This window comes from Mycobacterium colombiense, assembly GCF_001665835.1.
Lineage (GTDB): Bacteria > Actinomycetota > Actinomycetes > Mycobacteriales > Mycobacteriaceae > Mycobacterium > Mycobacterium colombiense_A.
This window is the reverse complement of record NZ_LZSX01000027.1, coordinates 56043-96600: the sequence shown is the minus strand read 5'-3', so window position 1 is coordinate 96600 and position 40558 is coordinate 56043. Positions and strand designations below refer to the sequence as shown.

The window sequence follows — 40558 nt, the reverse complement described above, 5'->3', positions numbered from 1 at the left end:
GGGGTGGAACTTCGACCGGCGGGGGCGGTGCCCCGGCGACCGGCGGCGGGCCGGCCGGCGGAGGGAACGCCGGAGTGGCGGGCATCGGCCGCGGCATTGGCAAAATCCCTTGCGGCGCAGCGCCGATGATCGAGCCGACGATCGTGCCGTGCGCGTCGCAATCCGACAGACCGTCCTCGCCCATGATGTAGTCGCCACCGGGCACCACCGGTAGTCGCGAGTTCGGCGAGACCCCGGTGTCGATGACCGCCACGGGCACGCCGTTGCCGGTGCTGTACTGCCACGCCTTCGTGATGTTCAGCAGGTTGAAGCCGGGTGCCATCTGCGCGACATCGGGGTTGCGCACGGTGATCGGGGTCGAGCAGCTGTTGGCGCGGCGCATCGGCTGGTCGGATCGTGGCGGACCGTCCGGCGGCACCATTCCCGGATCCACCATGGGTGGTGTAATGGCAAGTGCGGCAGGGATGTTGGCTGATAACGCGACCAGGGTGACGGCGGCGGTCACCGCCGCGGCCCTTTTCAGTGGCGAATCCACGTGAAGAGCCCTCCCAAGGCCGCCGCCGCCGGCAACAGGACGATGAACGCGAGCACTTCCACCCATTCCACGGTCAACCGGATGAATGGCCGAAACCTCATGGCCGGCACCAAAAGTGCCGCGGCCAAACCCAACGCGGCGAACGTCGCCACCGCCACCACCGGCCACATCAGCCCGGTCATGGCGTCGTTCGGCGCGGCGACCGCGTATTTGACCACCCCCGCGCACACCGCGGCGGACGCCCCGCACACGAGCGCTATGGCCTGATATTTGGCGGCGAACCCTCGCCCCTGGGTGAGGAAGATGCCCACCACGAGCCCGGCGACCACCAGCGCCAACCACGCCCACTGGCGTCCCGGCGTCAACACGCCCCACACCGCGGCGGGCAGCACTACCGACACCCCGACGCACAGGCCCACCTGGACCGCGTTGACCAAGCGCGCCGAGGCGGCGATCGCGGCACCGCGCGCGGTGATGTCGGTCAATTCGTTGTCCTCGTCCTCGGATTCGTCCTCACTGACCGGAGACACCGTGTCGACGGGCATTCCCTCGCGCCGCGCGAACAGATCACGGCCGGTGATCGATCCGAAATGCGGCGGTCTGACCCGCGCCACCCACAACGCGATCAGGGGGGCCATCCGGACCAGGACAAGCAATCCGACCAACACGCAGACCGCCAGCACCTGGGCCGAGGCCGGCCGGAACATGCGGACGGCGGCGACGGCGGCCAGGATCCCGCAGACGGTCACCACCGCGGTGACCACCGCTGTCTGCCAACGGTTTCGCGCGGTCACCCCGATGGCGATGGCGCCCAGGATCACCACGACGGCGCCGATGAGGCCATGAGCCGCACCCAGCACACCGGGGGGCGCGCAGGCACCGGCGGTGGCGAGCGACAACACCGCCAGCCAGGCGAACCCGCTGAACAGGTCGCGCCGCTCCCGCCACCCGCTCCGCACCACCAGCGTCGCGACCAGCAGCAGGGCGCCGACGGCGCCCGACACCGTGGCCGGGATGGGGCCGTCGGTGAAGGTCCGTGCCCGCAGGGTCAGGGCCGCCACGACCCCGACGGCCATCGCGATCACCGCGACCGCGGTGTGTGCGGCCGTCAACGGTGTCACCGGCGCGAACATCCGATCGCCACCGTCGCGGCCCAGCCACTTGCCCATGGCCGCCAACCCCGTGGACAGCGACTCGTATTGCGGTTCGAACGACTCGCCGTCGACCCGGGGCACCAGCACCAGGGTGTCGCCGTCCTGGACGCCCAGCTCGTCGAGGCTTTTGTTGATATCGAGGCGAACGCCGTTGATCTTGTGGAGTTCGTAGCTGCCGGCGGGCAATGCGATGCCGTCAAAGCCTTTGCGCTTCAAATCGGCATCGAACAGCTCGACCATTCCCTCGAAGAATCCCTCCATCGGAATTCCGGCGGGGAATACCTGCGAACACAGGTGCTTCTCGTAAGAAATGTTGACCGCACAACGCGCCGGGAAGGCGACCTTATGCGGCGCTGTCACGGCACGGACCGCTCGGCGTCAGGAATGTATTTGTCCGCCAACCCGGCGGTGATTTCGAAGAGGCGCAATCGCGATTTCTTATTCAGCTCGTGAACCGTATCGATGATGCCGCCTTTGGCGAGGTGGGGATCAAACGGCAGCACTTCGACCGTCGCCCCGACCTTGGTGAACCGCTCGGTCAGGTAAGCCAACGCATCCTTGTCGGTGATCTGGTCGGTGTGGTTGACAATCACGGTGCTGCGCGAGACCAATTCGTGGTAACCCTGCGACCGCAGGTAATCGACCGCCCGCAGCACCGGACGTGACCGGTCCGCGGTGATGCCGGAGACGAACACGAGGGTGTCGGTGTTCTCCAGCACCGGCTTCATCACTTCGTGCTCGAGGTCCGGAGAGGTGTCGACGATCATCACGGTGTGGGTGCGCCGCAGCCGCGACAGCACCCCGGAAAACATCGCGGGCACCAGCGGCCTGGGCTGGTCGGAGGTCCGGTTTCCGGCCAGGACGTCGAGCCCAATGACGTTTTGGCCCAGATGTTCTCGAATATCCGCGTAGCCCTGGACATCGGTGTCGTTGATGATGGCGGTGTAGTCGCCGGGCGGGGATTCGTCGATGCGGTCGGCCAGAGTCCCGAAGCCCGGGACGGCGTCGATCGCAATCACGTTCTGCGGGCGGCATTCCCGGAACACACCCCCGAGGCAGGCGACGAGCGTCGTGACGCCCACGCCGCCCTTGCCGGAGACGACCGTGATGACGTATTGCCGTCGAATATGCCGGCGGATGCGATTCTGCAAATCCCGGTAGTGCCGCTCACGGGGCGACTCACCGGGATTTATTTTGTGAAACGAGATGGAGTAAATGAATTTCCGCCATCCCGACCCTGGTGGAATTTTTCGCGGCGCGGCCAGATCGGTAATACGCATCGTGTCGGATACCGAATCCGGGAAGTTGCTGCCCCCTGACGGATCCCCCCGTCTGAGCGCTCCTTCGTCCGACATATTCGGGTCATTCCAAGGGCTCGTCACGACGAGATGCTAACACGGTTGGCGATACCGCGTTTACCCGTTCAGAAACCTTTCAAGTACGACAGGCGTTGCTATTCCAAGACTTTGGTTATCTAAGTTAGTTTCATCGGTTCGCTTCCCGCACACCATGCGCGGTTGGCGTCCGGTAGCCGAGCACACTCCTCACACCACTCGCCGATACGAGTGCCACTCGTCGCCGGCGGGCAGCCGGCGGATGAGCCGTTGAATGGCTCCGCTGATGTCCGTGCGCGAGCCCGGCGAGAGAATCTGGTACTGACGCTGGCCCGAGGTGACGCTCTCGATGCAGATCCGGCCCGCGGGGGTGTCGACGATGGACACCGTCGAATCGCCGACGGCGATCCGCGCCAATTCGTCCGGCCCGACACCGGCCTGCAGCCCCACGATGTTCGCCTGCGCGGACCGCGCGGGGTCGGCGGCCGTCAGGACCATCTGCAGCTGGTCGGCGTCGAGGCGCTGTTCGAGCAGGAACGAGCGCAAGCTGGCGGTGTCGCGCACCGAGTTGAGCAACTGCTCGGTGTCGAGGGTGACCGGCTTCAGCGGCGCCGTCTCGGCGACGCCGCACAGCCGCTCGATCTGACCGACCAGGAGGTCACTGGCCGACGCTTCGTTGCCGGCCGTGCCCGCGGGATACAACCGCACCATGTCGCCGTGGCGTTCCAACACCACCCACCACGTCGCGAAACGGCAAATCGATGCGCGCGTCGGCTCGCGGCCCGGAACCCCGATCATCACCAGCAGCCCCAGGTCCCGCCGTAACAGGACCGTCAGCCACTCGCGGATCATCGGATCGACATTGCCCGCCTCGTCGAGCGCACCGGCGGACACCAAATCGGCGGCCGCGGGGTGGCTCCTCGCGCGCTCCGGGGTGTCCAGTCGCGGCAGCATCGGACGCAGTCCCAGCTCAGGGCAGGTTTGCTCCACCCCGGTGAGCGCCTGCAAAACCCATAAGCCATCGACCGTCGTTGTCAGCATGTCGCTTTGACCTCACTGGTGAGCCGCCCGACCGGTGGATAAGAGACCAAAGGTGGGGCACACACGCCCGGCGCATCTGCCCCACCCTCGCTTGTCTTGGTGTGGTTGAGCGGACTCAGAACAGACCGGCGATGTGCTGGTCCGTGCTGAGCGCGTTGTCCAGCACGTGGGAGGTGGTCACCCCGTGCTGGCGGATGGTGTCGATGAGACCCTGCAGACCGGACAGCATCTGCGCCTGCGCCTCGAAGAAGCCTGATGCGCCATGGCCGGCGAAGAATTCCTGCAGGGCGTGCGTGCGGTTGGAGGTGTCGTCGAAAATCGACTGCAACTGGCCGGCGCGGGAGGCGACGTCGGTGGCGAAGTCGGCTACGGCCCCCGGGTTATAAGTGATCGGGTCGGACATTGTGAAGTTCCTTTCAGAAGACCATTAATGGAATTGCGAATGAATGGGTGGTTAGGAGCCGTGGCCGCCGAATAGCGCGGTGAACGCGTGCGAAGAATCCGCCTCGTGGCCTTCCATCAGTGCCGCCGCCTTCGTAAGGCCTTCGGCAAGCCGTGTGCCGCCGGTCAAGACTTTGTTCAAGTCGTTTTGAACCTCGATCGCCGTCGCGTGCGACGCGGTCACAGCCGAGCCAGACCAGGTGGACGGATTCATCACGTTTTCCTGATTCGCGACGTATCCCTGGCCAATTCCGATCGCGTGTTCCATGTTTGCCTGGATAGCGTTGGAAGCGTCGCGAAGCATTTGCGGTGTTACTTTGATTGTCACGGAATTCTCCTTCTCCGGTGGGCCGCCCCCCGTGAGGGCATGAAGCGAAGTGTATGGCGGCTATTTGGACCTGTCGATTCACCTTTCACCAGTGGCTTCACACTCGAGCGTCGACGACCCGCACGGTCGCGGGTTGGTCTGCCTTGTCACGGGAGCCGCGGTCGCCTCCCGCCCCGTGCCCCACGGGCATTCCGCCCATCGGGGCACCACCCATCGTCGTGGTCTGCGGTCGCATGGCCTCGGCGCCTAATGCCCCGGCCGGCCGCAGCCCCACCGGCCGGCCACTGGTGGCGGGCTCGAAGGCGCTGACCGGACGGGTGAAACTGGTTGCGGGCATGCCCGCGCCGCCCATCGATGCGCCCCCGCTCGCCCCGGCCTCCGCTGCGGAAAGCCCCGTGGTGGCCGAAACCGCCGAAACGGCCGGCGTCGCACCGCCCATGCCCATGGCGCCCGGATTGGCGAACATGCCCATCAGCGGCTGCATCATCTGCATCGGAGCCTGCATCATCTGCATGGGGGCCTGCATCACCTGCGGGACCGCCCCCATCAGTTGCTGTGCGGGCTGCATCAACGAGCCGGCCTGACTCATGAAGTCCTGGCCTCCCGACGCCGCCTGACCGGCTCCCTGGGTCCCCGTCTGCGCGCCCTGCATGGCGGCGCGCATGCCGTCGCCGGCCCCTTCGTCCGCCGCCGACTCGCCTATCGCCGCTGCCGCCTGCGCGGGGGCGGCCGGCGACGCACCCACGGACGCGATCGGCGGAGGAATGGTCAGGCTTTGCGACAAGGCCGTCAGGATCGTTCCGTAGCTGGCCCCGACCGCGGAGTTGTTCGGCCACATCGACCCGAAGTACTCGAGCTCCAGCGACGTGATCCGTGGCGTCAGTGCGCCGAGGACCAGCGGGTTGATGCCGTAATCGGCGGCGGTCTCGGTACGATTCCCGATGCACTCGGGCGCGGGACGCATTGAGCCATAGGCCATTTGATACGCCGAGACCGCGGTCGAGACCACCGCCGGCTTGACGTCGACCCAGCCGGCCAGCCCGTGCAGTGACGCGTTCAGCGCGGTCGCGTTTGACGCCGAGGCCAACGAACCCGAGCCCGTCCAGCTCGCCGACGTCGCCACGGTGTTGATCGTCGAGGCGATGCTGGAGCCGTGATGGGTGGCCGCCAAGGCAGTCCAGGCGGCCTGGTTCGCCAAGTGAGTGATGACGCCGGCCCCCGCCTTGAGCAGCAGGTCGTTTTCCTCAGGCGTACGCGCAGCCCACCCCGGATCGGCCATGCGTACTTCCCCCTTTTACGTCGCTGAGCCCTAAGCCCCGATTGCCATCGTCAAGCTGCGCATGAGCTCGGTGACGAGGTACGTGCTCGAGGCGATGCTCTGCGTGCCGGCGAACAGGCCGCGCTGGGCGGCGTGCTCGGACACTACGCCCAGATAGCTGCCACCGCAGGCGTTGAGCGCCGCCGCGAACATGGCCGAGTCGGGGTCACCGCCCATCGGCAGCACCCCCAGCAGGACCGGCGCGGCCGCCGAAGCCGCCGCTTGGGTCTCAGCGCTGATGGCCGACTCCGCACCTGCCGACGCCAGAACCGCCTCTGTCTGCACCGACGTGAATACCATGATTTCCCTCCGAACGCTCAACCCAAATCCACGTGCTTGGGGCCTTAGTGTAGTGCGGTTTCGTTGATCTTGTATTCAGTGCAGTTTTGGCGGAACTTAGGCCCGAAATTCAGTTAAGTAACGCTGGCCCCGGGGGCGAAAGATCCGGATCCCAGAACGCGTCGTCTATAAACCTCAGTCGCCACTCAAGACTCGGCAGTCACAAATGCACCGCGGTTACCTGGTGCGCCCGCATCATGCCCTTTATCTAGTCACGGTCGTGATGGCATACGGCTTCGAGTTTGATGCCGAACGGGTCGTACCAAAAGGTGGCGTAATAATGACCGGGATATTGCGGGAAATGGCGCGGCGGGTGGATGACGGTGCCTCCGATCCGGACGACGTGATCATGCACCGCCCGCACCGACGACCGCCGCCGCACAATGAATGCCAGATGCTGCAGCCCGGCTCGCTGCGACGAGTACTCATGCGGCTCGACCGCCGAATAGAAGAACAAGTAAGTGCCCGGTTTGTTTTTGGCAGGCCGATAGGAAAACTCGTCGTCGGCATGAAAGAACGCCTCGAAGTCGACAAGAGGCATCAGCGCGTCGTAATACCGTTTTGCGGCTGACAAATCGGGCACGTTGATGCCGAGGTGGCCGAGCATGGCTCATTGTCCGACATCGAGCGCGTGGAGCGCACGGTGGCGGGCCGGCGCCGGCGAACCACAGCTACGCCGGGCCACGCCCATCACCGGCCAGCCGCAACAGCAGCCGGGTGCCGCCCAGCGGGCTGGTCTGCAATGCCGCTGTGCCCCCGTGTAATTCGGCCTGCTGGGCGACCAGCGCCAGGCCTAGTCCCGATCCCGACCGTGAGGCCGTCGACCCGCGGGCGAAGCGTTCGAAGACCGTGGCGCGTTCGGACTCCGGGACCCCGGCGCCGTCGTCGTCGATCGCGATCTCCACACCCTCAGCAGAGCTGCCTACGGTCAGCAGGATCTTGCCGGCGTTGCCGTGCTTGACGGCGTTGGCGATGGCGTTGTCGATGACCAGCCGCAGACCCGTGGGCAGCCCGATCATCAGCACCGTCGGCGAGGGCACCAGCGACACCTCGACGTCGGGGTAGACGCGTAGCGCGTCGTGAGCGGCACGATCCAACAGCTCGGTGATGTCGAACGGGACGAAATCATCGACTGTGGTCAGTTCGCCCTGGGCCAGCCGCTCCAGCGCAGTCAGGGTGGCCTCGATGCGGCTCTGGGTGCGGATGACGTCGCCGATGACCTCGTGTCGCTGCTCGGGCGGCAGGTCCAGGGTGGACAGCACCTCCAGGTTGGTGCGCATCGCGGTCAGCGGCGTGCGCAACTCGTGGGAGGCGACTGCGGCGAAGTCGCGGGCCGATTCGAGGGCGGCCTTGGTGCGCTCCTGCTCCTTGCCGATGCGGGCCAGCATTCCCTCTACCGCTTCGGCGATCTCCACGGCCTCACGCACGCCGCGCACCTGCACCTCGTCGGGACTGGACTGCGCGTTGATCGCCCGGGCCTGCTGCGCCAGTAAGAGGAACGGGTTGACCATGATCAGCGAGATCACCCAGCCCACCACGACGGTGCCGCCGATCACGCTGGCGCAGATGAGTAACACCCGCAGGTGCAATTCGTTGATCCGATGCTGGGCTTCGGCCAACGGCGCGGCCAGCGCTATCGAGGCGGGGCCCGCGGTGAAGGTACGGACGCGGTACTGCACCCCGTTGATGGTGGTGTTCGCATAGCCGTCGGGAAGCTGGGGCAACACGATGCTGCTCGGCACCGACACGGTCACCCCGCCGATGCGCGCGGTGCGCACCAGGTTGCCGTCCGGCGCGGGCCGGTCCGGACTCGTGTGCTCCGCGTTGTTGAGCAGGCTGCTGATGTCACCGAGGCTGCTGACCGAATCGAGCCGCCGATCGAGCTGGTTGTACTGATCGTTGGTGACGCCCACCCAGACCCAGGTGCCCAGCAGGACGACCAGGGTCATCACCGATATGGCGGCGACGATGACGATGGTGCGCAGCGACAGCACCCGCATCGGCAGCTCTACACGCGGTAGGACGCGAATGTCAGGCTCCTTCAGTGGGTCGCCGGTCCTTATCAACCAACCTGAGTACAACCCTCACAGCCGTACCGGTCCGGCGCGCTCAAGCGCAGTGGCGTTTCGCAAGAATTTAACGCTAACCGCCGCGCCGTCTCCTCCGTCACGTGCCAAAACCGGGCCGATTTTGGCTTGACCAGCGTGAGTGAGTACTCTCTCACCTATGCTCGCCTCGGGACGCGACCGGCTGCTCTCCGCAGCCCTGCGGCTCTTCGCCGCCAAGGGCTACGCGGCGACGTCAGTGGCCGACATCCAGCGGGAGTCCGGGCTGGCGCCCGGCTCGGGCGCGCTCTACAAGCACTTCGGCTCCAAGCGCGAGCTACTCGAGGCGGCGGTCGCACACCGGATCGACAGCATCGTGGCCGCGCGAGAGCAATACGACGCGGGGCAACCGGGCAGCGTTGAGCGGGCGGTGCGCATCGCCGGCCAGCTGATCTGGAGCAACCTCAAACAGAGCGAGGATCTGCTCAAGGTCATGCTGCGCGAACCCGACGAGCTCGGCGATCTCGATGAGAAGACGTGGCAGGTGATCACCGACAACGCCTACCAACGCTTCGCCGACGAACTGGCCGCGTCAAATCGGTCCGGCCGCACCAGCATTCCCGATCCCGAAGCGGCCGCGGCGGTCGCGATCGGGTCGCTGTCCTACGCGGCGACGCTGCAAGCGCTGACCGGTCGCCTGCCCGGCAACACCGATGAAGAACGGTACTTCGAGGCGTGGGTCAACCAGACGGTCAGCGTCCTCCACCAGTACAGAAACCGTTGATTCGCAACCTTTCAGGAGCACAGCTGTGACATTCTCCATGCAACTGTCTGACGACGTGATCGAGGTGCGCGATTGGGTGCACAAGTTCGCGGCCGACATCATCCGACCGGCCGCGGCCGAATGGGACGAACGGGAGGAAACCCCGTGGCCGGTGATCCAAGAGGCCGCAAAGGTCGGCCTGTACTCCCCCGACTTCTTTGCGCAGCAGGCCGCCGAAGAGACCGGGCTGGGGATGCTGACCGCGTTCGAGGAGATGTTCTGGGGTGACGCCGGCATCGCGCTGTCCATCATGGGCACTGGCCTGGCCGCGGCGGCGTTGGCGGGCAACGGGACTCCCGAACAACTGGGACGCTGGCTTCCCGAGATGTTCGGTACCCCCGACGAACCCAAGCTGGGTGCCTTCTGCTCATCGGAGCCCGACGCGGGCTCCGACGTCGGCGGCATCCGCACCCGGGCGCGCTACGACGAGGCGGCCGGTGAGTGGGTGCTCAACGGCACCAAGACCTGGGCCACCAACGGCGGCATCGCCAACGTGCACATCGTGGTGGCCTCGGTCTATCCCGAGCTCGGTACCCGCGGCCAGGCCAGCTTCGTCATCGGGCCGGACACCAAAGGTCTGGCGCAGGGCCAGAAGTTCAAGAAGCACGGGATCCGCGCCTCGCACACCGCCGAGGTGGTCCTCGACAACGTCCGCCTGCCCGAGGACGCCATCCTCGGCGGCCGGGAGAAATTCGAGGCGCGGATCGCCCGGGTCAAGTCCGGTGCCTCCACGGGTGGCCAGGCGGCGATGAAGACCTTCGAGCGCACCCGGCCCACGGTCGGAGCGATGGCCGTCGGCGTCGCGCGGGCCGCCTACGAGTACGCGCTCGACTATGCCTGCCAGCGTGAGCAATTCGGCCGCAAAATCGGTGAGTTTCAGGCGGTGGCGTTCAAGCTCGCGGATATGAAGAGCCGTATCGACGCGGCCCGGCTGCTGGTGTGGCGGGCCGGCTGGATGGCGCGCAACAACCAGAACTTCGACTCGGCCGAGGGTTCGATGGCCAAGCTGGTCGCGAGCGAGGCCGCGGTCTACGTCACCGACGAGGCCATCCAGATCCTGGGCGGCAACGGCTACACCCGCGACTACCCCGTGGAGCGCATGCACCGTGACGCAAAGATCTTCACGATCTTCGAGGGCACCAGCGAGATCCAGCGGTTGGTGATTTCGCGGGCGGTGACCGGCCTGCCCATCCGTTAGCAGGCGTACAAGTCCTTGCGTCTGATAGCTTCTGCGGCACAGGAACCGTTAGGGGCTCACGTGAAGCGTGCGGTCGTCGCGGCACTCGGAATCGTCGTCGTCGGCTGCTGGGTGGGCGCGCCCCGGGCGATCGCGGATAACCCGGCCTGCACGGCGTCGGTGTGTGCCTTCCTGTCGCCGTCGCGCAACATCAGTTGCGAGGTCGACTACCAGCGGGACCCCGGCATCCCCGACGAGGCCTATTGCCAGACCAACGAGCCCCCCGCCTCCGTGCGCCTGTCCGCGACCGGCGCGGTCACCAACTGCACGGGTGTTTCGTGCCTCGGCAACGCGGGGATCGGCACGCCGGTCCTGGCCTACGGCCAGACCGCCGCAGTCGGTCCGTTCAGCTGTGCGTCCAAGGCCGATGGCGTCACCTGCACGGTGTCCTCGGGCCGTGGGTTCACGATTTCCAACGCGGGCATCACACCCATCGGGTGACGCTGTGCGCGGGCGCGACATGATGGCCGGATGACCACCGAGATCCGGGTTCTCGATACCGAGGACGACCTCGTCGCCGCGGCGAGATTGTTTCGCACCGCAATGGTGGGCCTGCCGCCCATCTCGAACCTGCCGCCCGGCCAGATCACCAAGCTGCTCGACCCCGGCCGCACCATCGGCGCATTCATCGACGGAGCACTCGCCGGCACCGCGGACGCCGTGACGAGCACCCTCACCCTTCCGGGCGGAGCCACCGTCAGCCACGCCGCCGTGACTCATATCGGGGTGCTGCCGTCGCACACCCGAAGGGGCGTCGCCTCCGAGCTGATCGGCCACCAGCTCCACGACATCGCCGAGCGCGGCGAGGTGGTCGCGTCGTTGCGGGCGTCGGAGGCCACCATCTATGAGCGATACGGCTACGGGGTGGCGAGTTGCTTCCAGAGCGTGGAGATTACGAGCGCGCGGGCGGCGTTTCGCCCCGAGGTCGGGCCGGGTGGTCCGGTGCGGTTGCTCGACGCCGCCGAGGTCTGGGAGATCTTGCCCCGCGTCTATGACGCCAATCGTCCGTCCCGTCCCGGAACCATCGATCGCCCGCGGACGTGGTGGGAGAGCGCACGGCGTCGCACCGAATCCTCGCCGGGTGCTTGGTATGTCGCCGTTCATGGCGAACCGGGCTCCGAGTCGGGCTTCGCCCGGTACCGGCCCGTCGACACCGAGAATTGGTTCGTCAGCGACCAGCGCACCATCGTGGTCGAGGATTTCTTCGCGCCCACCGCCGACGCCTATCTCGGGCTGCTGCGATTCCTGCTCGGCCTGGATCTCGTTCACCGAGTGCTGTTTTGGATGCTACCCATCGACGACGCGCTCCCCTGGCTTTTCGTTGATCGCCGGGCGGCGAAGGTCACCGCGGTGCACGACGAAACGTGGCTTCGGATCATCGATGCCCGGCGTGCGCTGGCGGCGCGCTCCTACGTCGACGGCGGGGCCGTCACGATCGCGGTGAACGACCCAGTGCTGCCGAGCAATTCAGCGAACTTCACGATCACCGGCGACGGCGCCGAACCAACGACCCGCCGCGCCGACGTCTGCGTGGGGATCGACGGACTGGGTGCCGCGTTGCTCGGCGGCACGCGCTGGCGCAGTCTCGCCGCCGCCGGGTTGGCCCGGGCCGACGATCCGGGCGCGCTGGACGTGGCCGATCGACTGTTCGCGGTGCCCGAAGCGCCGCACGCCGGGACCTTCTTCTAGCCGGGTCAGCGGTTCGGCTGCGCCCGTTGCATCGCCAGACGCACGCCGGCCACCACCAGATCGGGCTGGTGGATCTGGATGAAATGGTCGCTGCCGGTCGCGATCAGGTGCGGTGTCTGCGGCCGCAGCGCGATCAGATCCGCTGAGGCCTCTCGCCACGCCTGCTCCAGCTTGGCGCCCTGCTCGGGTGTGACGCTGCCGGGAATCGCGAACGGTTCGGTCCTGGTCAGCACGACGGTGGGAACGGGCGGGAAAGCCGGGGCCGCGCCAACCTGGGCGACACTCTTCTCGATGTCGATCTCCTCGAACTCAGGCGAGTTTGCGAACTGAGGCAGCGGCTGGTCCAACGCCTGGCGATAGGTCGGCCAGTCCGCGCCCAGCAGGCCCGGTATCTCGACAGGAAAGGCATCGACGAACGCCAGCGCCCGTACCTGGTCGGGATAGGTCTGGGCATACAGCCGGGTGAACAGCCCGCCCAGCGAGTGCCCGACCAGGACGTACGGGCCCGGAAGACGGGCGGCTGCGAGTAACGCATGCAAATCCTGGACAACGTCCTGCGCGGTGCGGGGCATGGCCACCGGCGAACTGCGGTCGGAGATGCTGGGCGGATCGGGATAGCGCAGGGTGCCGGGCCGATCGTAGGCGCACACGCGGTGGTCGGCGGCCAGGGCCGGCAGCACGGCCGGGCCCGTTGCCGGCGCGGTGGCGTCGGAATGACTCCACGGATCCGACGAGTTGTGATACCCGGACTCCAAAATGACTGTGGGCCCGCCCTTTCCGTGGCATTCGAGATACAGGTGCCGGCCGTTGCCGATCTCGATCGGACCCGCGAACACACCGCCCGACGACGGCGCACCGCGATTGTGCGCCGGCCCGCCGCATCCCACCACCGCCACCAGCAGCGCGGCGGTCAGCAGCCAGCGACGAACACCCGCCGCGCTTCTCCCGATCTCCCGCACTGCACGCATCGCGTTATTGTGCGGGTAACCCGGCCCCACGTGAAAGCATGACCACCAAAATGGAACACAACTTGGCCAGCACGCGCGGCGCAGCCCTGTGGATCGTGGCGGCCATCGGTTACCTGGTCCTGGAGGCGATCGCCGCCGCGGCCTTCGGGCCGCCCTACAGCTACACACGCAACTACATCAGCGATCTCGGTCTTCCCAGCGGCACACTGGTGCACGGACATCCGATCTACTCGCCCCGCGCGTACTTGATGCATGGGGCGTTCTACCTGCAGGGCATCCTGTTCTTTCTCGGGGCATCGCTGATCGTGGGTGTCCCCGACAACCGAGGGGCGCGGGGATTTTTGGGCGCTGTCGCCACGAACGCGGTCGGCAACATCGTGGTCGGATCGGTGCACAGCGGCACGGCGCACGTCGCCGGCGCCGTGCTGGCGATCGTCGGGGGCAACGCCGCCATCTTGCTGGGCGCCGGTGTCATCGGGCCGCTTGCCGGCTGGCGCCGGTATCGCGGGCTATCCAAAGCGATTGCGGCCCTTGGCCTGTTGTGCTGGGCCATGCTGACGATCAATTCTGCGACTGCGACGACGTTCCTGCTGCCTGACGGCGCTTGGGAACGCGGCAGCGTGTATACGATCACGGGGTGGCAGTTGCTCACCGCCGCTTGCCTGCTGGTGGAAACTACCCGCGCCGCCGCACGATCCGGGTCTCGACAGCGCCCAGGGCCCCGTCGGTGAGTTTGCCCAACCCGGCCAGCAGCACGATGGCCAGCAGCATCACGTCGGTGCGACCGCTGTTTTGGCTGTCGATCAGCAGAAAGCCAAGGCCCTTCGAGGACGCGATCAGTTCGGCGGCCACCACGAATAGCCAAGCGTTCGCCAGGCCTAGTCGCAGCCCGTTCACCAACTCCGGCGCCGCGGCGGGCAGCATCACTGTCCTCAACAGCGAGGCGCCCTGCCGCCCGTAGGCCCGGCCCACCTCCAGCAGCTGAGCGTCGACATGCGAGAGTGCCGACGCCGTGGTCGTGTAGACCGGGAAAAACGCACCGATGGCGACCATGAGGATCTTCGGTGTTTCGTCGATGCCAAACCACAAGAGCAGCAACGGTACCCACGCCAGCGACGGCACGGTACGGAAGGCGGCGACGGTCGGGGCAAGCAACCTGCGCCCGGTGGCCGATAGCCCGATGAGTGAACCCAGCGCGAGCGCCGCCGCCGCGCCGGCCAGGTAGCCGGCCAGAACCCGCGCACCGCTCGCCTTCAGGTGCGTCCACAGCTCGCCGTGCCGCAGCAGTCCGCCCACCGCGGAAACGACGTCGGCGGGAGGCGGGAGCTGGCTGGGTGAGAAATACCCGGTGACCGCGGTGGCAAGCTGCCAGATCACCAGCAGCAGCGCCGGGACGATCAACCCAGCCAGGGCCACCGGCAACTTCGCCAGCGGCCCAGGCTGTTTCGTCAGTGCGCCTGCTGGGCGTACTTCGGCTCGAACAACGTGTTCAGTGCGTTGCGGCCGGCGTCGTCCGATCTGATATCGCCGTCGGCCACCGCCAGCGGCTCGACCCTGGTCAGCACCGCGTGCAGCCAATCCCCCGGCACCGGGTCGATGTCCAATGCCGTTCGCTGCAACTCCTCTTGGGCGACGCTCAGCGTCACCTTCGCCTGCGAGGCCAGCAATGCCGCCAGCTCGGCCGGGTGCGTCTTTGCCCACTTCCGGGCCTCCTCATAGGTGTTGACCACCAACTGGACAGAATCGGGATGGGCGGTGATGAAATCCTCGCGGGCGTTCAACACACCGCCTGAATTGAATTCCGGGTTGCGGTAAATGATGCGGGAGCCCGATTGCTGAATCGTCTCCGCCATGAACGGGTCCAATCCGGACCACGCGTCGACATCGCCGCGCTCGAGGGCGGTCTTGCCGTCGGCGTGCTGCAGGTTGACGATTTCGATGTCACTCGCCGAAAGCCCGGCCGTCGAAAGCGATTGCAGCAGGAAGAAATACGGGTCTGTGCCCTTGGTGACGGCGACCTTCTTGCCCTTCAGGTCGGCCACGGAGTTGATCGGGGAGTTCTTGGCAACGACCAGCGCCGTCCATTCGCCCCTGGCGTACACGTCGACGATCTTGATGGGTGTGCCGTTGGCCCGCGCCAGCAACGCGGGGGACCCGCCGGTGGAGCCCAGATCCAGGGCTTTCGATCGCAGTCCCTCGTTGGCCTTGTTACTGCCCTGCGAGAGCACCCACGTGACGTTGTAGCCCTGCTTTTCCAGCAAGTGCTGATCGCGTATCACCAGGCTCAGCGGGTTGTAGTACGCGTAGTCCAGGCGAATGTCTTTCGACGCCGTGGTGCCGCCGCTCGAACCGCAGCCAGACACCGCGATGAGGGTCACGATCACCGAAATCGCCGTCTGATAACGCTCTTTCACCATGTTTTCGCGTCCTCCTCGACAGCGGGCCGCAGGCTGTCACTGCTGCGTCGGGGGACGCCGAGTTCTTCCAACAGCTGATCGCGCAGCGCGGTGATGCGCGGATCGCCGCGGTCGCGTGGTTTGGGAATCGCAACGTCGAATTCCGCGGCGATGCCGGCGCCGCCGGTCGCGTCGGTGCGCAGGACCAGCACCCGATCGGCGAGAATCACCGCCTCGTCCACGTCGTGGGTGACCAACACGGTGGTGGTGCCGGCCTCCTGTTGCACCGTGTCGAGCAAATCCTGCATCCGCAGGCGGGTCAGCGCGTCGAGGGCGGCCAGCGGCTCGTCCAGCAGCAGCACGCTGGGGCGCCGCGCCAAGGCACGGGCCAGGCCCGCACGTTGCGCCATCCCCCCGGACACCTGTCGCGGATAGTGATCGCGAAAGTTGGTCAAGCCGACAACGTCGAGCCAATGCTGCACTGCTGCAGACCCTTTCGACCGTCCAGTGCCCGGCGTCAGGCCGAATTCGACGTTGGCCGACAACGACCGCCACGGCAACAGGCGCGGCTCCTGGAACACCACTGCGCAGCGCGGGTCGATACCCCGGACGGCCTCACCGTCGATTTCGATGCGCCCGCCGGTGGGGCCGTCCAGACCGGCGATCAGCCGCAGCAAGGTCGATTTGCCGCTGCCCGACGAGCCCAGCAGCGCGACAACCTCGCCCGGCTCGATTTCGATGTCGACATCGCGCAGCACCGTGTGCGTTCCGAAGGTGCGGTTGACGCTACGAAGCGACACCCGTGCCGGCGCCGGGCTGGTCGATATCACCCGCGCAGCCTAGGAAGCTCCTGACGGGGCCGGAAGGTTTCAGGTGGTCATGATTTCAATGGCGCCCCGGTCCGCCCCGGATGACCTCGGGCCAACTGCCGATTTGCAGCCGGGGTCGCGCAGTAGTGGCCACCATCACCTCGGTCGCCGCGAGTTTCGGCTATGCCGTTCGTGATTGCGTGCAGCCCGACTCCCGATCGGGAACCGGCGGCGCGCCTCGGCAGCGGTCAGCCGTGTGGTGCCTCAGAGATCTTGGTGTCGGGCTTGCCGAGTGTCTGGCAGTAGGTCATCGCCGAGAGCCGCGTTGCGGAAATCTCCACATTGGTCGGGTCAGTGCCGCTCTTGTCTTTGAGCATCTTGCTGACTTCGTCGTTCTGCTTCTTCTCGTCCTGCGTGGTGAAATCTTTGCACTTCGTGTCGCCGCCGGTGTTGATGACCTGCGAGGCCGAACACGCGCTGGACAGCAAGACGGAGATCGCGATCGTGGCTGCCGCAATGTACTTCATCATTTGCCTTCCTGGGTGCGAGTAGTGGTATCAGTACACCGAATCGCCTGATTTCAAACCCCGAAGCGACATCCGAACTGGGTCCGCCGTGTTTGCAGGCGCGCTGCGAACGGCGAAATTCAGATGACGTCGGGGTGCCTGAAGCGGTGTGATCACTTCCAGCGGGAATAACTGCCCAGGTGACATCGCGTTCTACCATCGTCGGTCGGTCGCGCACGCACTTTGGGTTTGGTAGGGGAGGAGATCCGTGACCTTGTCGAATCTGCGCACCGGCCGCCGTGACAGTGCCCGGTCGCGGCGTGAGTCCGCGGGGACCCAGACGCTGTTCGTCAGCGTGTTGGCGCTGCTGCTGGCCACGGGGTGGGTCGCCAACCACTTCGTCGGGTTGATGCCGGTGATCAGCGACACCGAGCACCTCAGCACGGCCACGCTCGACGGAATCTTCGGCATTTACGCGCTGGGGCTGCTGCCAGGGTTGCTCGTCGGCGGCCGCGCGTCGGACGCGCTCGGGCGCCGGTCGGTGGCGCTGGCTGGTTCGTCGGCCGCCCTGCTGGGGACGGCGGTGATGCTGCTGTCCCAGCACACCGGCGCTCTGCTGCTGGGTCGCCTGATCGTCGGTATCGGGGTCGGCCTGGCCATCAGCTCGTGCACCGCATGGGCCTCGGATCTGAGAGGCCCGGCAGGTGCCGCGACCGCCGGAGCGGTGCTGACCGCCGGCTTCGCCCTCGGGCCCTTCGCCGGGGGCTTCATCGTGTTGGTCGGACGATCCGGCATCCGGGTGTCGTTCGGTGTCGCCGCCGCCATTGTCGTGCTGGCAACGTTGGCCGTCGCTGCGGCCCGGCACACCGACGTGACCGGGCCGGCGACGGAGTACGACTCGGAACGGGCGGCACCGGCGGTGAACGGATTCAGCCGGGCCCTGAGTTGGGCCATGCCGCTCGCGCCGTGGGTATACGCCTCGGCGACACTGGGATTCGTCACCATCCCCACCCGGTTGCACACCGCGATCGCGGCTCCGATGGCGGCGGGCACGGCCACCCTGATCGTCAACGGTGTCAGCGGTGTCGTTCAAATACTGGCGCGCGCGCTGCGGTGGGGCCCGCAGGCCGGTACGGCGGGTGCGGTGCTGGCCGCGCTGGGTTACGCGACAGCTGCGATCGCGCCGCCGGCGCTGACCCCGGCGCTGGGCCTGCCGCTATTGCTTGTCCTCGGCTGCGCGTCGGGGCTGTGCCTGCGCGAAGGATTGATCGACTTGGAGGCCGCCGCGCCGCCGCACCTGCGCGGCGCGCTGACGGGAGTGTTCTACGTCGTCACGTACCTCGGCTTCGCGCTGCCGCTCGTCCTGGCCACCGTCGGCTCCCCGGCCTCGGTGGTGATCCTGTCGGTGATGGCGGCGCTGGCCTCGGTGGCCGCGGTCGCCAGAGCGGTGCGGTTACAACGGGATAGTCACCGGCAGAACTGATTGGCCCGGCTCAGCGATGGCGATCAAACCAATTGGCGCAGCGTCTCGATCAACTTGATCCGCTCAGCCGTCGTGGACGCGATGGGTGCCACGTTCAGCGTGGTCACCCCCGCCTCGCGGAACGCCGCCAGGCGTTCCTTGACGAATTCGCGGGTACCGATCAGGTTGACGTCTCGCACCAGATCGTCGGGCACAACCTTGGCGGCACCGTCTTTGTCACCGGCCAGGTAGAGCTCCTGAATCCGGTCGGCTTCGGGGCCGTAGCCGTATTTCGTGGCCAGCGCGTGGTAGAAATTCTTGCCCTTGGCGCCCATCCCACCGATGTATAGCGCCAGGTGCGGTTTGACGAATTCCCTTAGCGGCTCGACGTTTTCACCGATGGCCAACACCGGGCCGGCATAGATGTCGAGCTCACCCAGGTCGGGGTCGCGCTTGGCCCGCCCGGCCGCCAGAGCTTCTCCCCACACGTCCTGCGCCTTTTCGGGCAGATAGAAGATCGGCTGCCAGCCCTCCGCGATCTCGGCCGCCAGTTCGACATTCTTGGGCCCCAGCGCGGCCACCAGTATCGGAATACGTTCGCGGACAGGTTGATTGATCAGCTTGAGTGGCTTGCCGAGCCCGGTGCCCCGGTCGGCGGGCAGCGGGATCGTGTAGTGCTTGCCCTGGTGTTGCACGGTCTCGCGCCGCCACACCTGGCGGCAGATGTCGATGACCTCACGGGTCCGGCCGATCGGGGCATCGTAGGGAACACCATGGAAGCCCTCGATGACCTGCGGGCCCGAGGCACCCAGGCCGAGGGTGAACCGGCCGTCGGAGACGTAGTCCAGGCCGGCCGCGGTCATCGCGGTCAGGGTGGGGGTCCGGGTGTACAACTGCAGGATGCCCGAGGCCAACCCGACGCGTTCGGTGCTCGCGGCCAGGTAGCCAAGCGCGCTCACCGCGTCGAACGAATACGCCTCGGGGACAAAGACAATGTCCAGTCCGGCGCGTTCCAGGTCGGCCACTTCGGCGGCCACGTCCTTGAACCCGCCCGCATAATTGATGCTCAGTCCAATCCGCATGGTCACTACTTCTACGCGCTACCGGATTGATTGGCCAATTCCAGCGCCTCCTGTTGGATGCGATCAAACTGGGCACCCATCGCCTCGGACAGCGCCGTCGCGCCCGACAGGGGCCGCACCATCACCATGAAGTCGTCGATGAGACCGTCGTCGTTGAAGTGCAGGAAGTCGCAGCCGGTGAGCTTCACCCCCGGCGCCCCGGCTATCCGGGTCTCGAACACGAAGGCGTGATCGCGTCCGCTCGGGTCGTGGATCTCGCGGATGTAGCGGAAGTCCTGGAAGATTCGTAACACGCCGCGCAGGATGGCGGCGGTGATCGGCTTGCCGACGTAGGGCTTGAACGCCACCGGGCTGGTGAAGACCACGGTGTCGGCCAGCATCGCCTGGATGCCCTTCTCGTCGCGCTCTTCGACGGCTTTGCGGAACGGGTGCATCAGCGGCCTCGCATAGTCAACTAGTTGAGTAGTGGAAATCGACGCTAGGGCGCCCGCCACCGGATGTCCAGAGTGCGATTAATCACTTTGTTGAATAGTCGCACCGTTGTAGCATCGACCGATGTCGCTGCGTGATGCGGTGTTGGCCGCCCTCCTCGAGGGCGAATCGTCCGGATACGACCTGGCTAAAGACTTCGACGCCTCGGTCGCGAACTTCTGGCCGGCCACCCCGCAGCAGCTGTATCGCGAACTCGACCGGCTCGCCGAGCAGGGTCTCATCCGGGCCCGGATCGTGCAGCAAGAACGCCGGCCCAACAAGCGCATGTTCTCGCTGACCGACGCCGGCCGTGACGCGATCCGGCAGTTCACGGCGACGGCGCCGAAGCCGTCGGTGATCCGCGATGAACTGATGGTCAAGCTCCAGGCCGCCGATGCCGGCGACACACAAGCCGTCCACAAATTCGTCCTCGAACGCTTGCAATGGTCGACCGCCAAACTGCAACGCTACGAACGACTTCGGGCGCGCATACTCGACGGGCGAGACGAGGAGGAACACTTTGCCCAGGCCGAACGAATCGGCCCCTACCTGACGCTGATGCGCGGAATAGCCTTCGAGGAGGAGAACATTCGATGGGCCAAGCGGGTGCTGCCCATCATCGAGCGCCGCCTGTCGGCCGGCGCTGTACCCTCCGGCCGGCCACGGCGCCGGGCTGCTACCCGCCGGTGAGTTCGTCCGCTCCCACCTCGGGGACACCGTTTCCGCTTGGCGCGATGGGCGTGGTCAGTGCGTCGCCGGGCTGCTGTCGGCCCAGCAGCTCGTCGTGCCCGATCTCGGGGACGTTGTCGCCCCGGCCGGGGCCGTCACGCTTCGCCGACTTTTTCTTCGGTGCCTTCGCTGACGCGGGAGCGGGTGCGGTTTCCGCGAAGCGGTGGCCGTTGGACGCCAGGCCGGCGGACTGGCTGACCATTTCGATGGCCTTCTCGGTGTAGACGCGGTAGCCGAAATCCGGTAGATACCCATGGATCTCGGGGGTATCGAGATCGCGCATGAATTGCAGGATCTCCCGGCTGAACACCTGCCCGGGCACCAGGACCGGGAATCCGGGCGGGTAGGGCGTCACGTAAGTCGCCGACACGACGTCGACGCCCGCATCCAGCTTCTCCACGACCTGTTCACCGGTGAGGTATTCGCAGTTGGTGTCGTCGTAGGAGAGGTAGAACCCGCGGCGCACATCTCCCTCGGGCGTCGGTTCGGTTCCGCTGTGATCCCGGAACGCAGGATGGAATCCGCTGAAATCCGGTAGCGGCAAGGACATTTCGGTGAGGCGGAAGACCGCCCGCTCGAAATGCTCGCGTTCTCCGAGGCTCATCTCGGAAATATTCTGATCCAACTCGCGGGCGATGTTCACCAGCACTTCCACCAGGAACGCGACCGAGCTGCGGGTGGTGCCGATATTGGTCATGAACAACACGCTGTTGCGCGACGTCTTGTTGATCTGGATTCCGTAGCGGTCCATCAGCTGCTGACGCTTGAAGGTGTCGCCGTCATAGCCGGTGAGTCCGATGAACAACGTGATCCGGGACGGATCGAGCACGAACTCGTCTTGATCCCAGGCCGCCATCATGTTGCGCAGGCCGGAGCGCAACGGTTGGGCGATAGCCGATGGCCGGTACTCCTCCGGAATCAGGTCCGATGTGCGCAAGCAGCGCATGTACTTGCTCAGCAGTGGGTGGTTGTCGATGGCATCGCGCAGCTGCATTGCGTTTTCGATCTGCCGTTGCACGAGTTCGACGCCTTCCAGCGCCACCTGCCGGCGGCCGAGATCCAGCGACGCGAGTATCTGGTAGTTGGGAGACGTCGACGTGTGCGCCATGTAGGCCTCGTGGAACGGCTCGGCGACCTTCTGGTCGAAATCCTGATCGAAGACATGGATCATCGATCCCTGCCGCAGCGCGGTGAGCGTCTTGTGCGTCGACTGGGTGGCGTACACCCGTACCCGGGCCCGGGCGGGATCGGGGTGCAGCCGCCGGTCCAGGAGGTCGTCGTCGGAGGGCGGATCGGCGGACTCGGCGGCCAGCTGGTCCTCGTAGCGGCTTATGTACTCGGGATCCTGGAGCCGCTCGCGCAACGCCCGCGCGGACGCCATGGCCGTGCGGGTCCGGTAGACGGGGTGGAACCGCGCGAAGGCGAACCATGCCTCGTCCCACAAGAAGACCAGATCGGGCTTGATGGCGAGGCACTCCTGCATGACGCGCTCTACGTCGTAGACGACCCCGTCGAAGGTGCAGTTGGTCAACGACATCATCTTGACCCGATCGAGCTTGCCGGCTCGCCGCAGCGCCAGCAGCTTCGATTTGATCTCCCGCAATGGCACCGCGCCGTACATCGAGTACTCGTTGAGCGGATACGCGTCCAGATAAACGACATTCGCGCCAGCTAGCATCATCCCGTAGTGATGCGACTGATGGCAGTTGCGGTCGAGCAGCACGATGTCGCCCGGTGCCACCAACGCTTGGGTGACAACCTTGTTCGCCGTGGACGTTCCGTTGGTGACGAAGTACGTGTGGCGCGAGCCGTAGGCTTGCGACGCGAGCTGTTGCGCCTCGCGCAGGGGGCCGGTCGGCTCGAGCAACGAGTCAAGGCCACCGCACGTCGCCGAGGTCTCGGCCATGAACACGTCCAGGCCGTAGAAACCCACCATGTCCTTGATCCAGTGGGAGTTGACGATCGACTTGCCCTGCGAAATCGGGAGTGCGTGAAAGACACCCGTCGGCCGGTGACTGTACTGCTTGAGGGCACTGAAAAACGGTGTGCGGTAGCGCGCGGCCACGCCTTGCAGGATGGACAGGTGCAGCTCGAGCATGCCTTCGCGGGCGTGGAACACCCGGCGGAAGTACTGGCCCAGTCGACCGGCGATGTCTTCCACCTCGATCTCGGTCATCAGGTAGAGGTCCAGCTCGGGCCGCAATTCGGCGAGCGAGAGCGCCAGGATCTGCGCGCGCTCCTCGGGTGACTGGTGATCGTTCAACTCATCTGACACCGCGGTGTCGACGAATTCCGACAGCGCCGACAGGTCCCGGGTCGACTGGTGGGAAAAGCGCCGGCGGATCACCACCGCCTGCAGGTTGACGTTCAGCCGCGCCGCAATCAGCGCTTCATCCCCGCTGGACACCACCACGAGCTCGTAGACGAATTCGTCGTCGGGCCGTCGCCATTTACGAACCTCGTTGCGCAGCGCCCTCTCCTGCTCTTCGGTCATCTTCTCCACGACGAGCACTTCGAAATACGGCCGGTCGCGCTGCGTCGCGGGTTGATGCTCGAGGAGCCGCCGCGGGTCGGAAGGGAACATGTCCAGCTCGTCGGCACCGGCGTTGTCCACGTCTCCCGAGCGGTAGGACTCCGTGGTCAGTGCCCGGTTGATCTGCCCGACCGCCTGCGCGAACTTGTCATAGCCGCCCGCCACGAAAAGTCGTTGGATACGCGCGAATTGGGGCGCACCCGGATACGCCCAGTACGGCTCCAGGGTGCTCAGGCGTGCCAGTAGCTCCTGGCAGGCGCTCGCGCATTTGTCCTTGAGCTCTCCGGTAGTGGTCGGGCGGGTCAGCCGGTCGGCGGCCTCCTCCAGCCGGCACCACGAGTCGCTGCGGACCTGCCAGAGACTGTTGTAAGCGCGCAAGTGTTCTGTCATGGCGGCCCTTTCCCGAGGCGCCGAGACACGTCCGTCCCGATGCGTTGGTCAAGGTTCGCAGAGCCAGCCCGCCCCTTGGTGACCAAAGGACGAACAACGAGCGTCCGTCACATGACAGCCGCAGAGACCGTTCGTCGGTCAGCCTTCGCGGACCGCGGTGAAGAATTTGGTGCGCATCAACCGGTCGAAGACCACGGCCAGCTGCTGGAAGGGCCGTCCATACTCGGTGGCCGCCTTGACGACCAAGTCGACGCCGGTGACCTGCCAACCATGCTGGGCCAGAAAGTCTTTGGTGTCCGTGCGCGGATCGTCGTACCACAGCTCGGCGACCGGCGGATGGGCGGTGTCCTGGCTGATGGTGGGGACGTTGTCGGCGAATTCCTGCACTTCACCGGGCGCCGGTCCGAGCTCGGCGGCCAGGTGGCTGCCGACAGCCGACAAGGCGTGCAGCTTGTCGAAGAGCGCATCCTGTGCTGCCCCAGGCAGATACGGCAGCAAGCCCTCGAGCGCCCATGCCGTTGGTTGGCCGGGGTCGAACCCCGCCGCAATCAGCTCGCCCGCCCAATCGTCGCGTAAGTCGGTGGCGACGGTGACGCGTCGCGTCGACGGTGTGGCGCCCTGCCGGTCGAGGACTTGCTGCTTGAATTCAAGCACCCGCGGTTGGTCGACTTCGAAAAGCGCATGCCCGGCGGGCCATTCCAGGCGGTACGCCCGAGAATCCAGTCCCGCCGCCAGGATCACCGCCTGGCGCGCTCCGGATCGACTGGCGGCAGCGAAGAACTCATCGAAGAACCGCGTCCGTACCCCGACCCACTGCGCGTTGAACGCCGCCGCGCTGCTCATGTCCGCGTTGTCAACTGCCGCAATCAGATTCGGTTCACCGGCGGCGGCCACAAAGCCTGCGGCAAAATCGTCGTTCGCCAGCGGCGGACTCAGCGCGGCGTCGAGCGCACGCGCCGCGCAAACGGCCAACGCGGTGAAGCCGACACTCGTCACGATATCCCAGGTGTCGCCGGCACTTCGGGCCACAACGGCCTCCAATCATCGATTGAGCCGCCGAACTTTCGTTCGCACGGCTAACGATATCGTACGCCGCGCGCCGGCCGGGCGCATCGTGACCCGATCAGGCCTGCGATGCGGCGCTCGCGTCGATTCCCAACACTCGCGCCGGTTGCGCCGCCGAGCGCGGCGTTAGCCTGAGGAAATGACCGATTACCGCTCGCCCTCGACCGGCCGCGCAGTGCGTGCCGTCCTGTTCGACACTTTCGGAACGGTCGTCGACTGGCGTTCCGGGATCGCGGCCTCGGTAGGGCATTTCGCGCACCGCCATCACCTCAGTCTCGACCCCGCCGCGTTTGCGCTGGAGTGGCGCGGCCGCTACCTCCCGTCGATGGCCGAAGTCCGCTCGGGCCGTCGCGAATTCGTGTCGCTCGACGTCTTGCATCGAGAGAACCTGCTCGCAGCGTTCCAGAAGTTCGGCGTCGCCGCCGAGGCCCTGCCCGGCAGGGAGGTGGACGACCTGGCCCGGTCATGGCGGTGGCTGCCACCGTGGCCGGACAGCGTCGAGGGCATCGCGGCCATGAAGCGGCACGTGGTCGTCGGACCACTGTCCAACGGCAACACCGGACTGCTCGTCGACATGGCGAAGTACGCCGGCCTGCCGTGGGATGTGGTGCTCGGATCCGATGTCAGCAAGGCCTTCAAGCCCGACCCGCGTGCGTACCAGACGCCCGCGCAGTTGCTGGGCCTGGAACCCGGCGAGGTGATGCTGGTGGCGGCACACCCCTCCGACCTCGATGCGGCCCAGACCAGCGGGCTGGCCACCGGTTTCGTCGCGCGGCCAGAGGAATACGGGCCTGGCCTGCCGACGGACCCGACGCCCCCGGGCGCCTGGGACGTCTCGGGCACATCGCTGGTCGAATTGGCGACCTCGCTGTTCGGGGCGCCGGGGCAACGCTGACGTCAGTCGCCCTCGCAGGAGGCGTTGGGCGACAGCTACTTCCAGGCGAAGACCGGTTGTTCCAAATCATCAACCGGGTCGGCTCGCCCTTCCAGTCCCAGCCAACGCAATTGCAGCAGCACAGCGCCGGTCGGGGCGTGGATGAGGTCATTGCCCAGCGGGATCTGCACGACCGGTCGCGGGCTCTCCGGAATGGTGATGAATCGCGGCGAGTCGTCCCGCTGGAGTTGGTGCAGCCCCACCCGGTACACGGCCACCACCTCATCGGGCGCGGGCCGAAGGTCGAGCCGCCCCCCTCCCCAGACCACCACCGGGGTGATCACATACCCGGACCGGGTCGGATAGTCGTCGAGCAACCCCAGCACGGTCGAATCGGCAAGCTCGATGCCGACCTCCTCCCGCAATTCCCGCAGCGCCGCGTCGACCGCGGTCTCGCCCGGATCGAGGCGGCCGCCGGGCAGTGCCCACTGCGCCGCATGTGAGTTTAGCCGAGATGCCCTGCGGCACAGTAAGAAAGCGGCGCCGCCGGACACGTCGACCATGCGGCCGTCCAAATGGGCGGCGGGCGACGGGCGCCCGGCGTTCCACTCGTGCACCGACACCGGATCGACCCGGTCCTCCCCCACCTCCGAATCCACCAGTACCACCGCGACGGCCGCGTGCCGCTTCGTCGGATCGGTTACCGCGCGGCGGTGGTGGCCGGCCAGGTTGTTCCGAATCCGCTCACGCAATGGCTGGTCATACGGGATGGTCACTTCTCGAGCCTAGGCTGAGGCGCTTTTTGGGCCGCAGCTCCGTGCTTGGTCGTGGCCGGCGCCAGTGGTTAACTGCGAGCATGCGACGACAACCGGCCCTGGCCCGACGCTTCTTCGATCGCTATGAGCCCGTGCACGCGGTGACCTATTTTGCACCAGAGGCGCGGTCGGCGTTGGACGCGCTGGGTTACCGGGGTTTCTGGATGGGTTATTTCGCGGCCCGCTCGGCACCGTTGGGCGCGGCGCCCCGCGAGGTGGTCAGCGCGATCTTCTACAACTTCGCACCCGAACGGGTCGCCAAGGCGCTGCCTGCGGCGTGGGAGATCGCGGGTCCGCAGGCCGCGTTGCAGGCCCGGCAAGAGTCCGCGGTGGCGGCGCTGCGCCGCTACGGCCTGGGTGCGGACGAAAAGATCCGCGTTGCAGCCGAACTGGCGGGCCGGGCGGCGCGTCACGCTCCGCTCGACGCGCGCCCGCTGTTCGCCGCGAACCTGGCGCTGCCCTGGCCGGATGACCCGCTGTCCGCGCTCTGGCAGGCCACGACGCTGCTGCGCGAGCAGCGTGGCGACGCGCACGTGGCGGTGCTGGCCGCGGCCGGCATCTCCGGGCGCGAATCCAACGTCTTACACGCCGCGGCGGGCAATGTCTCTCGCGACTACATCGCCCGCACCCGCGACTACGACGAGACCACTTGGCGTCACCACGAGCAACGGCTTGCCGAGCGGGGGCTGCTCAACGACGACGGAACACTGACCTCGGCCGGACGGGAACTTAAGGACCACATCGAATTGACCACCGACACACTGGCCCTGTCCGCGCTCGACGCGCTCGGCGACGACGAGGTGGAGACGCTGTTCCAGGCGCTCACCCCGATCACCCGCGCCGTGGTCGCGGGCGGTGATGTCCCCGCTCTCACCCCGATGACATTGCGCCGCGACGAATTACACGATGACAGCGCGCATCTGGTCAGCCAGTGAGCGGCCAGCGCGTGCCCGGCGGCGTCGTGCACAAGTTGCCTGCGGACCTGCGCGAGTCGCTGATCGGCAACGCGACCGCGCTCGCCGCCTGGCGGGACATCACGCCGCTGGCCCGAAACGAATTCATCTGCTGGGTCGAGGATGCCAAGCAGCCGGCGACCCGGGAACGCCGCATCCGCCGGACCCAGGAGGAGCTGGAAGAGGGCAAGCGCCGGCCCTGCTGCTGGCCGGGCTGCAAACACCGCGAGCGCACCGGAAAGTAAACGCGCACCGGCACTCTCGGAATGCCGCGCTGCTATCGGGCCAATGGCTTGTAGAACACCAAGCCGTTGCCCTTGTTGTCATAGACCACGGCGCGTCGTTCATGGGCATCGTCATAAGGGCCCTTCACGATGCCGCCGCCGCTGGCCTCGACGGCCTTTGCGGCCGCATCGACGTCCGCGGTCTTGATGCCGACCACGACCTGCCCGGGGATGGGGTGGTCGACCGCGGTCGCCAGCGCCAGTGTGACCGGGCCCGCGTCGAGGGCCGCGAAGTGCGCGCCATCGCGAAACTTCAGAGGCATGCCCAGGGTCTCGCTGTAAAACCGGATCGACTCATCCAGGTCGTCGGTGGACAAGATGATCATCTTTGCTTCGTGCTCGCCCATGGCGCCTCCTGTGTCTGGATCGCTACCAGACTAGGCCGCCGCGTCGCGCGCAGGTCGCACCGGACGGAAACGCCTGGCCATCAAGGCAATCCGTCGGCAGCCCACCGCCGAGTCCCGCGCCGAGCTCGGCGACCACGATGGCCAGTGCCGGAGCGCCCTCAATTGTCCCCACCACGACCACCCTGTCGTTGACCGTAAAAAGCGGTGCGGTGCCGTAGGGAGGAAGCATCCGCAGGTTGGACCCGCGGCCACGCCAACGTCGTGTGTCCGGTCAAGACCCCAAATTTGTAGTCGACTGCGTAAGAAACAGGTAGTCGACTACTCACGCCGGCCGCGGTGGGGTGTGGAAGCGTCCTCGATGTCCTCAAATGGACAACGACCTGGACCTACTGGAAAGGACTGAAGCAATGTTAGCTGTGGCTGGAGTAATTATCGCGGGCACCATGGCCGTCGCGGGGTATGCGATTTATAAAAATGTGACCGCGCCGAAACCGAAGCAGTAACAACTCGCAATACCTCGGGTCAAAAGGTGGCGCGCGGTTCAGCATGTGCTTAGGCGCCACCGGCGACAAGGGGCCGGGTTTACTTCGACGGTGAAGGAGCTTTGACAGCGCACCGTCTCCACGTGGGGCCCGGCCCCAACTCGGGCACTTGCCGGCGATTGGATAGTCAGCGTCGGAGTGAAACATGCCATTTTCATAACGCCACAAATACAGACCGGTCTACCAATCAGGCTGAGGGAGTTGATGATGGACATAGAGGTTAAATCGATCGCCGCGGCCGCGGTGGCCGTCGCTGCGATCGCGTATGGAGCATACAAACTGGCGACACGGTCGTCGAAGCCCCAAACGTAGGGGACCGACCGCTTTTCCGTCACAGATGATCTCGGGCCGAACAAACAACCAAGGAGAATAACCGATGACTAGTCAACCTGGACTCGAAGTCGTGGTCAAAGGCGACCTGCCTCAAGAGGTCCTCGCGAAGATAAGCATGGCGGTGCAAAGAACGGTTCGCGACGAAGTCGCCACTATCGACCTATTGAACGGTTATACAGAAGAAGCACCGACGCCGGCAATGCCCGCCTCTGAAGTCGTGGCGGAACGCACAATTCCCGGCTTTCCGCCCGGTCACATTTTGGGCATCATCTTCAATCCGCCCGTCAAGGGGACCTGAGTCATGAGCGTTCCTCCCGCCCATGAGACTCACGGAGAAGGTGCGCTGACGTGCCCCAGTCGTGACTGCGTCTCCGGGAATCTGCTCATCGGCGTAGTTCGAGCGGATGGCACCGTGGCGCGGATGCATCCCCCGGCAGAGATCGACGACAACTTCGTCAGCCGTGCGTGTCACGCAAGTTCTTGGCCAGCAGAAGCGCGCTTCCGTTTCAGCGGCCCGTGCGTTACCGGCGCATGCGAAAACTGGACGGGCACCCGGTGCGCAGTCGGCGATGCGATCACTGCGGCCGCAAGTACGGAACGCGCGCCGTTGCAACCTCTCCCGCGGTGCGAGATCCGTCCCACATGCAGGTGGTGGTCACAGAACGGCGCGACCGCATGCCGCATGTGTTCGTTGGTTGTCCACACACCGCTCGACAATGCACGAGCATCGCTGCGCGATCCGCAAACGATGACATTTCGGCAATTCTCCGCGCCCGAGATGACTGGTCCCAGTAGGCCGGCCAATGGCGAACTCAAGGAAGGAACGATCCGATCATGAAGACTGATGACTCCGTCAACCGAGAGACCAAGGTAGACCCGCACGCCGCGGCGATCAACAACCCGCCGATGTCCGATCCGGCGACAGCAATCCCCGGACGCTACGAGAACAACGTATTCGAGCCCGGAACTTCTAAATACCAAACGCTCATTCTCACCGAACACGGCACCTATCAATACACGTACAGCGCAAAGGTGACGGGCATTCCCGTCTGGGATGCGGAGCCGGTCAAGCCCAATGGGCCGCCCTGGAATGTGGGGTCGCCGAGCTCGGGCGAGAACTCGGGACTTTGGTCGCAGGTTCCGGATACGGACCCTTTGCAAATCACCCTCCAGGAGCACACTGATTCAGGCGGTACCGAAGCATTCATGACGCTGATATGCAACGGAAACACATTGACCAATCCCGACTCGCCAGTTGGCGAGGTGTGGAAACGCACCGGACCACCTGTACCGGTTATTCCGCCGATCATCATGGACTGAATCGACTCACCGCTATTCGCAGAAGGGTCGCATGTCGACCCCGGCGCCGTAGTTGGGAGTTGGCGAGCGCGTAGCTATCCGCAGGCAATATGCCGAGTGGTTATCGATCAGGAAAACACGAGTTGAGAGTGAGGAAAAATGGGTGCTGTCGCTGTAGGTCTTGCGGTCGGAACGGCTGTTGCGATCGCGATCGTCGGTTACCACATCTACCAGAACAACAAGACACCGGTGACCACCGGTGGCTCGGACGCCGGTGGTGACCGCCCCCAGTAGGTTGAGCGATCGCCGTGTGTCGCGGGTGGGCACCAGCATCGCGACATCGCGTGAGCAAGCCCTCGAAATGCCTTCTCCCCCAGGTTAATCGCTGGGACCGGATCGCCACCAGCCTAGCGCCGCGTTGCGCTCAGGCGGCGCCGGCCGGAACCGCCTGGCCGTCAAGGTAATCCATCGGTGGAGCCTCACCGTGGCCGGCACCTCGGTATGCCACCGCGGTGGCCACTGCCGTACCGCCCTCGATCGTTCCGACCACGACGACCTTGTCATTGACCGTGAAATGCGGTGCGTCGGTGACGGGTTGGCGTGCGCCATGCGTGACGACGGTGGTGTTCGGGGTGAAGCGGTAGGTCTGGATGTGCCCGTCCGCGCCGCGCATGGTCACCGAGTCTGCCGACACCGCCACCACGGTGCCTTCCTGACTCACCGGCTGCGAGATGGCCGGCGGCTCGAGAGTGGCGGCGACACTGCGCTTCTCGTGCTGGCCTCCGTTGAGCACCAACGCTGTCGCGCACGCGGCGCACAACAGCGAAGCGGAGATGATGTCGCATACCTTCGCAGCGCCGGACAGGCCACGCCACCGACCGCGATCGGTCGACGTCGGCCTTTGCTCCGGTGACTGCGGCATGCGGTGTTTGGCGCTCACGGTCGGTCCTTCCAGCGGCGTTGCGCCGAGGAAAACCGGCACCCACCGAATGAGGTTGTTGCTGTGGAATTACCCGCGGATCTGGGGCGGTAAACCCAGATCTACCGCGACTGCCCTTGTCAAGGGGCGATCGAGTATCGCGGCACAGGTCCCGCGGGGGCGGCCAGCAGGGCACCGAGGTCCTCGAGGGATCCGGGGTCGGCGACCAACTCGTGCCACGGGAAACGCTCGCACGTTCGGTACAAAAAGGTCAGTGCCGCCGCCAGGTGTCGCGGTTCGTAGTTGTGTACGCCGAGGATGGAAAGTTGACGGCGCACTACCGACTCGGCGTCGACCGCCACGGCCGCATTCGGTGCGACGGAGCCGGCGAGGACGGCTATCCCCTGGACGTCAAGGGCTGCCAGCCCGTCTTCCAGGGCATCCGGTACGCCGGAGAATTCCAGCAATATGTCGTTCGGGTCTGCGTCGCGGACCGAATCCCGCACGGCGGTGGCGCCGAATCGCCGTGCCAATTGTCTTCTGGCCGCGGCGGGGTCGACCGCGGTCACCGCGCAAGCGCCCGCACACACGGCGGCAGCGATCGCGGTCAGCCCGAGCATGCCGGCGCCGAGCACAACGACTCGGCGGCCGGCCAGGTTTCCCGCGCGTTCGACGACGGCCATGACCGTCGCCGTAGCACAAGACGCAGGTGCGGCAACCGAATCGCTGAGGTGATCATCGACCACGGCAACGGGTAAGCCGCGCGGGAGCAGCACGTGCTGGGCGTACCCGCCGGACAGCCCCCATTCGGAGTTCAGCGCCTCATGGCCGGCCTTGCGCACGACCCGGCACTTCGCCGTGGCGCCGGTCAGACACCGGTCGCAGGTGCCGCACGGCCACGTCACGCTCCAGATGACGCGTTGACCGACGCGCAACGGCCGCCCGTCCACGGCCCGTGGTTGGCCGGCGCCCAGCGCCACGATCTCACCGACGGTCTCGTGGCCCAGGATCGACGGACACGGCTGTCGGCGCCGTCCGCTCACCGTGTGCCTGTCGCTACCGCACACCGTGGCAAGCCTGACTCGCACCAACGCATCACCGGGCCCCAGCGGGGGCACGGCCACCGATTCCACCGCGATGTCGGCGCCGCCACGCCACACGGCCGCCAATGTGTGGTCGATCCGGATGGCAGCCTTCTGGGCCGAGGGCGTCGGCTGCGTCACGCGGGACCGGCCGCCACGTTGCGTAGCTCGAGGAGCGTGGGCAGGTCGGCCACCGACGCGACCAGATGGGTGTGCCGATGTCTGCCGAGTTCGACCGCGTCCCCGGCTCCGGACAGGACACCGACGACGAACGCCGCACCCGAATTGGTTCCGGCTTGCAGGTCACGCGGGGTATCTCCGGCGACGAGTACGCGGTCCACGTCGACGACACCGAGGTTCTCCATCGCCCGGAAGATCATAAAGGGCGCCGGGCGCCCAGCCGCCACGTCGCTGCCGCAGACGACGTCGTCCACCACCGATTCGCCTTGCCAACCCAAAGCGGAGATCAGTGAATCGACAATGTCGCGATCGAACCCGGTGGTGAGCGCGACCCGGATGCCGGCGGAACGCAGTGCGGCCATCGCGTCGGTAACTCCGGGCAGCGGGCGCGGTGGAGAGATGGCGTAGGCGGCCGTCAGCCGGGAACGGAAATCGGCCACCACGGTGTCCAGCAGGTCCGCACTCGGGGGCTCACCACCGGGTGCGGTGAGCAGCGCACGCAGCGCCTCGTGTTTGGCCGCCCCGTGCCAGCGGGCGATGTCGGCCGGTGACGGTGCTGCGCCATAGGCGATCGCCGTTTCGGCCAGAACCCGGTAGACCTGCTGACCCTCGTCGACGGTGGTGCCGGCCATGTCCAGTACGGCCAGTTCGAGCCGGGCGATCATCGGGCGTCGGCCTCCGATCCGGGCTTGGCATTTCGGGTGAGGGCGCAGCGCGCGTCCAGGGTGTTCTCGAGTGTGAAGCTGACCATGGCCGGCAGATAGCGGTCGTCGTGGTATTCGATGATCTCGCCGCCGGCTCCTCGGGTGATCCGCTGCTGCCTTAGCAGCGGATCACCTTGCGCCACAGAGAGATGCGCAGAATCGAGGGGATCGGCCGCGATCGCGTCGATGACGTGTGAAGCGGTCGAGAACCGCACCCCTTGCGACAACAGATAGGCCCATAACGACCCTGAGTCGCAATCGAAGTCGAACAACCGGCGACCGACGTTCTCGACGAAGGTCGCGCGTTCCAGCATCGCGGGCTCGCCGTCGAGGTAGCGCAATCGCAACATCTGCACGACCGGCGCTCCCTCGTCGATCTGGAGTACCGACGCCGCGTGTTGATCCGCTCGCCGCAAGGCCAATTCGAGCGTGCGCTGTCCGGGCGTGCGCCCGATTGAATGGGCCCAGGCGGAGTAGGACAGCAGGGTGTCGAACGGCTGGCCGATCGAAGTCGTGCGTACGACCGGCCGTTTCCCGCGACCGCCGGCGATCACCCCTTCGGCGCGCAGTGCGGCCAGCGCCTGGCGCACGGGTCCGCGTGACGCCTTCCACCGGTCACAGAGCTGGGATTCCGACGGAAGCTCGGAACCCACGGGCAGATCTCCCGCCCGGATTTGCTCCCGCAGGCTGTCGGCGATCATTTCGTGCAGCGCCATTGCCATGCACTTGACTATACATGCTTTCGGTACGGCATCCGGTCCTGTCGCCGCCGAACCCTGTTGTGGTTAACGGGTATTGAACATCACCGTAAAGAACGGTACTCCGTTGACTTGTCTTCGGTGCGTGTTGGACCGTACTTATCATGACAAGTTTGGAGAGCCGGCACGATGCTGGGGCCGCCGGATCGGCACCTGTCGGTGTCGTCAGGTCGATCGACGACGCAAAGCTCGACATTTTCCACTTCAAGGCGGCCGCGACCGCCGGCGCCGGATTCTTCACGGACTCCTACGATCTCAACGTCATCGGCACGGTAACCCTGCTGGCCACTCCGCAGTTCCGTCTCACCGGCGGGCAGATTTCGATGCTGACGAGCTCGACCCTGCTGGCAGTCGCGTTGGGCGCCATAGCCTTCGGGCGCCTCGGCGACATGCTCGGCCGGCGGCGGGTCTACGGTCTTGAAGCGGTCTTGATGATCATCGGGGCATTGCTCTCCGCGTTCGCTCCCAACTTCACTGTCCTGCTCATCGCGCGGCTGATATTGGGAATCGGTATCGGAGGCGACTATCCCGCCAGCGGCGTCATCATGGCCGAATACGCCAACCGGCGAAACCGCGGTCAACTGGTCGGCCTGACCTTCATCTTCTATGTGTTCGGTCAGGTCGTCGCCTACCTCGTCAGCGTCCTGGTACTGGCCATCGGCGTTCCCGATCACATCGCCTGGCGGCTGATACTCGGGATGGGAGTCATCCCGTCGCTGCTGGTGCTGTATCAGCGTCGTCACATGCCCGAGTCGCCGCGCTGGACCGCCGAGCGTGGTGACGAACAGCAGGCGCTGAAAGACTTTGCGGCGTTTGCTCAATCGCGCGCCACATTCACCTCGCCCACCGTCGGTGCGACTCCTGCCGCCAAGATCGGACTGTCCAATCGGAAAGTCCTCACCATCCTGTTGGGCACCGCCGGGAGCTGGTTCTTCTTCAATGTCGCCGTCTACGGCAGCTACGTCAGCCAACCCCTGCTCATCAAGCACATCGCGCCCCACGGCAGCGTGGTGTCCAACATCGCCCTCAACGCGGTGCTGGTCATTTGTTTCGGTCTCGGCGGCGCGATCGCCGGCCTGCTGGTGCTGGACCGCATGCCCCGACGTGTGCTGCAGGCACTCGGTTTCGGTATCTGCGCGTTGGCGATGCTGTTGATAACGGCCTTTCCCATCATCAGCGCCTCGGTGGTGCCGTTCGCGATCGTGTTCGGCATGTCTTTGTTCGGCGTCGCCTTCGGACCCAACTACACGACGATGCTTCTCGCGGCGGAGTCGTACCCCACGGCCGTCCGCAGTACGTTCCACGGGCTTTCTTCCGCCATCGCGAAAGTCGGGGCCTTCCTGGGTGCTCTTTTTGTGCCGCTCCTGCTCAGCGGGGCCGGGTTACGGGCGGTGACGTTGTTGGGCTTCTGCTGCTACGCCGCAGGGATCGCCACGACCTTCCTGGTACGCGAACCCGGCGGACTGGCGCTGGACGACGTCAGCGACGGCCTTCGCCTCAAAGCCGTTGTCGCGCAATCTGTTTGAGCGGACGGTCCGGCGGCTGGTGCGTCAGCCCTTGGTCAGGGTGAACTGCGCGACGTCGGTGTAGCCCTCGCGGAACAGGTCCGCGCATCCGGTCAGGTACCTCATGTACCGGTCGTAGACCTCTTCGGACTGAATCGCGATGGCCTCGTCCCGGCGCGCCTCGAGCGCGGCCGACCAGGTGTCGAGGGTGCGGGCATAGTGCAGGCGCAGCGGCTGAATCAGCTTCACACCGAAGCCGGCGCGCTCGGCGTGCTCCACGACGCCCTTGGCCTGCGGCAGGTCTCCGCCCGGGAAGATCTCGTCCATGATGAATTTCATGAAGCGCAACTTCGTCATGGTGATGGGCAGCCCGCGCTCCGCGAATTCCTCGTCGCTGGGCTTGATGATGGTGTGCAGCATCATGACGCCGTCGGCCGGTAGCGCCTCGTAGGCCTTCTTGAAGAATTCGTCGTACCGGTCGCGCCCGAAGTGCTCGAAGGCGCCGATCGACACGATCCGGTCGACCTTCTCGTCGAACTGCTCCCAGCCCTGCAGCAGCACCCGCTTGGTCCGCTGCGAAGGATGGCTGTCCAGGCGGCGCTGCACGTGTGCCTGCTGATTGCGGCTGAGCGTGAGGCCGATGACGTTGACGTCGTAGTTCTCCAGGCCGCGGATGATCGTGGTGCCCCACCCGCACCCGATGTCGAGCAACGTCATGCCCGGCTGCAGCCCAAGCTTGCCCAGCGACAGGTCGACCTTGGCGTACTGCGCCTCTTCCAGCGTCATGTCATCGCGCTCGAAATAGGCGCAGCTATAGGTCCGCGTCGGGTCCAGGAAGAGCGCGAAGAATTCGTCGGACAGGTCGTAGTGCGCTTGTACGTCCTCGAAATGCGGTTCCAAGCTGACGGCATCGCCGGGTTTTTCGGACAAGGCACAACCTCTGACTGATTCTTATTGGGTTAGCGGGTGCGATCGAAGCTGATCGGCGGACTGACCGCCCCAGTGTATCCGCCCGGATAATCGCCTCCTCCCGGTGAGTTCCTGTTCAGGGCCCGCGGCGCCGACGGGCGGTGGCCGGCGGTGTCGCCGGCGGCGCTCGGCCACCAGAGGGCTTACGCGCGTCAAATTGGTGATTCCATTGGCGTGCAGAACAACTCGGACAAAGGCCGGACGCCGGGGAGCGAACCCGGTTGACGGATCCCGCGTCGGGTTGTTACCTCAGCTGGTAAACGGGGTAAGCCCCGGCTGACCGGGATCCAGGGAGGCGGAACTCTGCGATGGCAGACATCACCAGGTTGATCCTGGCCGACCATGAGTGGTTCCGCGAACAGTTCGCGCGCCTGGACGATCTGCAGGCCCAGCGCCCCGACGACCAGGCCGCGCTCAAGCGAGTGTGGGGTCCGCTCGCCGACAAACTCGACGTGCACGCCTACATCGAAGAAAGGATCTTCTACCCGCAGTTGCTGAAACGCGGCGGTGACGACGCCGAGGGCGAGACCCTCGACGCGATCGGCGATCACAACGACATTCGCGACGGTGTGCGCGACGCCAACGCCGCCGCGCTGGGCAGCGAGCAGTGGTGGGCCGCCGTCGGGCGCACCCGGCAGGCCAACGACGATCACATGGGCGAGGAGGAGCGCGAAGGGCTGTCGGACTTTCGCCGCAACGCCCCCATCGGGCTCCGCGAGGCGCTCGGCCGTCAATTCAGCGAGTTCATGGCCGAGCACCCGACCACCGAGGGGCTGCCGATCACCGATCGTGACCCGCAGGGCTACGTCGAGCAATTCGAGGACTCGCCGCCATCCAAGGCCGCCGACTTTTCGCTGCGGATCGGGAGCTTGAAAGGCCAATGAGTTACGCCGCGAACGAGCGGACGTGACGCGAATAACCAATTTCGGCTCCGAAGGCGGCGCGGTGTCGTGGTCGGCGGTGTCGGCGGCGTCGGCGATGCGCGCCTAGCTGGCGTTTCCGGAACCGATCACGTCCGCCCGCGGCCTGGCCGGATGATCGCGGCGGTCTCGGGGTACCCCGCAGAAGGGTCTGATTACCCGACCCCGCTGGTTCGCCCCGGGAATGTTTCGGGTAAGCCATCATTCGATGGGTATTCGACGCCGCCGGAGGAAATGGGCCCGTAAAGACATCAGGGTCGCCGATCCGGCGATGCGGCAGACCATCTTGGGTACCGCCATCGGCAACTTCATGGAGTGGTACGACTTCGGGGTCTACGGCTATATCGCCACCACGATCGCGCAGGTGTTTTACCCCGGCAAGAGCGTCAGCGGCGTACACCTCATCGCGACCTTCGGCACGCTGGCGGCGGCGTTCGTCGTGCGCCCGCTCGGCGGATTCATCTTCGGCCCGCTGGGCGACCGCATCGGGCGTCACCGGGTGCTGGTGGTCACCATCCTCATGATGACGGTGAGCACCACCATGACCGGCCTGCTGCCGACCTACAGCACCATCGGCATCTGGGCGCCGATCCTGCTCGTCATCGCACGAATCTTTCAGGGCCTGTCGACCGGCGGCGAGTACGTCGGCGCGATGACCTATCTCGTCGAGCAGGCCCCCGACCACAAACGCGGCATGATGGTCGGCTTCTTGCCGATGGGCAACCTGGTCGGATTCGTCCTGGCCGGGTTGCTGGTGACTGGCCTACAGACCTGGCTGCCGGACGACGACATGCTGGCGTACGGCTGGCGGATTCCACTGTTGCTGGGCCTGCCCTTCGGCCTGGTCGCCCTGTACCTACGGCTTCGGCTCAAGGAGTCCTCCGCCTACCAGAGCGCGAACGACGGTGCGCCCGCTTCGGGCGGCCAAGGCCCGCGGCAAATTCTGCGCATGGTCGCGGCCCAGTGGCGCCCGATGCTGATCTGCGCGGCGCTGGTGCTGACCTCCCAGGTCGCCGACTTCATGCTCACCGGATATCTGCCGACCTACCTCAGACTCTTCGTGCGCGTCGGGCACACCGCCGGACTGGTCATGATCGTGTCGACGCTGGCGATCCTGATGGTCACCGTGGTGCTCGTCGCCGGCTTGTCCGACCGCATCGGCGTCAAACCCATCATGTGGACGGGCTGCGGGCTGCTGATCGGGGCCTCCATCCCGGCTTTCCTGCTCATCCGTTTCGGTGGCGTGTACCCGGTGATCTTCATCGGTGTGCTGCTGATTGGCCTGATGGAGCTGTGCTTCGACAGCACCGGGCCGGCCATGCTGCCGGCCTTGTTTCCCACCAACGTGCGCTACGGGGCGCTGGCGATTTCGTACAACATCTCGATTTCCCTCGTCGGCGGCATCACACCGCTGATCGCCCAGGCGCTGGTATCCGGCACCGGCAACGTGATGGTGCCGGCCTACATGCTGATCTTCGCCGGCGTGGTGGGAGCCATCACGTTGCTGTTCACTCCAGAGGTCGCCGGCAAGCCGTTGCCCGGCTCCGGGCCCGCCGTCGAAACCGAGCGGGAGGCTCGCGCGCTCGCCGAGGACATCAGCTAGCGGGCAACCCATAAGGACTTTCTGCCGTTCTACGGGGGTTTATTTGGCGGTAGCGGGTTATTCGATGAAGATGAGGACCGGTTTTCACCAGCAGCTGGACACGCTGACCGACCAGCTCGCAGACATGTGCGCGATGGCCGCCGAGGCGATTTCACAAGCGAGCGAGGCGCTGCTGGAAAACGACCTGACGACGGCCGAATCCGTCATCGCCGGACACGGCAGCATCATCGCCCTCGAGGCCCACGTCGAGGAGACCGCGTTCGCGCTGTTGGCGTTGCAGGCGCCGGTGGCCACCGACTTGCGCGCGGTCGTCAGCGCCCTCCGGATCGCCGCGGATGCGCGACGGATGGTCGAGCTGGCCGTGCACATCGCCGAAATCGCCCGCCGCCGTCACCCTTATCCGGCCGTTTCCGCCGAGGTGCGGCCCTACGTCGCCGCCATGGGTGAGGCGGCAGAGGCACTGGCCTTCGGGGCGCGGCAGGTGTTGATATCGCAAGACCCGCGCCGGGCGGCCCAGATTCGCCACGACGACGACGCGATGAATGAGCTGCACCACCGGCTGCTGGCGATGCTGATGAATCCCGCATGGACGCAGGGGGTCGCCGCCGCCGTGGACGCCACCTTGTTGGGCCGCTTCTACGAACGCTTCGCCGACCACGCGGTCCAGATCGCGCGCCGGGTGATCTTCCAGGCCACCGGGCGCTAGCAGCCGCTCGACGCAAAGCGACGCCCCGGCCAACAGCTCACGTAGCACTTGGCATCGGAAAGTGATTGTGTTCCAGAAGGTTTGACGGAATACCTCGACGGGCGAGAAAACCGGCAGCCCGATGCGGCCGCCTGGCCGCACGACGAGGCGCGGCTGCGTGAGCAACGCAAGCAGGTCCCCCTTGAGCGCCGATACGCAAACGGACGCGCACGCAAGCGCTCTTACCGACCGCGAGTCCGAACGCTCATTCGCGATTAGCAATCGCTCTGCGCGGCTAATACGAAAGGGGCATGTGCTGGACGGACGGCGCAGCGGACGGAATGGGAACAACTATGGAACCGATATCACCGATGGACGCGTTGTTCCTCATCGGCGAGTCACGCGAACACCCGATGCACGTGGGCTCGCTGCAGCTCTTCGAGCCGCCGAAGGACGCCGGTCCCCACTTCGTGCGCGAGGCGTATCACGCGATGCTCGAGTGCACGGACGTCCAGCCGTCCTTCCGTAAGCACCCGGCCTTCTTCGGCGGCCTCACCAACGTCGCCTGGTCCTTCGACAAGGAGGTCGAGCTCGACTACCACCTGCGCCGGTCGGCTCTTCCCGAACCCGGACGAGTCCGGGACCTGCTCGAGTTGGCATCACGGCTGCACGGTGGCCTGCTCGATCGGCACCGTCCGATGTGGGAGGCGCATCTCGTCGAGGGCCTGCAGGACGGGCGGTACGCGGTCTATACGAAGTATCACCACTCCCTCATGGACGGTGTCTCGGCGCTACGCCTGGTGCAGCGCGCCTTCACGTCCGATCCGCACGACGACGAGGTGCGGGTGCCGTGGACCCTGGGTCCGCGTAAGCGCAGCGGGCGACGGCATCGGTCGTCCCTCTTCGACCGGGTCGGCCGCACCGCGGGATCGGCGCTCGCCTTGGCGCCGTCCACGCTCAAGCTCGCGCGCGCGGCGCTGCTCGAACAACAACTGACCCTGCCGTTCCGGGCCCCGCGCTCGATGTTCAATGTGCGGATCGGCGGCGCCCGCCGGGTAGCGGCCCAGTCCTACTCGCTGGAGCGCATCAAG

Annotated in this window: 43 protein-coding genes and 1 pseudogene (1 of these 44 running past the window's edge); 18 read left to right on the top strand and 26 right to left on the bottom strand. The window is 66.1% G+C overall.

Going from position 1 to position 40558, the window contains the following annotated elements; all coding sequences use genetic code 11:
* The 10 genes and pseudogenes from A5760_RS05985 to A5760_RS05940 form a co-directional block, all read right to left on the bottom strand.
* Positions 1–535, bottom strand: a pseudogene (locus A5760_RS05985) (type VII secretion-associated serine protease); the annotation flags it as partial.
* Complete coding sequence (gene eccD / locus A5760_RS05980; RefSeq protein WP_082279363.1) at positions 520–2049, bottom strand: type VII secretion integral membrane protein EccD; 1530 nt, start codon at positions 2047–2049, stop codon at positions 520–522. The gene eccD and the pseudogene A5760_RS05985, both read right to left, overlap by 16 nt.
* Positions 2046–3071: a MinD/ParA family ATP-binding protein gene (locus A5760_RS05975; protein WP_139334722.1), complete on the bottom strand. Its 1026-nt coding sequence runs from the start codon at positions 3069–3071 to the stop codon at positions 2046–2048. Before A5760_RS05975 ends, eccD begins: the two co-directional genes overlap by 4 nt.
* Before the next feature lie 162 nt (positions 3072–3233).
* On the bottom strand, positions 3234–4064 hold the full coding sequence (locus A5760_RS05970) for an ESX secretion-associated protein EspG (RefSeq protein WP_064878598.1): 831 nt from the start codon (positions 4062–4064) through the stop codon (positions 3234–3236).
* Positions 4065–4179: 115 nt separating this feature from the next.
* Positions 4180–4467 carry a WXG100 family type VII secretion target gene (locus A5760_RS05965; protein WP_007771836.1) on the bottom strand — a complete coding sequence of 96 codons (288 nt, stop codon included), beginning with the start codon at positions 4465–4467 and terminating at the stop codon, positions 4180–4182.
* 51 nt (positions 4468–4518) lie between these two features.
* Positions 4519–4833 carry a WXG100 family type VII secretion target gene (locus A5760_RS05960; RefSeq protein ID WP_064878596.1) on the bottom strand — a complete coding sequence of 105 codons (315 nt, stop codon included), beginning with the start codon at positions 4831–4833 and terminating at the stop codon, positions 4519–4521.
* Positions 4834–4930: 97 nt separating this feature from the next.
* Entirely contained in the window at positions 4931–6112 is a 1182-nt protein-coding gene (locus A5760_RS05955; RefSeq protein ID WP_064878594.1) for a PPE family protein, read from the bottom strand.
* A gap of 30 nt (positions 6113–6142) precedes the next feature.
* The gene (locus tag A5760_RS05950) at positions 6143–6451 is read right to left on the bottom strand and encodes a PE domain-containing protein (protein ID WP_064878592.1); all 309 of its coding nucleotides are present in this window, start codon (positions 6449–6451) and stop codon (positions 6143–6145) included.
* Positions 6452–6698: 247 nt separating this feature from the next.
* Entirely contained in the window at positions 6699–7097 is a 399-nt protein-coding gene (locus A5760_RS05945) for a VOC family protein (RefSeq protein ID WP_064878590.1), read from the bottom strand.
* Positions 7098–7161: 64 nt separating this feature from the next.
* Entirely contained in the window at positions 7162–8490 is a 1329-nt protein-coding gene (locus tag A5760_RS05940) for a sensor histidine kinase (RefSeq protein WP_064878588.1), read from the bottom strand.
* Between the two features lie 226 nt (positions 8491–8716).
* On the opposite strand from A5760_RS05940, the gene A5760_RS05935 reads away from it, so the two are divergent.
* From A5760_RS05935 to A5760_RS05920, 4 genes are read left to right on the top strand one after another with little or no spacing between them, the layout of a single operon-like run.
* Positions 8717–9319 carry a TetR/AcrR family transcriptional regulator gene (locus tag A5760_RS05935; protein ID WP_064878586.1) on the top strand — a complete coding sequence of 201 codons (603 nt, stop codon included), beginning with the start codon at positions 8717–8719 and terminating at the stop codon, positions 9317–9319.
* Positions 9320–9344: 25 nt separating this feature from the next.
* Entirely contained in the window at positions 9345–10556 is a 1212-nt protein-coding gene (locus tag A5760_RS05930) for an acyl-CoA dehydrogenase family protein (protein ID WP_064878584.1), read from the top strand.
* Between the two features lie 60 nt (positions 10557–10616).
* Positions 10617–11036, top strand: coding sequence for a hypothetical protein (locus A5760_RS05925; RefSeq protein ID WP_064878582.1), 420 nt, complete (start codon positions 10617–10619; stop codon positions 11034–11036).
* A 30-nt stretch (positions 11037–11066) separates the two neighbouring features.
* On the top strand, positions 11067–12284 hold the full coding sequence (locus A5760_RS05920) for a GNAT family N-acetyltransferase (RefSeq protein ID WP_064878580.1): 1218 nt from the start codon (positions 11067–11069) through the stop codon (positions 12282–12284).
* A 5-nt stretch (positions 12285–12289) separates the two neighbouring features.
* On the opposite strand, the gene A5760_RS05915 is transcribed toward A5760_RS05920, so the two are convergent.
* Entirely contained in the window at positions 12290–13252 is a 963-nt protein-coding gene (locus tag A5760_RS05915; RefSeq protein ID WP_155764221.1) for an alpha/beta fold hydrolase, read from the bottom strand.
* 38 nt (positions 13253–13290) lie between these two features.
* Between A5760_RS05915 and A5760_RS05910 the strand changes: the two genes are divergently transcribed.
* Positions 13291–13983 (top strand): DUF998 domain-containing protein, encoded by a 693-nt coding sequence (locus A5760_RS05910; protein WP_064878577.1) that lies wholly within the window; start codon positions 13291–13293, stop codon positions 13981–13983.
* On the opposite strand, the gene A5760_RS05905 is transcribed toward A5760_RS05910, so the two are convergent.
* From A5760_RS05905 to A5760_RS05890, 4 genes are all read right to left on the bottom strand, one after another.
* The gene (locus A5760_RS05905; protein WP_064878641.1) at positions 13928–14629 is read right to left on the bottom strand and encodes an ABC transporter permease; all 702 of its coding nucleotides are present in this window, start codon (positions 14627–14629) and stop codon (positions 13928–13930) included. The two genes, A5760_RS05910 and A5760_RS05905, sit on opposite strands and share 56 nt — an antisense overlap.
* 71 nt (positions 14630–14700) lie before the next feature.
* Positions 14701–15669 (bottom strand): aliphatic sulfonate ABC transporter substrate-binding protein, encoded by a 969-nt coding sequence (locus tag A5760_RS05900; RefSeq protein ID WP_419538224.1) that lies wholly within the window; start codon positions 15667–15669, stop codon positions 14701–14703.
* Positions 15663–16448 (bottom strand): ABC transporter ATP-binding protein, encoded by a 786-nt coding sequence (locus A5760_RS05895; RefSeq protein ID WP_082279362.1) that lies wholly within the window; start codon positions 16446–16448, stop codon positions 15663–15665. The genes A5760_RS05900 and A5760_RS05895 overlap by 7 nt, the downstream gene beginning before the upstream one ends.
* 257 nt (positions 16449–16705) lie before the next feature.
* The gene (locus A5760_RS05890; RefSeq protein ID WP_064878573.1) at positions 16706–16987 is read right to left on the bottom strand and encodes a hypothetical protein; all 282 of its coding nucleotides are present in this window, start codon (positions 16985–16987) and stop codon (positions 16706–16708) included.
* A gap of 244 nt (positions 16988–17231) precedes the next feature.
* On the opposite strand from A5760_RS05890, the gene A5760_RS05885 reads away from it, so the two are divergent.
* Positions 17232–18446: an MFS transporter gene (locus A5760_RS05885; protein WP_082279361.1), complete on the top strand. Its 1215-nt coding sequence runs from the start codon at positions 17232–17234 to the stop codon at positions 18444–18446.
* A 23-nt stretch (positions 18447–18469) separates the two neighbouring features.
* Here the strand turns inward: A5760_RS05885 and A5760_RS05880 are convergent, their stop codons facing one another.
* Together A5760_RS05880 and A5760_RS05875 are read right to left on the bottom strand one after the other, a co-directional pair.
* Positions 18470–19507 carry an LLM class F420-dependent oxidoreductase gene (locus tag A5760_RS05880; protein ID WP_064878638.1) on the bottom strand — a complete coding sequence of 346 codons (1038 nt, stop codon included), beginning with the start codon at positions 19505–19507 and terminating at the stop codon, positions 18470–18472.
* A gap of 11 nt (positions 19508–19518) precedes the next feature.
* The gene (locus A5760_RS05875; RefSeq protein WP_064878572.1) at positions 19519–19941 is read right to left on the bottom strand and encodes a nuclear transport factor 2 family protein; all 423 of its coding nucleotides are present in this window, start codon (positions 19939–19941) and stop codon (positions 19519–19521) included.
* 121 nt (positions 19942–20062) lie between these two features.
* On the opposite strand from A5760_RS05875, the gene A5760_RS05870 reads away from it, so the two are divergent.
* On the top strand, positions 20063–20668 hold the full coding sequence (locus tag A5760_RS05870; protein ID WP_064878570.1) for a PadR family transcriptional regulator: 606 nt from the start codon (positions 20063–20065) through the stop codon (positions 20666–20668).
* On the opposite strand, the gene A5760_RS05865 is transcribed toward A5760_RS05870, so the two are convergent.
* Together A5760_RS05865 and A5760_RS05860 are read right to left on the bottom strand one after the other, a co-directional pair.
* Positions 20655–23630 carry an aminotransferase class I/II-fold pyridoxal phosphate-dependent enzyme gene (locus A5760_RS05865; protein WP_064878568.1) on the bottom strand — a complete coding sequence of 992 codons (2976 nt, stop codon included), beginning with the start codon at positions 23628–23630 and terminating at the stop codon, positions 20655–20657. The genes A5760_RS05870 and A5760_RS05865 overlap by 14 nt on opposite strands.
* 138 nt (positions 23631–23768) lie before the next feature.
* On the bottom strand, positions 23769–24659 hold the full coding sequence (locus tag A5760_RS05860; protein WP_064878566.1) for an SAM-dependent methyltransferase: 891 nt from the start codon (positions 24657–24659) through the stop codon (positions 23769–23771).
* Between the two features lie 175 nt (positions 24660–24834).
* Between A5760_RS05860 and A5760_RS05855 the strand changes: the two genes are divergently transcribed.
* Positions 24835–25590, top strand: a complete 756-nt coding sequence (locus A5760_RS05855) for a haloacid dehalogenase type II (RefSeq protein ID WP_064878564.1) — start codon at positions 24835–24837, stop codon at positions 25588–25590.
* Between the two features lie 35 nt (positions 25591–25625).
* Here A5760_RS05855 and A5760_RS05850 read toward each other — a convergent pair whose 3' ends face one another.
* Positions 25626–26345 carry an NUDIX hydrolase gene (locus A5760_RS05850; protein WP_064878562.1) on the bottom strand — a complete coding sequence of 240 codons (720 nt, stop codon included), beginning with the start codon at positions 26343–26345 and terminating at the stop codon, positions 25626–25628.
* Between the two features lie 80 nt (positions 26346–26425).
* Between A5760_RS05850 and A5760_RS05845 the strand changes: the two genes are divergently transcribed.
* Together A5760_RS05845 and A5760_RS05840 are read left to right on the top strand one after the other, a co-directional pair.
* Entirely contained in the window at positions 26426–27319 is an 894-nt protein-coding gene (locus A5760_RS05845; protein WP_064878561.1) for an SCO6745 family protein, read from the top strand.
* Positions 27316–27582 carry a YdeI/OmpD-associated family protein gene (locus A5760_RS05840; RefSeq protein WP_064878559.1) on the top strand — a complete coding sequence of 89 codons (267 nt, stop codon included), beginning with the start codon at positions 27316–27318 and terminating at the stop codon, positions 27580–27582. Before A5760_RS05845 ends, A5760_RS05840 begins: the two co-directional genes overlap by 4 nt.
* A gap of 32 nt (positions 27583–27614) precedes the next feature.
* Here A5760_RS05840 and A5760_RS05835 read toward each other — a convergent pair whose 3' ends face one another.
* Positions 27615–27968, bottom strand: a complete 354-nt coding sequence (locus A5760_RS05835) for a VOC family protein (protein ID WP_064878557.1) — start codon at positions 27966–27968, stop codon at positions 27615–27617.
* A 918-nt stretch (positions 27969–28886) separates the two neighbouring features.
* Here A5760_RS05835 and A5760_RS26570 point away from each other — a divergent pair.
* The 3 genes from A5760_RS26570 (at position 28887) to A5760_RS27540 (ending at position 30436) form a co-directional block, all read left to right on the top strand.
* Positions 28887–29141: a hypothetical protein gene (locus tag A5760_RS26570; RefSeq protein WP_155764219.1), complete on the top strand. Its 255-nt coding sequence runs from the start codon at positions 28887–28889 to the stop codon at positions 29139–29141.
* A gap of 536 nt (positions 29142–29677) precedes the next feature.
* On the top strand, positions 29678–30163 hold the full coding sequence (locus A5760_RS05830) for a hypothetical protein (RefSeq protein ID WP_064878555.1): 486 nt from the start codon (positions 29678–29680) through the stop codon (positions 30161–30163).
* A gap of 138 nt (positions 30164–30301) precedes the next feature.
* Positions 30302–30436 carry a hypothetical protein gene (locus A5760_RS27540; protein ID WP_269198684.1) on the top strand — a complete coding sequence of 45 codons (135 nt, stop codon included), beginning with the start codon at positions 30302–30304 and terminating at the stop codon, positions 30434–30436.
* A 130-nt stretch (positions 30437–30566) separates the two neighbouring features.
* Here the strand turns inward: A5760_RS27540 and A5760_RS05825 are convergent, their stop codons facing one another.
* The 4 genes from A5760_RS05825 to A5760_RS05810 form a co-directional block, all read right to left on the bottom strand.
* Positions 30567–31082 (bottom strand): hypothetical protein, encoded by a 516-nt coding sequence (locus tag A5760_RS05825; protein WP_231122555.1) that lies wholly within the window; start codon positions 31080–31082, stop codon positions 30567–30569.
* A 119-nt stretch (positions 31083–31201) separates the two neighbouring features.
* Positions 31202–32284 carry a zinc-binding dehydrogenase gene (locus A5760_RS05820; protein ID WP_082279360.1) on the bottom strand — a complete coding sequence of 361 codons (1083 nt, stop codon included), beginning with the start codon at positions 32282–32284 and terminating at the stop codon, positions 31202–31204.
* Positions 32281–32988: a phosphonatase-like hydrolase gene (locus A5760_RS05815; protein WP_064878551.1), complete on the bottom strand. Its 708-nt coding sequence runs from the start codon at positions 32986–32988 to the stop codon at positions 32281–32283. The genes A5760_RS05820 and A5760_RS05815 overlap by 4 nt, the downstream gene beginning before the upstream one ends.
* Entirely contained in the window at positions 32985–33749 is a 765-nt protein-coding gene (locus tag A5760_RS05810) for a GntR family transcriptional regulator (RefSeq protein ID WP_064878549.1), read from the bottom strand. Before A5760_RS05810 ends, A5760_RS05815 begins: the two co-directional genes overlap by 4 nt.
* A 140-nt stretch (positions 33750–33889) precedes the next feature.
* Between A5760_RS05810 and A5760_RS05805 the strand changes: the two genes are divergently transcribed.
* Positions 33890–35311, top strand: a complete 1422-nt coding sequence (locus tag A5760_RS05805) for an MFS transporter (RefSeq protein ID WP_082279359.1) — start codon at positions 33890–33892, stop codon at positions 35309–35311.
* Between the two features lie 24 nt (positions 35312–35335).
* Here the strand turns inward: A5760_RS05805 and A5760_RS05800 are convergent, their stop codons facing one another.
* Positions 35336–36220 carry a cyclopropane mycolic acid synthase family methyltransferase gene (locus A5760_RS05800; protein WP_064878547.1) on the bottom strand — a complete coding sequence of 295 codons (885 nt, stop codon included), beginning with the start codon at positions 36218–36220 and terminating at the stop codon, positions 35336–35338.
* 347 nt (positions 36221–36567) lie between these two features.
* On the opposite strand from A5760_RS05800, the gene A5760_RS05795 reads away from it, so the two are divergent.
* The 4 genes from A5760_RS05795 to A5760_RS05780 form a co-directional block, all read left to right on the top strand.
* Complete coding sequence (locus A5760_RS05795) at positions 36568–37143, top strand: hemerythrin domain-containing protein (RefSeq protein WP_064878545.1); 576 nt, start codon at positions 36568–36570, stop codon at positions 37141–37143.
* Positions 37144–37450: 307 nt separating this feature from the next.
* Entirely contained in the window at positions 37451–38782 is a 1332-nt protein-coding gene (locus A5760_RS05790) for an MFS transporter (RefSeq protein ID WP_064878543.1), read from the top strand.
* Between the two features lie 70 nt (positions 38783–38852).
* Positions 38853–39488, top strand: coding sequence for a phosphate signaling complex protein PhoU (phoU, locus tag A5760_RS05785; RefSeq protein WP_064878634.1), 636 nt, complete (start codon positions 38853–38855; stop codon positions 39486–39488).
* 332 nt (positions 39489–39820) lie between these two features.
* Positions 39821–40558: the 5' portion of a WS/DGAT/MGAT family O-acyltransferase gene (locus tag A5760_RS05780; RefSeq protein WP_064878541.1), read on the top strand. The gene runs 621 nt beyond the window's last position; the window shows 738 of its 1359 coding nt (coding positions 1–738); its start codon is at positions 39821–39823; its stop codon lies off the right edge, out of view.

What these genes read in the sequence shown, in the direction of transcription:
- A5760_RS05970 (WP_064878598.1), bottom strand. Translation starts at nt 4,064, where the DNA reads ATGCTGACAACGACGGTCGATGGCTTATGGGTTTTGCAGGCGCTCACC.
- A5760_RS05965 (WP_007771836.1), bottom strand. Translation starts at nt 4,467, where the DNA reads ATGTCCGACCCGATCACTTATAACCCGGGGGCCGTAGCCGACTTCGCC.
- A5760_RS05955 (WP_064878594.1), bottom strand. Translation starts at nt 6,112, where the DNA reads ATGGCCGATCCGGGGTGGGCTGCGCGTACGCCTGAGGAAAACGACCTG.
- A5760_RS05950 (WP_064878592.1), bottom strand. Translation starts at nt 6,451, where the DNA reads ATGGTATTCACGTCGGTGCAGACAGAGGCGGTTCTGGCGTCGGCAGGT.
- A5760_RS05945 (WP_064878590.1), bottom strand. Translation starts at nt 7,097, where the DNA reads ATGCTCGGCCACCTCGGCATCAACGTGCCCGATTTGTCAGCCGCAAAA.
- A5760_RS05940 (WP_064878588.1), bottom strand. Translation starts at nt 8,490, where the DNA reads ATGCGGGTGCTGTCGCTGCGCACCATCGTCATCGTCGCCGCCATATCG.
- A5760_RS05935 (WP_064878586.1), top strand. Translation starts at nt 8,717, where the DNA reads ATGCTCGCCTCGGGACGCGACCGGCTGCTCTCCGCAGCCCTGCGGCTC.
- A5760_RS05920 (WP_064878580.1), top strand. Translation starts at nt 11,067, where the DNA reads ATGACCACCGAGATCCGGGTTCTCGATACCGAGGACGACCTCGTCGCC.
- A5760_RS05915 (WP_155764221.1), bottom strand. Translation starts at nt 13,252, where the DNA reads ATGCGTGCAGTGCGGGAGATCGGGAGAAGCGCGGCGGGTGTTCGTCGC.
- A5760_RS05910 (WP_064878577.1), top strand. Translation starts at nt 13,291, where the DNA reads ATGACCACCAAAATGGAACACAACTTGGCCAGCACGCGCGGCGCAGCC.
- A5760_RS05900 (WP_419538224.1), bottom strand. Translation starts at nt 15,669, where the DNA reads ATGGTGAAAGAGCGTTATCAGACGGCGATTTCGGTGATCGTGACCCTC.
- A5760_RS05890 (WP_064878573.1), bottom strand. Translation starts at nt 16,987, where the DNA reads ATGATGAAGTACATTGCGGCAGCCACGATCGCGATCTCCGTCTTGCTG.
- A5760_RS05880 (WP_064878638.1), bottom strand. Translation starts at nt 19,507, where the DNA reads ATGCGGATTGGACTGAGCATCAATTATGCGGGCGGGTTCAAGGACGTG.
- A5760_RS05875 (WP_064878572.1), bottom strand. Translation starts at nt 19,941, where the DNA reads ATGCACCCGTTCCGCAAAGCCGTCGAAGAGCGCGACGAGAAGGGCATC.
- A5760_RS05870 (WP_064878570.1), top strand. Translation starts at nt 20,063, where the DNA reads ATGTCGCTGCGTGATGCGGTGTTGGCCGCCCTCCTCGAGGGCGAATCG.
- A5760_RS05865 (WP_064878568.1), bottom strand. Translation starts at nt 23,630, where the DNA reads ATGACAGAACACTTGCGCGCTTACAACAGTCTCTGGCAGGTCCGCAGC.
- A5760_RS05855 (WP_064878564.1), top strand. Translation starts at nt 24,835, where the DNA reads ATGACCGATTACCGCTCGCCCTCGACCGGCCGCGCAGTGCGTGCCGTC.
- A5760_RS05845 (WP_064878561.1), top strand. Translation starts at nt 26,426, where the DNA reads ATGCGACGACAACCGGCCCTGGCCCGACGCTTCTTCGATCGCTATGAG.
- A5760_RS05835 (WP_064878557.1), bottom strand. Translation starts at nt 27,968, where the DNA reads ATGGGCGAGCACGAAGCAAAGATGATCATCTTGTCCACCGACGACCTG.
- A5760_RS26570 (WP_155764219.1), top strand. Translation starts at nt 28,887, where the DNA reads ATGACTAGTCAACCTGGACTCGAAGTCGTGGTCAAAGGCGACCTGCCT.
- A5760_RS05830 (WP_064878555.1), top strand. Translation starts at nt 29,678, where the DNA reads ATGAAGACTGATGACTCCGTCAACCGAGAGACCAAGGTAGACCCGCAC.
- A5760_RS27540 (WP_269198684.1), top strand. Translation starts at nt 30,302, where the DNA reads ATGGGTGCTGTCGCTGTAGGTCTTGCGGTCGGAACGGCTGTTGCGATC.
- A5760_RS05815 (WP_064878551.1), bottom strand. Translation starts at nt 32,988, where the DNA reads ATGATCGCCCGGCTCGAACTGGCCGTACTGGACATGGCCGGCACCACC.
- A5760_RS05810 (WP_064878549.1), bottom strand. Translation starts at nt 33,749, where the DNA reads ATGGCAATGGCGCTGCACGAAATGATCGCCGACAGCCTGCGGGAGCAA.
- A5760_RS05805 (WP_082279359.1), top strand. Translation starts at nt 33,890, where the DNA reads ATGACAAGTTTGGAGAGCCGGCACGATGCTGGGGCCGCCGGATCGGCA.
- A5760_RS05795 (WP_064878545.1), top strand. Translation starts at nt 36,568, where the DNA reads ATGGCAGACATCACCAGGTTGATCCTGGCCGACCATGAGTGGTTCCGC.
- A5760_RS05790 (WP_064878543.1), top strand. Translation starts at nt 37,451, where the DNA reads ATGCGGCAGACCATCTTGGGTACCGCCATCGGCAACTTCATGGAGTGG.
- phoU (WP_064878634.1), top strand. Translation starts at nt 38,853, where the DNA reads ATGAGGACCGGTTTTCACCAGCAGCTGGACACGCTGACCGACCAGCTC.